55 protein-coding genes and 1 tRNA gene (2 of these 56 only partly in view) are annotated in these 57,671 nt (G+C 64.7%); 16 read left to right on the top strand and 40 right to left on the bottom strand.

Annotated features, from left to right (window positions below; genetic code table 11):
• Positions 1–18: the start of a TonB-dependent receptor gene (locus IT549_RS04870; protein WP_292970384.1), read on the bottom strand. It extends 2,244 nt beyond the left edge of the window; the window shows 18 of its 2,262 coding nt (coding positions 1–18); the start codon lies at positions 16–18; its stop codon lies off the left edge, out of view.
• Between the two features lie 156 nt (positions 19–174).
• The gene (gene queF / locus IT549_RS04865; protein ID WP_292970382.1) at positions 175–633 is read right to left on the bottom strand and encodes a preQ(1) synthase; all 459 of its coding nucleotides are present in this window, start codon (positions 631–633) and stop codon (positions 175–177) included.
• Between the two features lie 170 nt (positions 634–803).
• Here queF and IT549_RS04860 point away from each other — a divergent pair, with 170 nt between their 5' ends.
• The 9 genes from IT549_RS04860 to IT549_RS04820 all read left to right on the top strand — a co-directional run bounded on the left by IT549_RS04860 (position 804) and on the right by IT549_RS04820 (position 8,984).
• A complete protein-coding gene (locus tag IT549_RS04860; RefSeq protein WP_292970381.1) occupies positions 804–1,952 on the top strand; it encodes a hypothetical protein in 1,149 nt (382 codons plus the stop codon).
• Positions 1,953–2,062: 110 nt separating this feature from the next.
• Positions 2,063–2,902: a 3-mercaptopyruvate sulfurtransferase gene (sseA, locus tag IT549_RS04855; protein WP_292970379.1), complete on the top strand. Its 840-nt coding sequence runs from the start codon at positions 2,063–2,065 to the stop codon at positions 2,900–2,902.
• Between the two features lie 12 nt (positions 2,903–2,914).
• The gene (gene metC, locus IT549_RS04850; protein WP_292970377.1) at positions 2,915–4,126 is read left to right on the top strand and encodes a cystathionine beta-lyase; all 1,212 of its coding nucleotides are present in this window, start codon (positions 2,915–2,917) and stop codon (positions 4,124–4,126) included.
• A complete protein-coding gene (locus tag IT549_RS04845) occupies positions 4,123–5,013 on the top strand; it encodes a mechanosensitive ion channel domain-containing protein (RefSeq protein ID WP_292970375.1) in 891 nt (296 codons plus the stop codon). The genes metC and IT549_RS04845 overlap by 4 nt, the downstream gene beginning before the upstream one ends.
• Positions 5,014–5,075: 62 nt before the next feature.
• Positions 5,076–5,849 (top strand): uroporphyrinogen-III C-methyltransferase, encoded by a 774-nt coding sequence (gene cobA, locus IT549_RS04840; protein ID WP_292970373.1) that lies wholly within the window; start codon positions 5,076–5,078, stop codon positions 5,847–5,849.
• On the top strand, positions 5,846–6,142 hold the full coding sequence (locus IT549_RS04835) for a DUF2849 domain-containing protein (protein ID WP_292970371.1): 297 nt from the start codon (positions 5,846–5,848) through the stop codon (positions 6,140–6,142). The genes cobA and IT549_RS04835 overlap by 4 nt, the downstream gene beginning before the upstream one ends.
• Complete coding sequence (locus IT549_RS04830) at positions 6,142–7,770, top strand: nitrite/sulfite reductase (protein WP_292970369.1); 1,629 nt, start codon at positions 6,142–6,144, stop codon at positions 7,768–7,770. Before IT549_RS04835 ends, IT549_RS04830 begins: the two co-directional genes overlap by 1 nt.
• Positions 7,763–8,206, top strand: coding sequence for a DUF934 domain-containing protein (locus IT549_RS04825; protein WP_292970367.1), 444 nt, complete (start codon positions 7,763–7,765; stop codon positions 8,204–8,206). Before IT549_RS04830 ends, IT549_RS04825 begins: the two co-directional genes overlap by 8 nt.
• Positions 8,199–8,984 (top strand): phosphoadenylyl-sulfate reductase, encoded by a 786-nt coding sequence (locus IT549_RS04820; RefSeq protein ID WP_292970365.1) that lies wholly within the window; start codon positions 8,199–8,201, stop codon positions 8,982–8,984. Before IT549_RS04825 ends, IT549_RS04820 begins: the two co-directional genes overlap by 8 nt.
• Here IT549_RS04820 and IT549_RS04815 read toward each other — a convergent pair.
• The 10 genes from IT549_RS04815 to IT549_RS04770 form a co-directional block, all read right to left on the bottom strand.
• A complete protein-coding gene (locus tag IT549_RS04815; RefSeq protein ID WP_292970363.1) occupies positions 8,981–9,475 on the bottom strand; it encodes a hypothetical protein in 495 nt (164 codons plus the stop codon). The two genes, IT549_RS04820 and IT549_RS04815, sit on opposite strands and share 4 nt — an antisense overlap.
• A gap of 3 nt (positions 9,476–9,478) precedes the next feature.
• Entirely contained in the window at positions 9,479–10,099 is a 621-nt protein-coding gene (locus tag IT549_RS04810) for a cytochrome b/b6 domain-containing protein (protein ID WP_292970361.1), read from the bottom strand.
• Between the two features lie 95 nt (positions 10,100–10,194).
• Entirely contained in the window at positions 10,195–11,100 is a 906-nt protein-coding gene (locus IT549_RS04805) for an NAD(P)-dependent oxidoreductase (RefSeq protein ID WP_292970359.1), read from the bottom strand.
• A complete protein-coding gene (proB, locus tag IT549_RS04800) occupies positions 11,097–12,227 on the bottom strand; it encodes a glutamate 5-kinase (protein ID WP_292970357.1) in 1,131 nt (376 codons plus the stop codon). Before proB ends, IT549_RS04805 begins: the two co-directional genes overlap by 4 nt.
• 301 nt (positions 12,228–12,528) lie before the next feature.
• Complete coding sequence (gene obgE, locus IT549_RS04795) at positions 12,529–13,584, bottom strand: GTPase ObgE (protein ID WP_292970355.1); 1,056 nt, start codon at positions 13,582–13,584, stop codon at positions 12,529–12,531.
• A gap of 715 nt (positions 13,585–14,299) precedes the next feature.
• Positions 14,300–14,782, bottom strand: coding sequence for a GIY-YIG nuclease family protein (locus tag IT549_RS04790; protein WP_292970353.1), 483 nt, complete (start codon positions 14,780–14,782; stop codon positions 14,300–14,302).
• Between the two features lie 37 nt (positions 14,783–14,819).
• A complete protein-coding gene (locus tag IT549_RS04785) occupies positions 14,820–15,518 on the bottom strand; it encodes a hypothetical protein (protein ID WP_292970351.1) in 699 nt (232 codons plus the stop codon).
• 152 nt (positions 15,519–15,670) lie between these two features.
• Positions 15,671–16,207 carry a hypothetical protein gene (locus tag IT549_RS04780; protein ID WP_292970349.1) on the bottom strand — a complete coding sequence of 179 codons (537 nt, stop codon included), beginning with the start codon at positions 16,205–16,207 and terminating at the stop codon, positions 15,671–15,673.
• Complete coding sequence (locus IT549_RS04775) at positions 16,204–16,404, bottom strand: hypothetical protein (RefSeq protein ID WP_292970347.1); 201 nt, start codon at positions 16,402–16,404, stop codon at positions 16,204–16,206. Before IT549_RS04775 ends, IT549_RS04780 begins: the two co-directional genes overlap by 4 nt.
• A complete protein-coding gene (locus IT549_RS04770; protein ID WP_292970346.1) occupies positions 16,401–16,961 on the bottom strand; it encodes a recombinase family protein in 561 nt (186 codons plus the stop codon). Before IT549_RS04770 ends, IT549_RS04775 begins: the two co-directional genes overlap by 4 nt.
• A 406-nt stretch (positions 16,962–17,367) precedes the next feature.
• Here IT549_RS04770 and IT549_RS04765 point away from each other — a divergent pair, with 406 nt between their 5' ends.
• The 5 genes from IT549_RS04765 to IT549_RS04745 are packed head-to-tail and all read left to right on the top strand — an operon-like array spanning position 17,368 to position 27,280.
• Complete coding sequence (locus IT549_RS04765; RefSeq protein WP_292970344.1) at positions 17,368–20,400, top strand: BPTD_3080 family restriction endonuclease; 3,033 nt, start codon at positions 17,368–17,370, stop codon at positions 20,398–20,400.
• Positions 20,397–21,383 (top strand): DUF3883 domain-containing protein, encoded by a 987-nt coding sequence (locus IT549_RS04760; protein WP_292970342.1) that lies wholly within the window; start codon positions 20,397–20,399, stop codon positions 21,381–21,383. The genes IT549_RS04765 and IT549_RS04760 overlap by 4 nt, the downstream gene beginning before the upstream one ends.
• The gene (locus tag IT549_RS04755) at positions 21,383–24,325 is read left to right on the top strand and encodes a site-specific DNA-methyltransferase (RefSeq protein ID WP_292970340.1); all 2,943 of its coding nucleotides are present in this window, start codon (positions 21,383–21,385) and stop codon (positions 24,323–24,325) included. The genes IT549_RS04760 and IT549_RS04755 overlap by 1 nt, the downstream gene beginning before the upstream one ends.
• 1 nt (position 24,326) lies before the next feature.
• Positions 24,327–25,178, top strand: a complete 852-nt coding sequence (locus IT549_RS04750) for a YXWGXW repeat-containing protein (protein ID WP_292970338.1) — start codon at positions 24,327–24,329, stop codon at positions 25,176–25,178.
• On the top strand, positions 25,175–27,280 hold the full coding sequence (locus IT549_RS04745) for a 3'-5' exonuclease (protein ID WP_292970336.1): 2,106 nt from the start codon (positions 25,175–25,177) through the stop codon (positions 27,278–27,280). The genes IT549_RS04750 and IT549_RS04745 overlap by 4 nt, the downstream gene beginning before the upstream one ends.
• A gap of 8 nt (positions 27,281–27,288) precedes the next feature.
• Here the strand turns inward: IT549_RS04745 and IT549_RS04740 are convergent, their stop codons facing one another.
• The 28 genes from IT549_RS04740 to IT549_RS04605 all read right to left on the bottom strand — a co-directional run bounded on the left by IT549_RS04740 (position 27,289) and on the right by IT549_RS04605 (position 56,808).
• Entirely contained in the window at positions 27,289–29,085 is a 1,797-nt protein-coding gene (locus tag IT549_RS04740) for a site-specific integrase (RefSeq protein ID WP_292970334.1), read from the bottom strand.
• A 99-nt stretch (positions 29,086–29,184) separates the two neighbouring features.
• A tRNA-Ala gene (locus IT549_RS04735) sits at positions 29,185–29,260 on the bottom strand.
• Between the two features lie 81 nt (positions 29,261–29,341).
• Positions 29,342–30,085, bottom strand: coding sequence for a hypothetical protein (locus IT549_RS04730; protein WP_292970332.1), 744 nt, complete (start codon positions 30,083–30,085; stop codon positions 29,342–29,344).
• A 143-nt stretch (positions 30,086–30,228) separates the two neighbouring features.
• On the bottom strand, positions 30,229–30,972 hold the full coding sequence (locus tag IT549_RS04725) for a Bax inhibitor-1/YccA family protein (protein WP_292970330.1): 744 nt from the start codon (positions 30,970–30,972) through the stop codon (positions 30,229–30,231).
• Positions 30,973–31,083: 111 nt separating this feature from the next.
• Positions 31,084–31,875, bottom strand: a complete 792-nt coding sequence (gene proC / locus IT549_RS04720; RefSeq protein ID WP_292970328.1) for a pyrroline-5-carboxylate reductase — start codon at positions 31,873–31,875, stop codon at positions 31,084–31,086.
• Between the two features lie 155 nt (positions 31,876–32,030).
• Entirely contained in the window at positions 32,031–32,420 is a 390-nt protein-coding gene (locus IT549_RS04715; RefSeq protein WP_292970326.1) for a cupin domain-containing protein, read from the bottom strand.
• A 29-nt stretch (positions 32,421–32,449) separates the two neighbouring features.
• Entirely contained in the window at positions 32,450–32,956 is a 507-nt protein-coding gene (locus IT549_RS04710) for a YbjN domain-containing protein (protein ID WP_292970324.1), read from the bottom strand.
• A 108-nt stretch (positions 32,957–33,064) separates the two neighbouring features.
• Entirely contained in the window at positions 33,065–34,861 is a 1,797-nt protein-coding gene (locus IT549_RS04705) for an SPOR domain-containing protein (RefSeq protein WP_292970322.1), read from the bottom strand.
• Positions 34,862–34,963: 102 nt separating this feature from the next.
• Entirely contained in the window at positions 34,964–36,634 is a 1,671-nt protein-coding gene (ftsZ, locus tag IT549_RS04700) for a cell division protein FtsZ (protein WP_292970321.1), read from the bottom strand.
• Between the two features lie 112 nt (positions 36,635–36,746).
• Positions 36,747–38,027 (bottom strand): cell division protein FtsA, encoded by a 1,281-nt coding sequence (ftsA, locus tag IT549_RS04695; protein ID WP_292970319.1) that lies wholly within the window; start codon positions 38,025–38,027, stop codon positions 36,747–36,749.
• On the bottom strand, positions 38,027–38,998 hold the full coding sequence (locus IT549_RS04690) for an FtsQ-type POTRA domain-containing protein (RefSeq protein WP_292970317.1): 972 nt from the start codon (positions 38,996–38,998) through the stop codon (positions 38,027–38,029). The genes ftsA and IT549_RS04690 overlap by 1 nt, the downstream gene beginning before the upstream one ends.
• Positions 38,995–39,939, bottom strand: a complete 945-nt coding sequence (locus IT549_RS04685; RefSeq protein WP_292970315.1) for a D-alanine--D-alanine ligase — start codon at positions 39,937–39,939, stop codon at positions 38,995–38,997. Before IT549_RS04685 ends, IT549_RS04690 begins: the two co-directional genes overlap by 4 nt.
• Complete coding sequence (gene murB / locus IT549_RS04680) at positions 39,936–40,865, bottom strand: UDP-N-acetylmuramate dehydrogenase (RefSeq protein WP_292970313.1); 930 nt, start codon at positions 40,863–40,865, stop codon at positions 39,936–39,938. The genes IT549_RS04685 and murB overlap by 4 nt, the downstream gene beginning before the upstream one ends.
• Positions 40,862–42,286 (bottom strand): UDP-N-acetylmuramate--L-alanine ligase, encoded by a 1,425-nt coding sequence (gene murC, locus IT549_RS04675; protein ID WP_292970311.1) that lies wholly within the window; start codon positions 42,284–42,286, stop codon positions 40,862–40,864. Before murC ends, murB begins: the two co-directional genes overlap by 4 nt.
• 58 nt (positions 42,287–42,344) lie before the next feature.
• Entirely contained in the window at positions 42,345–43,520 is a 1,176-nt protein-coding gene (gene murG / locus IT549_RS04670; protein ID WP_292970309.1) for an undecaprenyldiphospho-muramoylpentapeptide beta-N-acetylglucosaminyltransferase, read from the bottom strand.
• On the bottom strand, positions 43,517–44,719 hold the full coding sequence (locus tag IT549_RS04665) for a putative peptidoglycan glycosyltransferase FtsW (protein ID WP_292971101.1): 1,203 nt from the start codon (positions 44,717–44,719) through the stop codon (positions 43,517–43,519). The genes murG and IT549_RS04665 overlap by 4 nt, the downstream gene beginning before the upstream one ends.
• 17 nt (positions 44,720–44,736) lie before the next feature.
• Positions 44,737–46,083: a UDP-N-acetylmuramoyl-L-alanine--D-glutamate ligase gene (gene murD / locus IT549_RS04660; RefSeq protein WP_292970307.1), complete on the bottom strand. Its 1,347-nt coding sequence runs from the start codon at positions 46,081–46,083 to the stop codon at positions 44,737–44,739.
• Entirely contained in the window at positions 46,080–47,150 is a 1,071-nt protein-coding gene (gene mraY, locus IT549_RS04655; protein WP_292970305.1) for a phospho-N-acetylmuramoyl-pentapeptide-transferase, read from the bottom strand. The genes murD and mraY overlap by 4 nt, the downstream gene beginning before the upstream one ends.
• A 9-nt stretch (positions 47,151–47,159) precedes the next feature.
• On the bottom strand, positions 47,160–48,617 hold the full coding sequence (gene murF, locus IT549_RS04650; RefSeq protein ID WP_292970303.1) for a UDP-N-acetylmuramoyl-tripeptide--D-alanyl-D-alanine ligase: 1,458 nt from the start codon (positions 48,615–48,617) through the stop codon (positions 47,160–47,162).
• Complete coding sequence (locus IT549_RS04645) at positions 48,614–50,092, bottom strand: UDP-N-acetylmuramoyl-L-alanyl-D-glutamate--2,6-diaminopimelate ligase (protein WP_292970301.1); 1,479 nt, start codon at positions 50,090–50,092, stop codon at positions 48,614–48,616. The genes murF and IT549_RS04645 overlap by 4 nt, the downstream gene beginning before the upstream one ends.
• On the bottom strand, positions 50,089–51,816 hold the full coding sequence (locus IT549_RS04640) for a penicillin-binding protein 2 (protein ID WP_292970300.1): 1,728 nt from the start codon (positions 51,814–51,816) through the stop codon (positions 50,089–50,091). The genes IT549_RS04645 and IT549_RS04640 overlap by 4 nt, the downstream gene beginning before the upstream one ends.
• Positions 51,813–52,316, bottom strand: a complete 504-nt coding sequence (locus IT549_RS04635; protein WP_292970299.1) for a hypothetical protein — start codon at positions 52,314–52,316, stop codon at positions 51,813–51,815. The genes IT549_RS04640 and IT549_RS04635 overlap by 4 nt, the downstream gene beginning before the upstream one ends.
• Positions 52,313–53,266, bottom strand: coding sequence for a 16S rRNA (cytosine(1402)-N(4))-methyltransferase RsmH (gene rsmH / locus IT549_RS04630; RefSeq protein ID WP_292970297.1), 954 nt, complete (start codon positions 53,264–53,266; stop codon positions 52,313–52,315). The genes IT549_RS04635 and rsmH overlap by 4 nt, the downstream gene beginning before the upstream one ends.
• Complete coding sequence (locus IT549_RS04625) at positions 53,263–53,766, bottom strand: division/cell wall cluster transcriptional repressor MraZ (RefSeq protein ID WP_292970295.1); 504 nt, start codon at positions 53,764–53,766, stop codon at positions 53,263–53,265. Before IT549_RS04625 ends, rsmH begins: the two co-directional genes overlap by 4 nt.
• A gap of 352 nt (positions 53,767–54,118) precedes the next feature.
• Positions 54,119–54,841, bottom strand: coding sequence for an ABC transporter (locus tag IT549_RS04620; protein WP_292970293.1), 723 nt, complete (start codon positions 54,839–54,841; stop codon positions 54,119–54,121).
• A gap of 16 nt (positions 54,842–54,857) precedes the next feature.
• Complete coding sequence (locus tag IT549_RS04615; RefSeq protein WP_292970291.1) at positions 54,858–55,193, bottom strand: hypothetical protein; 336 nt, start codon at positions 55,191–55,193, stop codon at positions 54,858–54,860.
• A gap of 61 nt (positions 55,194–55,254) precedes the next feature.
• Positions 55,255–56,250 (bottom strand): cysteine synthase A, encoded by a 996-nt coding sequence (locus IT549_RS04610; RefSeq protein ID WP_292970289.1) that lies wholly within the window; start codon positions 56,248–56,250, stop codon positions 55,255–55,257.
• Between the two features lie 240 nt (positions 56,251–56,490).
• The gene (locus IT549_RS04605; protein WP_292970287.1) at positions 56,491–56,808 is read right to left on the bottom strand and encodes a 2Fe-2S iron-sulfur cluster-binding protein; all 318 of its coding nucleotides are present in this window, start codon (positions 56,806–56,808) and stop codon (positions 56,491–56,493) included.
• Positions 56,809–56,904: 96 nt separating this feature from the next.
• On the opposite strand from IT549_RS04605, the gene IT549_RS04600 reads away from it, so the two are divergent.
• Together IT549_RS04600 and IT549_RS04595 are read left to right on the top strand one after the other, a co-directional pair.
• Positions 56,905–57,522, top strand: a complete 618-nt coding sequence (locus tag IT549_RS04600) for a DNA-3-methyladenine glycosylase 2 family protein (protein WP_292970285.1) — start codon at positions 56,905–56,907, stop codon at positions 57,520–57,522.
• A gap of 42 nt (positions 57,523–57,564) precedes the next feature.
• Positions 57,565–57,671, top strand: partial view of an SDR family oxidoreductase gene (locus IT549_RS04595; RefSeq protein WP_292970283.1) — the beginning only. It continues 700 nt past the right edge of the window; only the first 107 of its 807 coding nucleotides appear in the window; the start codon lies at positions 57,565–57,567; the stop codon falls past the right edge of the window.

The following is a 57,671-nucleotide window of genomic DNA, read 5'->3' as shown; positions in this document are numbered from 1 at the left end:
CATAGCGGACAGTTTCATGAAAACTCCGTCAGAAGGGATGAATTGAAGAAGGTGGCGGATGGGCTAGTCAAGCCGACGCAAGGCTCAAGTGCCGAGCCGGTCTCGCTCCGATTTTCCTGCGGACCTGTTGCGCGAATGTCGCGAAATCGTCCAATTATGACAATGTTATGACACCTAGCCGCGCCCGCGATAGCTGGCCACGCCCTGGTCCGGCACCCACAGCCCTTCGGGCGCTGCGCCGCTTTGCCAGAAGACGTCGATCGGGATCCCGCCGCGCGGATACCAGTAGCCGCCGATCCGCAGCCAGCGCGGCTGCATTTCGGCGAACAGCCGCTGACCAATCCCCACGGTCACGTCCTCGTGAAAACCGGCATGGTTGCGGAACGATCCGAGGAACAGCTTGAGGCTTTTCGATTCGACGATCGTTTCGCCCGGGGCATAATCGATCACCAGATGGGCGAAATCGGGCTGGCCGGTGACCGGGCAAAGTGAAGTGAATTCAGGTGCAGCGAAGCGCACCAGGTACAGCGAACCGGCGCGCGGGTTGGGCACATAGTCCAGCACTGCCGCCTCGGGCGATGCCGGAAGCGCGCTGGTCTGGCCAAGGTGCAGGGGCTTTGGTGTGTCTGCCATGCAACGCGCCATGCCCCTATCGCGGCAAATGCACAAGTCGGCGGTTGGCTTGCGCGGGTTCACTTCCTATTCAGTGCAAGAGCGCCTATCGGGCCGCAGTCGCGCAACTGGTGGACACAACGATGCAGAAATTCGGGGGCAGCATGACGGCATGCGGCGCTTTGGCGCTGATGCTTGCGCTTGCCCCGCTGCCGGCGCTGGCCCAGACACCCGATTTCACCATCCCCACCGGCCGGCCGACCGGCAATTCGCGCGCGGCCGGCCCGGTTGACGACCAGAACCCGATCGTCCGCGCACCATCGCCCCGGCCCAGCCCCGCTCCGGTGCTGACCCCCGAACCGGTGGTGACCCCGGCGTCGGCGCCTGCCGCCAGCAGTCCTGCTCCGGCCACGCGGCCAGCATCGGCCAGTCCGCGTCAGGCGACCGACGCTGCCGCTCCGGTCACCCGCCGGATCGAATCTGCCCCGGCAGGCGTTCCCGCCGCCACACCCTCGCCCTCGCCCACTCCGGCAAGCGGTGCAGCCTTACCGCCCGGCGGCACTGTTCCCGAGCCGGCGATCGCTGCGACTGACAGCTTCGCCCTGCCCCAGACCAGCGATCCTGCGCCGACCAGCGCCGCCTCGGGCTGGTACTGGCCGTGGATTGCGGGTGCCGCTGGCCTGCTCGCATCGCTGTTTGCGCTACTGTGGTGGCGCCGCCGCCCCAAGGACGAACAGCTGGAATTCGAACCGCCGGTGGTGGCCGCACCCGGCCCCGCCCCGGCGCCTGTCCCCGCTCCCCAGCCTGCCCCAGCCGCGCCAAAGCCGGCGGCAGCGCCCCTCCCCGAATCCGCGCCGGGCCTCGCTATTGCGCTAGAGGCCCAGCGGATCACCGCTTCGCTGATGGCGACCACGCTCAACTATACCCTGCGGCTGACCAACAATTCGGGCCAGTCGCTGTCAGCGCTGGCGGTTGAGGGCGACATGATCTCGGCCCACGCCTCGCTGCCGCCCGAACAGCAGATCGCCAACGATAACCAGCGGCTCGAACTGCGCCATGCGCTGGTCACCCTGGCCCCGGGCGAAAGCGTGGAATTCACCGGCGACTTCCGTCTTCCGCTGTCAGCCATCACCCCGATTCGTGCGGGCGAGGCGGCCTATTTCGTGCCGCTGGCGCGGCTCAGGGTCGAAGCCAGTCAGCCTTCGGGTCAACAGATGGTAGAAGTGCAGACCTTCGTGGTCGGCGAATTGCCCGAACAGCCTGGCGCCGCACTGCGCCCGTTCCGGCTTGACCTGGGCCCGCGCACCTATTCGCGGATTGGACAACGCGCGGTCAGCTAAGGCGATTCTCCCCCTCGACGGGAGCCTCTGACGGGTCTAGTCTTTTTCGCAACTGCAGCGAGAGGGGCGCTGGCAGGTGACAGGACCTGCGCGAGGAGGACGCGAGAATTATGGATAGTCTGGTTTCGACCGAGTGGCTTGCCAACGAAATGGGTGCAAGCGACCTCAGGATCGTCGATTGCACCAAGCACCTGCCCGGCACCGGCCGCGATCCGCTGGCCGAATACGAAGCGGGCCACATCCCGGGCGCGGTCTTCATGGACCTGTCGGACCTGGTCGATTCGACCCACCCGGTCGAGAACATGCTGCCCCCGGCTGAAAAGTTCGCCAGCCGCATGCAGTCGCTGGGCCTGGGCGATGGCAGCCGGATCGTGCTCTATGATGACAGCGCGGTGAAGACCTCGGCCCGCGCCTGGTTCATGCTCAAGATGTTCGGCGCGCACGATGTTGCGATCCTCGATGGCGGGATTGCCAAGTGGAAGGCCGAAGGCCGGGCGCTGACCCAGGGCAAGGAAAGCCTGCGCCACCGCCACTTCACTGCCTGGCAGGATGACAGCAACGTGCGCACCAAGGCCCACGTACTCGCAAACCTGCATTCGAAGGACGAGCAAGTGATTGACGCGCGCGGCGCGGCGCGCTGGTCAGGCGCCGAGGAAGACCCGCGTCCCGGCATCGCCTCGGGCCACATTCCCGGCTCGTTCAACGTGCCCTTCACCACGCTTTACAACGCCGACGGCACCTTCAAGGACAAGGCCGCGCTCAAGGCTACCTTTGAGGGCGCAGGGGTCGACCTGGGCAAGCCGGTGATCACCTCGTGCGGCAGCGGCGTAACCGCCTGCGTGCTGATCTTTGCGATGCACCTGATCGGCAAGGACGATGCCGCGCTCTATGACGGCAGCTGGACCGAATGGGGCAACGACCCGGACACCCCCAAGGCGGTGAAGGCCTGAGCGGCACCGCCCTTGGCCAAGAAAATTCCCGCTGACATCGGCCCCGCCACCCGCCTGGTAACCGGCGGGCGGCGGCCCGAATGGACCGGTCCGGTGGTCAATCCGCCGGTCTGGCGCGCCAGCACGCATCTGTATGAAGACAGCGCCGCGCAGCAGGCCGGACTGAAGGTCAACCAGGACGGCGTGTTCCACTATGGCGCGCGCGGCGGGCCGACCCAGTGGGCGCTGGCCGATGCCCTGACCGAGCTGGAACCGGGCGCCGCCGGGACGATGCTTTACCCCACCGGCCTTGCCGCCCCGGTGATGGCGCTGCTCGCCGTGCTCAAGGCCGGTGATGAGCTGCTGGTTTCGGACAATTCCTACGATCCCAGCCGCACTTTCGCGGTCAAGGCGCTACGCGGCTATGGCATCACCACGCGGTTCTTCGATCCGCACGATGTCGATGGTTTCGCCGCAGCGATTTCGGACCGGAGCCGCGCCGTGCTGCTGGAAAACCCGGGCAGCGTCTCGCTTGAAATGTGCGACATTCCCGCGCTGACCCAGGCCGCCAAGGCGCGCGGGCTGGTGGTGCTGCTCGACAACACCTGGGCCGGGCCGACCGGGTTCCAGGCCCTGAAGCACGGGGTTGATCTGTCGATCCTGGCCCTGACCAAGCATGTCGGCGGGCATTCGGACGTGATGCTGGGTTCGGTTACCGCCAATGCCGAATGGTATCCGCGCCTGCGCCGGCACTCGCTGATGCTGGGCCAGCAGGCCTCGCCCGATGACTGCGCGCTGGCGCTGCGGGGGCTGCGGACCATGGGCGTGCGGCTCGAACGCTCGTGCAGCAGCGCGCTCAAGGTCGCGGAATGGCTGCAGGGCCGGCCGGAAGTGGCTGCGGTGCTGTTCCCGATGCTGCCGGGCGCACCCGGACATGACCTGTGGAAGCGGGATTTCTCTGGCGGCTGCGGCCTGATGACGATTGTCATGGCCGGCAAGGATACTGCGGCGCGCGATGCGCTGGTCGATGCGCTTGGTCTGTTCGGGATCGGCTATAGCTGGGGCGGGTTCGAAAGCCTGGCGCTGGGTAGCCATCCCGAGCGTGACCGCGATGTGATGCCCTGGCCGCCGCGCGGGATCGATCCGGCCAACCGCCATGCCGTTCGGCTGTGGATCGGACTGGAAGAGCCGCAAGACCTGATCGCCGATCTGGAACGCGGTCTGGCAGCCTGGAGCGCGGCGTGAGCCTGAAGCACGATATCGCCCAATTCACCGCCCGGCTCGATGCGATCGGGTTCGATGTCGGCAACTATCACGTATCGCTCTACCGGGCCCTGCTGATGGTGGTGACGGTCGTTGCCGTGATCGTGCTGGGCCGCCTGGCCGGCTACTTCTTCCGGCGGTTGTTCGCACGCATGCACCGGCTCGACGCCACGCAGAAGGTGCTGGGCGAAAAGCTCGCCACCATTGCCGCCTGGATCGTACTGGCGCTGTCGGGCATCGACTTCCTGGGGATAGACCTTACGGCGCTGGCCTTCTTCTCCGGCGCATTGGGGCTGGCAATCGGCTTTGGCCTGCAAAAGACCTTTGGCAACCTGATTTCCGGCCTGATCCTGCTGGCCGACCGCTCGATCAAGCCGGGCGATGTGATCGCGGTGGGCACCGGGGCGGACAAGACAGTGGGGCAGGTCAACCGGATCGGCATCCGCGCGGTTTCGGTCATCACGCGCGATCAGGTCGAATACCTGATTCCCAACGAACTGCTGATGACCAACCAGGTCGAGAACTGGAGCTTCACGTCGAAGGATGTGCGCGTGAAAGTGAAGGTGCCGGTAGCCTATGGCACCGACATTGAGCTGGCCGAGCAGCTGATCCTGGCCGAAGTGCGCAAGATCCAGCGGGTTATCAACCGGCAGCCGCCGCAGGCCTGGCTCTCTGAATTCGGTGATAGTGCCATTGTCTTTGAAGTGCAGATGTGGATCGCCGATCCTGAGGAAGGCCTGGGCAATCTGCGTTCGGATCTGCTCAAGGGGGTGTGGAAGGCATTCCAGGCCAACGGGATCCAGGTACCCTTCCCCCAGCGTGATCTGCACATCAAGGAATGGCCCGGCAAACCTGACGGCGAAAGCTGACCTAAGCCCCCGCAAAGGCATTCTGGCTGGCACCCGCCGCCGCGCCTGCCCATTGAGGCAGGATGAGCACTACCCTTCCCACCCCTGGCAAGGTCTGGCTGGTTGGCGCCGGCCCCGGCGATCCCGACCTTCTCACCCTGCGCGCCGCGCGGCTGGTGATGAACGCCCGGCTGATCGTTCACGATGGGCTGGTCGATCCCGCGATCCTCGCGCTGGCCCGGCCCGGAGCGCAGCTGGTCTCGGTCGCCAAGAGCCGTTCGCGCCACACCCTGCAGCAGGATGAGATCAACGCGCTGCTGGTGCGCGAAGCATTGGCGGGCCGCGATGTGGTGCGGCTGAAGGGCGGCGATCCGTTCATTTTCGGCCGCGGCGGCGAAGAGGCCGAGGCCTGCCGCGTGGCTGGTGTACCGGTCGAAGTCGTCCCCGGGATCAGCGCCGCAATCGGTGCCGCCGCCGCCGCGCAGATGCCGCTGACCCACCGCCGCAGTGCTTCGGTGGTGAGCTTCGTCGCCGGGCAGTGCAAGGGCCTCTCCGAACAGGACTGGTCAGGCCTGGCCGGCAAGGGCCGCACCCTGGTGATCTACATGGGCCTCGCCACCAGCGAGGCGATCGCCGAAAAGCTGATCGCCGATGGGCTTTCGCCAGAAATCCCGGTCGCCGTGGTCGAAAACGCTACCCGCCCCGACATGCGCGTGCTGCGCGCTTCGCTGGCCGGACTGCCCACGCTGGTTACCGCCCACAGGGTCAAGAGCCCGGCGCTGATCGTGATCGGCGAAGTGGCGGGTGAACCGGAAACCGATGAATTGCGCGCGCTCGCGCTGGAGGCCCTTTCGTGAAGATCCTGACCGGAAATGATTTGAAAAGCGGCGCCGTCACCTGGTGGGACGGGGTGCAATGGTCATTGCATGTCGAGGATGCGGTCGATGTCGGCGATCACGCCGATACGATCCTGGCCCGCGAACAGGCCGCGCGCCGGGTTAACGCCGCCTATGCGATCGAAGCGGTCAAGGATGCGGACGGCGTCCGCCCCGCGCATATCAAGGACCGCATCCGTGCGCTGGGCCCGACCGTGCGCCCCGACCTGACTTTGAAGCCGGCCGATCCCGGCGCCGGCGATTGGGTGATCTGATGTACAAGTACGATAGCTATGATCAGGCAATGGTCGATGCCCGGGTCGAGGAATTCCGCGACCAGGTTCGCCGCCGCCTTGAAGGCCACATTACCGAGGACCAGTTCAAGCCGCTGCGGCTGATGAACGGGCTCTACCTGCAGCTGCATGCCTACATGCTGCGCGTCGCGGTGCCCTATGGCACGCTGAATTCCGCGCAGATGCGCATGCTGGGCGATATCGCCGACAAGTATGATCGCGGCTATGGCCACTTCACCACCCGCCAGAACATCCAGTACAACTGGATCAAACTGGAAGACGCGCCCGATATCCTGGCCGACCTGGCCAAGGTCGAGATGCACGCGATCCAGACCAGCGGCAATTGCATCCGCAACACCACTTCGGACCAGTACGCCGGGGCTGTCGCCGACGAGGTGGTCGATCCGCGCCCCTATGCCGAACTGATCCGCCAGTGGAGCACTTTCCACCCCGAGTTCAGCTTCCTGCCACGCAAATTCAAGATGGCCGTGATCGCCAGCGATACCGACCGCGCGGCGATGAAGCTGCACGATATCGGGATCCAGATCGTGCGCGACGCCGCGGGCGAGCTGGGTGCGGCTTTCTACGTTGGCGGGGGCATGGGCCGCACGCCGATGATCGCGCCGTGCATCAATCCCTTCGTACCGATCGACCGGATGATCACCTATGCCGAGGCTTGCCTGCGCGTCTACAATCGCCACGGGCGGCGCGACAACAAGTACAAGGCGCGGATCAAGATCCTGGTCCACGAACTGGGCAAGGACGAATACACCCGCCAGGTCGAGGCCGAATTCGCCCACCTGCTGACCCAGCAAATTGAACCGCCGCTGGCAGAGCTTGAACGGATCAAGGCGCAGTTCGCCGAGCCTCCGTTCGAGGTCGGGATCGCTGACACTGTGGACCGCAGCGATCCCGACTTCGCCCTGTGGGTGGACAACAACTGCCTGCCGCACAAGCAGGCCGGCTATATCGCCGCGACGATCAGTCTAAAGCCGGTGGGCGGCATCCCCGGCGATGCAAGTGCTGACCAGATCCGGCTGATGGCCGATCTGGCACGCGACTACTCGTTCGACGAACTGCGCGTCACCCACGCCCAGAACATCGTCCTGCCGCACGTGAAGAAGGCCGATCTTTACGCGCTGTGGCAACAGCTTGAAGCGGCGGGCCTGGGCACGGCCAACCTTGATCTGGTCGGCGATATCATCGCCTGCCCGGGGCTCGACTATTGCAGCCTGGCCAATGCCCGTTCGATCCCGGTGGCGCAGAAGATCGGTCAGCGGCTGGCGGTCAAGCAGCAGGAAATCGGCGAGCTCAAGCTCAAGATCTCGGGCTGCATCAACGCTTGCGGCCACCACCATGCCGGGCACATCGGCATCCTGGGGGTCGATAAGAAGGGCACCGAAAACTACCAGCTGCTGCTGGGCGGCTGCGAAGGCGCGGATACCTCGCTGGGGCAGATCACCGGCCCGGGTTTCGACGAGGACGGCATCGTCGATGCGGTCGAGAAGGCCACGCAGTTCTATCTATCCCAGCGCGAGGAAGGCGAACGCTTCCTCGACACCTATCGCCGCATCGGCATGCCCGCGTTCAAGGAGGCGATCTATGGCTGAAGTCCAGTTCCGCTTTCGCGACGACGAACCCGTGGCCGATCCCGGCGTGACGGTTGACGCCTTTGGCGAACAGACCAACGCGCTTGCCGTCCGGCTTGAGCCGGGCGACGAACCGCGCGACCTCTTGCCGCACCTTGACCGGCTGCGACTGGTCGAGGTGAACTTCCCCAGCTTTGGCGATGGTCGCGGCTATTCGGCGGCGCGGGTGCTGCGCGAGGCCGGCTACATCGGTGAACTGCGCGCGGCGGGCGAAGTGCTGGTCGATCAGATCGCCTTCATGCGCCGCTGCGGGTTCGATGCCTTCGCCCCCGAAGTGCCGCTTGATCCCGCCGATGCCGAGGCCGCGTGGAGCCGCTACGGCGAGGTCTATCAGCCAACCACCGATGGCCGCACCCCGATCTGGGGCCTTCGTCACGGGATCGGTCGCCGTGGCTGAGCCGGCGCGGCGCATCGACGTGCTGCGCACCGGCCCGCGCTTTACCGCGGAGCAGGCCGAGGCGCTCAACGCGCGCTTTGCCGGGGTGCCGACGATCGCCATGCTGCGCGCCGTGCTGCGCGAAGGTCTGGCCGGCGATCTGGCGGCGGTATCCAGCTTTGGCGCCGAAAGCGCGGTGCTGCTGCACCTGATAGCCTCGATCGATCGGTCGGTGCCGGTGCTGTTCCTTGATACCGGCAAGCACTTCCCCGAAACGCTGGCCTACCGCGACACGGTGATGAAGCGACTGGGCATGCCGAATCTAGTCAACCTGACTCCCAACGCCGATGCCCTCGCCGCGCGCGACGAGAGCGGCCTGCGCTGGTCCTACGATCCGGACGGCTGCTGCGAGATCCGCAAGGTCCAGCCGCTGGCCGCCGCGCTGACCCATTTCGACGCCACCATCACCGGCCGCAAGGGCTTCCAGAGCGGCACCCGCGCCGGCCTGCAGCGCTTCGAGATCGACCGTACCGATGCCGCCGGTCGGCTCAAGATCAACCCGCTGGCCGATTGGACCGGCGACCAGATCGCCGCCTATTTCGCCGCCACCGGCCTGCCGGCCCATCCGCTGGTCGAGCAAGGCTATCCCTCGATCGGCTGCTCGCCCTGCACCAGCAAGGTCGCCCCGGGTGAAGACCCGCGTTCGGGCCGCTGGAGGGGTTGGGACAAGACCGAATGCGGCATCCACGTCGATGGCGCTGCCGAGGAGCTGCCGCCGGGCTACGATCCGGCCTTTTAGAGCAGGTCCTCGAAGAACAGGCTGACCAGCCCGGCCTGACTGGATACCCCGGCCTTGGCATAGATACTCGACAGTTGTGCCCGCACCGTGCCCTGCGCCGCGCCGCGCAGCCGGGCGATTTCGCCGGCATCGCAACCTTTTAGCGCGAACAGTGCCACTTCGGCTTCGGCCGGGGTCAGTTCCCATTCGCCAAAGCGGCTTGATACATGTTCGGCCAGCGCACCGCGCGCCACCTTGAGCGCAGCTTCGCGGCGGCGGGCCTCGGCCAGCAGCAATCGCGTGTGCCGTGCGCCCAGGATCACCCCGGCCAGCAACGCGAAAGCGATCAGCGCCTCGATCGCGACGTGCAGCGTGATCCCGTGCTCGCCCGCATCGCCCAGCGCATCGGCGACGAAGAACATCGCCGCCACCGCCTGAACAACGACAATCGCCGCGACCAGCAGCACCTGCCGGTCGCGGCCTGATTGCACTTGCCCGGGCTCAGCGGCCATCCTTCACCTTCGTGTTCCGCCCGGCAACATCGACCGGACGATCCCCGGCCCGCTGCGGCGCGATTCGAACACTACACCCATCAGGTGCAGCGCAATCAGGACATAGAGCAAATTGACCGACAATTCGTGCAATTCAAGCAGCGGTCCCTCTTCTTCCTCACCTTCCTCGCCACCTTCGGCTGCTTCTGCACGCTCTTCGTGCTCGGCTCCGCCAGCCTTGGCGCCATGTTCGTCATGTTCACCGCTCACCGCGGAAGGATTGCTTGGCGGCGGGCCCGACATCGCGATTCCGGTTCCGGCCACCACCAGCAGCACGGCCCAGATCGCGTAGGCCATCAGCGCGCCCAGCGGGTTGTGCGAGGCGTGGCGGGTCACTTCGCCGCGGCGAATCTCGCCCAGATGATGCGTGGCCCGCGCGAGGCTAGGGGGGAAGCTACCAAAGCGTGCCTCGCGCGGGCCGACCAGACCCCACAGCAAGCGCAAGGCAAGCAGTGCGGCCAGGCCATATCCAACCCAGATGTGCCAGCCCGATCCCTCTTCGGTGACCAGAGCATTGCCGATCACCGCAGTGACGATACCCCAGTGGGTCAGCTTGACGATCGGATCCCAATTCTTCGCTTCCATGTGCCATTCCTCCGGCTGGAAATGCCGCTGAAATGACCGGCCTGGAATGGTCGCGCTAGGGACAGGCGCTTAATTCACGCCTGCTAAGCAGTTGCTTAGAGCCAGCCGTTGTCGCGGTACCATTTCGCGGTAGCCTTGAGCCCTTCACGGGTCGGGATCAGCGGGCGCCACAGCCCTTGCGGCGGGCGCTGGCCGTGGCTGACCACCCAATCAGGGTGGGCCATGTAACCGACCCGATCCTTGGTCAGCCGTGCCCTGGCCCCGCGCACCGAACGATCGACCCGCGCCGCCCGTTCGAGCGACTTGCGGCTGAGGTGCACCACCCATGGCCGCCGCCCCATCGCCCAGCCCACGGCGCGGGCTAGTTCGTAGTGGCTCCAGCCATGCTCGCGGCCATCGTCGGGCTCGAAGGTCTCGAACGACACCCCTTCGCCCGCCGGAACAACCGCCAGCAGCAGCCGCGCCAGATCATCGACATGGATGATCGAGGCGCGCCCTTCCTTGGGCGGGACCGGCATCAGGCCCCAGCGGGCAAGGCGGAACATTTCGAAGTAATCCACATCGCGCGGACCATAGATTCCGGGCGGGCGGATGATCGTCCAGTCGAGCCCGCTGGCCCTGACCAGCTTTTCGGCGCGGGCCTTGCTGGCGCCATAGGCCGACAGTTCCGGTTCACGCGCCGAGAGCGAGGAGACAAAGACCAGCCGCTGCACGCCCTCGGCCTTGCAGGCTTCGATCACGCTCATCGTTCCAGCCACATTGCCGCGCTCAAACTGGGCGGCATCGTTGACCACCCCGGCGACATGGATCACCGCCTCGACCCCGCGTACCAGCTGGCGCAAGGCCGCCGCGGCATCAAGATCGCCGGTCACCCATTCCACGCCTGCTCGCGGCTCCTGCGGTCGGCGTGCCAGCGCGCGCACCGGCAGTCCATTGTCCAGCGCGCGGTCGAGCAACGCCTGGCCGACAAACCCGGTCGCCCCGGTCACGGCAAGCGTCACAGCACTACCATCTGATCGCGGTGAACCACCGCCGAACGCGGCGCATAGCCCAGGATCGCGGCGTGTTCGGCCGATTGCCGGCCCATCAACCGCGCGCATTCCAGCGCATCGTATTCAGCCAGGCCATGCGCCAACGTGGTGCCGCGTTCATCCTGCACCGCCACGGCATCGCCGCGCTGGAACTCACCCTCAACCCGCACAATCCCTGCGGCCAGCAAGCTCGATCCCTTGCCCAGTGCCTTCGCTGCTCCGGCATCAATCACCAGCGCACCCTTCAGCCGCAGCCGCCCGCCCAGCCAGGCCTTGCGCCCGGCATCCTTGCGGCGCGGCAGGAACAGGGTGCCGATCCCCTGCTGGCAAGCGCGCGCGATCGGTGCATCATGCAGCCCCGAGGCAATCGCAAGCGCGATCCCCGCACGCTCGGCAATCTCGGCAGCCTGCAGCTTGCTGGTCATGCCGCCCGAACCCATCCCCGATGAACTGCCGCCGGTGGCCATGGCATGGATCTCGGCCGTGACGCCGCGCACTTCGCCAAGCCGCGTTGCGCCTGGTTCACTCGGATTGCGATCGAACAGGCCATCGACATCCGATAGCAGCAACACCGCGCTGGCCCCCGCCGCCTGGGCAACCCGCGCGGCCAGCCGGTCGTTGTCGCCAAAGCGGATTTCCTGCGTGGCGACCGAGTCATTCTCGTTGATCACCGGCACCGCGCCGGCATCAAGCAGGCGGGTCAGCGTGGCCGTGGCGTTGAGGTAGCGGCGGCGGTCCTCAAGGTCTTCCAGCGTCAGCAGCAGTTGTGCGGCGGTCAGCCCGTGTGCGCCAAGCAGCTCCGCCCATAGCCCCGACAGGGCGATCTGGCCGACAGCCGCCGCCGCCTGGGCATCGGCCAGACTGCCGCGTCCGCCCTTGTCGAGCCCCAGCCGCGCCGCCCCCAGCGCAATCGCGCCTGATGACACCACGATCACTTCCTGCCCGCGCGCCCGGGCGGCAGCGATTTCGGTCACCAGCCCTTCCAGCCACTGACGTCGCACCCCGTCCTTGCCAACCAGCAGCGACGAGCCAACCTTGACCACCAGCCGGGGGCAGGCGGACTTTTCGGCCAGATCGGAGAGACGGGCGATCTTCATGCTGTTGCGATTACTGTCTTGGAAGGCGGATGCAAGCCGGTCGACGGAATGCACACCCGATGGGCCTTGAAAGACTGCAGGCAAGCGAGCCGTTAGAGGCAATAACCATCAGCTTTTCCTTGCTTTAAACAGGTCAGGCCATTTGCACGGGTGTAAACTTTCATTCCAGACCTCCAGCTGCCCTGCCTGGTCCGGGAGTTTGTGGCAGGCCGGGGCGGAGTAGGAAAGCCTGATGTTCCATGACGCAAAGCAGCCAAACCCGTGGCAGGCCTAGGGGCTTAGCTTTTCGGCGTACCCGCCTTCAAACCGGCGACCAGGGCTTTTCCTCGCCTGCTTCCTGTTCGCCATCGGGGCGTTCGGTCACGGTGGCGGCGGGCAGGTATCCAAGCACTGCGTCAAGCAGCGCGTCCATGCCTTTGCCCGTTGCGCCGGAAATCGGATAGACCTTCTTCGCGCCGGCGGCCTTCAGTTCCTTGATGAACATGGTCACCAGTTCACGATCGACCGTATCGATCTTGTTGAGCGCAATCAGCCGCGGCTTTTCGTCGAGCCCGCCGCCATAGGCCTCCAGTTCCTCTTCGATGATCTCCAGCGCTTCGGCCGGATCGGTGCCGTTGATGTCGATCAGGTGGATCAGAACCCGGCAGCGTTCGATATGGCCCAGAAAACGGTCGCCAATCCCGGCCCCGTCGGCTGCGCCAGCGATCAGGCCGGGGATGTCGGCCAGCACGAATTCGCGGTTCTTGTGGCGGACCACGCCCAGCTGGGGGACCAGCGTGGTGAAGGCATAGTCACCGACCTTGGCCTTGGTGTTGGTGATCTGGTTGATGAAAGTGCTCTTGCCGGCATTGGGCAGGCCGACCAGCCCTACGTCGGCCAGCAGCTTCAGCCGCAACCAGACATACATTTCCTCGCCCATTTCACCCGGCTGGTGCTGACGCGGAGCCCGGTTGGTGCTGGTCTTGTAACTGGCGTTGCCGCGCCCGCCCAGTCCGCCCCGCAGGAAGGTTACACGCTTGCCCGCCTCGGTCAGGTCGAGCAGCACAGTCTCGCGGTCTTCGTCAGAGATCACCTGGGTTCCGATCGGAACCTTGATCACCAGATCCTTGCCGGCGGCGCCGTGGCGGTCCTTGCCCGAACCATGCACCCCGCGCGGGGCCTTGAAGTGCTGGGCATAGCGGAAGTCGATCAGGGTGTTGAGGCCGGGCACCGCTTCGAAGATGATATCGCCGCCCTTGCCGCCGTTGCCGCCATCGGGCCCGCCGTATTCAATATACTTCTCGCGCCGGAACGAAACCGCCCCGGGGCCGCCCTGGCCCGAGCGGATGTAAATCTTGGCCTGATCGAGAAAGTGCATGGTGGAAAGCTTAGCCTGAAGTTGGGCGGATGTCGCGCATGGCCTTCGACAAGCTCAGGCTGAGCGGGGCCAGGAATGGACGCACGTTTTCGGGTTGGGATTTGGCTCAGGCCGGAGCGAGAATGGCGGGGTTCGAGAACCGGAGCGGAGCGGCCTGCTGGCCGTGAGCACCGGAAGCGCAGAACACTGCCGTTCGCAGCCCGGCATGGGGCAAATCACAGCCCGAAAACACTGGTGGAGCCGAGGGGGAGCGGCATCAGGAACACCAAAACCGCAGAAATCCCCGCCTTTCCAGCGTTGCTACTGACGCGCGTGTAGCGGAAGTGTGTAACACCGTCAACCAATGCGAGCAGCGCAAAACTGGCACGGCGTGATCGTCAGTCCACCTTCGCTTGAAATGCCTGCAATCGCCTTAGTGCCTCCTCGGCTTTGACCGCGAACCCCGCCCTGACCTGTAGACGGACGTCTCGAAAGTCAGCCTGCTGCCGGGCAATCCCCTTGTCGGCATTGCGACTTGATCGCTCCTTACCTTCAGGGGAGCGCGGGCCAGTGGACTGGTCCCATGGACGCCAGCGCCTGATAGCTTCGGCCTGCCTCGCTCGCCGTTCAGGCGTCCATGATGCACTTGTGCCCATGGCCAACTTAATAGTTCGTTTTGGCGGGAATGGCAGTCCCATAATCGCTCCGATGACATCATCAGTGCGTCAGTCACCAATCACCGCCCCAGCAGATGCGGGTCGTTCGCGAACGGCGGCTTGCCGTATTCGCGCCGGAACATGGCGAGCATTTCCGCTTCCACCTCGACCGGCACGCGGTCAGGCGTCTCCTTCCACGCAATGCGCAGCTTGTCAGGTTCCGCCAGTTGCCAGATCAGGCGACCGCCCCAATGGCCCACCGGCTTGCCAGCGCCGAAGTCGGCGAACTGGCGGATGCGCCGCCTAAGTTGGTCGGCCTTGCCGATGTAGACGACTTCAGCGTCGATCCAGTTGGCTGTGAGCGCAGACGCCGGGACGGTGGGGTCTTTGCCCTTGAACCAACCGCCCCGATTTTCCGGCAGGAAGGCCGCTGGAGCGCCCCCGGCGTAGGTCACGACATAGACACCACCTGTGGCGGGGATCGCGCTGCTGGCCCGCGCATCGGGGAACGGAAGCCAGCCAGTGAACCCCTCGGCTTCTAGTGATGCCCTGTCGAACTTCATACTGCCCTCCGGTCAGATCAGGTTTCGCGAGCGGGGGCTATCGGCTTGCCGTTCGAAGCCGGAGCGGCGGATTGATTTCTGTGGCCGGGAGCGCGTCAGCGCTTCCGGCCACTGGCCTAATCGGCGTTCTAACTACTCCGGTTTTAGTAACTCGCTGTTCCGGGGCCGTAGGCGACGGATCAGCGCTGATAGTATTCTCATGAATACCTGTAAGGATAGTGTTGTCCCGATAGCTTTCTCTTGGGTCTCCATCGGAGACATCAGCGGCTTCGACAGAGACAGGGCAGTGCCACTGTGCAGACCACTCGTCTCCTGTGGAGACATCTTCGAAAACGCCATTGCTCTGGAGCAAATCCACTTCATCAGCGGCGAGGCCCACATCCAAATTATGATCAGGCTTCCAATCGAGGTTGACCGCATAGACCTTGAGGCCGGGGCGCACTGGATCAGGCTCTCGCCGTATGACGCCCCGGCGCTCAAGCTTGGCAAGCACCTTCATCAGCTTGCTGCGGTGCATTGTATCCCCGAAACCGGAATACTTCCGGTCTCCCTTCAGCATCACAGATGGTCGAAAAGTTGCTTGTAGCTTCTGCCATCCGACCGTCCGGTCAAGAACCTGCATCACAACCTTGAACTCGTATGGGTCCAAGCTGCTATCCCATTCACGGATTACATGCTGATACTGCTGAAGCTGCCAAAGTATCCTGCTGAAGCGATGGTTTTCGTCCTTGCTCACCGTGGCCCTCCCGACGCATTCCGTCCATCAGTGCGCTGGAAGTCTTAACAGCCGGTAATCAGGCGGTTCATCGTTTGGACTGACACTCCAAGGATACCGATCGCGATTTTGAGCAGATCGCTATTCTCGATCAGTTATGTCCGCATTGGCACTCACAACCCAGCGTGCGGCAACATGTTGTCCGGCAGCAGTGCTGTGATGGCATCTGGCAGTGGTGTGACCGGCGATCTCTCGATGTCGGCAGCGCGCCAGCCCCAGCGGTTCCGCAGATGCTGTGCGATGTCGATCCTTTGCCGGGGTGCAAGCGCGAACCACTCACGGCCTGTGACCGCCGCCGCATCGACAATGCGCCGCCACTGGTCCCACTCGAAATGCCGCCGATGCAAGGCGAAGTGGCAACGGCGGCAAAGGCTCGCATAGCGCGCGACATGGTAGTAGCTCTCGGAATGGAAGCCGACGCCGCTTCGGCTGCCGCAAACATCACAGTGCGTCGGCTTTGCGATGCAGCCAGCCGCAAGCAGCCAGACGGCCAGTTGACCGCCACGCCTTCGCTCCTCGCCGGTGAACCCGCCGTATGGCTTCAGAAGCGGCCATTGGCTGACGTGGTAGCGCGGCGGCGGAGTGCGGGGTTCGCGCAGCCGGAGGGATGGCAACGTGTCTATGTAGGCGTCGATGTCGAAGTCACTCATCGGCTGCGCCTGTCGATGGCTGCCGACATGGTGCGCAGTCTGCCATCCATCGCGGACACGCCGGAGCGCAGATGCGCGATAAGCACCCGCTGCATGTCCGGGGAGTTGTCGCGGTGTTGTCCCTCGACGCTGATGCCATGTAGTGCTTCCAGCCGGGCGGTGATGTCCGCGAACTCGCGGCGCAGATCGCTGGTCATGCCGCCTCCGCCAGTATGCGGTAGACGCTCGCCCGGCTGATCCCAAGCTGGGAAGCGATTTGCGTAGCACCCAACCCCGACCGGCGAAGTTCCTTCACCTGCGAAGCCTTGCGCCGGGCGGTGGGGACACGGCCCTTGTAGCGCCCCTCCTGTTTCGCCTTGGCTATGCCAACCCGCTGCCTTTCAAGCATCATGCTCCTTTCAGCCTCTGACACGGCGGCGAGCACAGTGATGAGCAGGCGTCCGCTGGCCGACTTGGTGTCAAGTTCGCCCCCGCCGAAATCGAGCACCCTGACGCCGACACCCTTGGCCTCCAGCTTGGCGACGATGTTCAGCAGTTCGACGGTTGAGCGGGCAAGGCGACACATGCGCTTGACCACCAAGGTATCGCCGTCGCGGGCAAAGCCAATTGCGTTCTGAAGTTCGGGCCTGTGGGCAAGTGCAGAAACCTGTTCGACAAAGAGCCGTTCGCACCCGATAGCCTTCAAATCGTCGATTTGGCCTTCAAGTCCTGCGCGCTGGTGAAGCTGGCTCGTGCGAGCGTAGCCGATGAGCATGAAAATCCTCCATCTAGGGAGGAACAATCGCAAAACACGCCGGGCAAGTCACGGCCTTAATCACTGATAAAGCTAGAAAAATAGCCATTCAGAGGCACTTTACAGACCTCAAAAGCTACTGCGTCGCATGTGCAACCCGTTGCACCGCCGCGATGCCGGGAAGCCCGAAAGATCGTCGAAACGCCCGGTAGCTCCTGCGCCATGCTTCTTTCTCGCTAGGCCTTGGAACCTGCGCGCCAGTGTCTCACATGGCCTTGGGAGAACCCGCTCGGAACAGACCTAGCCGCGTTGGCCAATCGCACTGCACCGGGACCGTGTGAGGCACTTTTTATTGTCTATTCAGACATTCGCTTTCTTGTGATTGCCACCAGTCTCATGAATACAGGGTCGGTCGAGAGGAACCCGCGTGTCACAGTCGTTTTTTGACCACCCTATTCTCAATTCCCCCTATGACCCGCCGTCGCGGTATCACGCGCTGGATGACGATGGGCAGCCGCTGGAGCAACCTCCCATCGACGGGCGGAGGCCCTGCGACTTCATCACGCCGGTCCCCAAGCCGAAGCGCCGATCTGGCAAGGCTGCGCAAGCCTCGATGCTGTTCGAGGATGCCGCCGGGCTGTCCGACGCCGATCAAGAATACAACCCCAAGCCGATCATCAATGAAATCCGGGCGCACGTGGCGACATGGCGCAGCCTGCCCAGCGACCGGGATTGGGGCGTTACTCCAGCCACTGCGCGCCTGCTTCACCACTGGCGGCGGACAGAGGTTGAGGGCCTGCGCCCCTTCTTCTGTCAGGTTGAAGCCGTCGAGACGGTCATTTGGCTGACCGAGGTTGCTCGCAAGCAGGATCGCTACAAGCACCTGTGGAAGCACATCGAAGGGGCCAACCAACTCGCTAACCCCGACCTAATGCGCATGGCCATGAAGATGGCAACCGGCGCGGGGAAGACGACCGTCATGGCCATGCTCATCGCATGGCAGACGGTGAACGCGGTTCGCTCGCCAACTAGCAGCCATTTCAGCCGTGGGTTTCTGATCGTCGCGCCGGGCATCACCATCAAGGACCGCCTGCGGGTTCTGCTGCCGGACGATCCAGACAGCTATTACCGCCATCGCGACATGGTGCCTGCGGACATGCTGCCGGAGATCGCCAAGGCTAAAATCGTCATCACCAACTATCACTCGTTCAAGCGCCGCGAGACCATGGATGTCTCGAAGGTGGGCAAGGCCCTGCTGCAAGGCCGGGGTGACGCGCCTGTTACCATCGAGACCGAAGGCCAGATGCTCCAGCGCGCCTGCGGTGAACTGATGTCGATGAAGAATGTCGTCGTCATCAATGACGAGGCGCACCACTGTTACGAAGAGCGCCCCCAAGGCAGCGTCGAGGAACTGGCCGATGCCGACGCCAAGGCAGAGGCGAAGGAAAACAAGGAAGCCGCGCGCCTCTGGATCAACGGCATCAAGGCCCTGAAGAAGAAGGTTGGCGTCCGCGCGGTCTATGACCTTTCAGCAACGCCGTTCTTCCTGTCCGGGTCCGGCTACATCGAAGGCACGCTGTTCCCATGGGTGGTCAGCGATTTTTCGCTGATGGACGCCATCGAGTGCGGCATCGTCAAACTGCCGCGCGTGCCGGTGGCCGACAATCTGCCCATCGACGACATGCCGATTTACCGCAAACTGTGGGATCACATCGGCAAGGAAATGCCGAAGAAGGGCGCGAAGAACTCCGAGAACCTCGATCCTCTCAAGCTGCCGACCGAACTTCTGACCGCGCTGGACGCCCTCTACAATCACTATGTGAAGGTCGATGAAGAGTGGAAGCGCGCGGGCATCCCCGTGCCGCCCGTCTTCATCGTGGTGTGCAACAACACCTCCACGTCCAAGCTGATCTACGAATACATTTCCGGTTGGGATCGCCCCAACTCAGACGGCGAACTGGTCAACGTCCATCGCGGCCACCTCGAACTGTTCCGTAACTACGATGAGCACGGCAACCGGATCGCCCGCGCGCCAACGCTGCTGATCGACAGTGCGCAGCTTGAAAGCGGTGAAGCCCTCGATACCGATTTCCGCAAGATGGCTGCGGCAGAGATCGAACAGTTCCGGCGCGAACGGCAGGATCGCACCGGGCGTGTCGAGGATGCCGACGACATCGACGATGCCGAACTGCTGCGCGAAGTCATGAACACCGTTGGCCGCACCGGGCGGCTGGGTGAACAAATCCGCTGCGTCGTTTCAGTCTCCATGCTGACCGAAGGCTGGGATGCGAACACCGTCACGCACATTCTCGGCGTCCGGGCGTTCGGCACGCAGTTGCTGTGCGAACAGGTCGTCGGGCGCGGCCTGCGCCGTCAGTCCTATGAACTGAATGAACACGGCCTGTTCGACGTTGAGTATGCGGACGTGCTTGGCATCCCGTTTGACTTCACCGCCAAGCCGGTTGTCGTGAAGCCGACGCCGCCCAAGCGGGTGACGCGCATCCATGCGGTCAAGGAACGGGCGGCAGAGCGCCCGGAACTGGAAATCACCTTCCCGCGTGTGGAAGGCTACCGTGTCGATCTGCCGGATGAGCGGATCAGCGCCACCTTCACCGAGGATAGCCGCCTCGTTGTCGATCCGGCCATGATCGGCCCGTCCCGCGTGACCATGCAGGGCATTGTCGGCCAGTCCGAAGAACTGGCTGCCAAGGGCCTTGGCGACCAGCGGCCCAGCGCCATCGCCTATTCACTGGCGGCGCACCTGCTGAAACGGTTCGGCGATGAAAGCGGCGACCTGCCGGTGCACCTTTTCGGGCAAGTTCGGCGCGTCGTGCGCGAATGGCTCGATGGCGGCCATCTGGTGCTGAAGGGCGTGCCGATGGGCGTGCTCGATTATCTGGAGATCAAGGATCAGGCCGCAGAGCGTATCTTCCTCGCCTGCCAACGCTATGACCACGGCGAACAGGCGATCAAGGCCATCCTTGATCCCTACAACCCCACCTCATCGTCGCGGCATGTCGGCTTCACCACCAGCAAGGACATCTACGCCACCGACCCGCGCCGCAGCCATGTCAGCCATGTTGTCTGCGACAGCACGTGGGAGGCAGAACTGGCCCGCGTGCTCGAAACCCATCCCCGTGTCGTGGCCTATGTGAAGAACCAAGGTCTCGGCCTGGAGGTGCCCTATCGCGATGGTTCCACCCCGCGCCGCTACATCCCCGACATGGTCGTGCGGCTGGATGACGGCAAAGGCCCGGACGATCTGCTCAACCTCGTGCTGGAGACCAAGGGCTATCGCAAGGGCGATGCGCAGTTGAAGGCGGAGACCATGAAAACGCTATGGGTGCCGGGGGTGAACAACCTTGGCACGCATGGCCGCTGGCTGTTCGCCGAGTTCACCGATGTTTTCGAGATTGAGGCGAGTTTCGCCAAGCTGATTGATGAGGCTGTTGCGGCATGAAGAAGGTAATGTGGGTCAAGTTCGGCTGGTCCGAGTATTACCGTGGTGGCCCGGTTGACGGCAACTTTCGTTGGCTGAACGAAGGTGACGGCGAAGGGCATGAAGCGTTCAACTTCATGCCCGGCCCTGATGGTGGGTATTATTGCTATGTGCCGCCTCATGGCCCGTCAGCGGCATCCCCATCGCGAGCCGACCCCCATGGCTGGACCGTTGTCTGTCTTGCCAAGTTCCCATCCCAAAAGGGGGTCCATGTCGTCGGCTGGTATGAAAACGCCACGTTGATGGGTGAGCAAGTGCCGCGACCGGAATACAAGGCTGGCGTGGGTTTTCGCCGGGACGTTCAAGGCACCGAGTTCTCCTATGCAATCAAGGCCGACAAAGCCTTCTTCGTTCCTCCCGAGGATCGAACTGCCCCATTCTCGCATCCGAGTGTCAAACAGGCCAAGTTCTCCTACCTTGCCGGTCCAGACGTCGAGCCAACCGAAGCAAAGGCTGAAGTCCTTGCGATCTTGGAGGCAGAGCTTGCCCGGCTGAAGCCCCTTGCCATTGCGCAGCCCAGCCCGGCCAACGCGCCTGATGAACTGGAAGACGACATTGATCCGCTCGGTCGTTTCGGCACGCCGGAGCATCGCCGCACTGTCGAACTAGCGGCAGAGCGAGCGGTGACGGCGGAACTGGAGCGGATGGGCTACCGTGTCGTGCGCAGGTCTGACGAGAAGATCGGCTATGACCTGCAAGCCATCCCCAACCGGGGCGGCAGCGAACTCTATGTGGAAGTCAAAGGCACCTCTGGCCCTGACCGGCGTTTCTACATGACACCAAAAGAGCGCGAGTTCACATCAACCGATGGCTGGCGGCTGGCCATGGTCACAGACACGCTGGGCAATCCCGATGTGACGTTCTTCACCTGCAAACAAATGGAACAACGCTTCTCCCTCCAGCCGATGGTCTGGATCGGGCGTGAAGTGGAAGGAGCCGAATAATGGCCCGCGCGCCCCGCACTCCCAAAGGCCCGAAGCAAGTCACCACCCTCAATCACGAGGCGGATGTTCGGCGCAACATTCCCACTGCCGAACTGGCTGATCTGGCGGCGATGCAGGAGGAGATGCAACCGTTGCAGCCTGCGGTCTATCCGCGTGCCCGGCCCTTGGCGGAAGGCGAAGTGCGGGAACGGGATGAAGACCTTGATCCGCAGATCGTGTGGAACGGTGCCCGCATCCGCTTGACCAAGGATCAGGTGGCCCAGCTTGCCGAAACCGGCGAGATCGAAATCGGCGATGCGCAGCTTGTCTGGCGCGGGAAGGACCGGCAGGACTGGTCCGACCTGATCGTCACTGCCCCGCCGCTCTACATTCAGGAGAAAGTGCACCCCAAGGCGATCATCGACGATCTGGTGCGCCAGTCAAAGATCGCGCGCGAAGACGCCAACGATGCGCCGGACCTGTTCGCCGATTTCAACGGTCTGGCCGATCCCATGGCGCGCACCGAGTTCTACCAGCACGATCAGCACTGGTCGAACCGGATGATCCTTGGCGACAGCTTGCAGGTGATGGCGAGCCTTGCCGAGCGCGAGGCGCTGAAGGGCAAAGTGCAGGCGATCTATTTCGACCCGCCCTACGGCATCAAGTTCAACTCGAACTGGCAAGTCTCAACGCAAAGCCGTGATGTGAAGGACGGTAAGCGAGAAGATTTGAGCCGAGAGCCTGAACAGGTGAAGGCGTTCCGCGACACGTGGAAGGACGGCATCCATTCCTATCTGACCTACCTGCGTGACCGGCTGACAGTGATGCGCGAACTCCTGACCGAGAGCGGCTCGATCTTCGTGCAAATCGGTGATGAAAATGTGCACCGCGTTCGATCACTCCTGGATGAAGTTTTTGGACACGAGAACATAATCAGTCAAATACAGGTAAAGAAAACTGGATACTCCTCCAGCGATTACCTATCGAATGTATTTGACATAGTTCTATGGTATGGAAAATCAAAGAACATAAAGTATCGACCAATCTACGGATTTCGGAGACTGGAGGACTGCGATACCGCATTTTACGACACGATCCAGATTTCTGAAGGTGTCCGGCGTCAGCTAACTTCTTCAGAGCGGCAAGATGTGACCACCATTCCGAAATCTAGTCGTCTTCTTGCGAGAAACCCTCTGGTTTCACCCGGCCCTTCGCCAACGTCATCAGGGCCGATGCAGTTCAACGGAAAAACCTATCCATGCCCAGCAGGTGCACACTGGAAAACCACGCCGGAGCGGATGGAAAGGTTGAAAAAGGCAGACCGACTAATTCCAAAGGGAAACGTGCTGCGCATGGTTCGCTTCCTAGAGGACAATCAGGTCATCCCTCTTTCCAACCTCTGGACTGATACAGGTGTCGGAGGGTTCGTTGGCGACGAAAAGATTTACGTCGTGCAATCCGACACGCGATTGGTTGAACGTTGCTTGCTCATGGCAACCGATCCCGGCGACCTAGTTATTGACCCCACCTGTGGATCAGGGACGACTGCCTATGCGGCGGAACGGTGGGGACGGCGATGGATCACCATAGACACCAGCCGTGTTTCGCTTGCGCTTGCTCGAACGCGGATCATGGCGGCGCGTTTTCCTTGGTATTTCTTAGCGGACAGCGCCGAAGGAAAGCTCAAGGAAGCGGAGATTACTGGCAAGCCTCCCAGTGACCGGGCAACCTATGGCGACGTGCGTCAGGGCTTTGTCTATGAGCGGGTTCCACACATCACATTGAAGGCCATCGCCAACAACGCCGAAATCGACGTGATCTGGGACAAGTGGCAAGAGCGGCTGGAACCGCTGCGCGCCGAACTCAATCAGGCCACAGACAACAACTGGCAGGAATGGGAAGTGCCGCGCGATCCGCAGGCCGGTTGGTCGTCCAACGTCACAGCCACGCACAAGGCATGGTGGGAAGCCCGCATCGCTCGTCAGCAGGAAATCGACGCCTCCATCGCCCGCGCTGCCGATGTCGAATACCTCTATGACAAGCCCTATGCCGATCCCGCCCGCGTGCGGGTGGCCGGGCCGTTCACGGTCGAAAGCCTCTCCCCACATCGCATCGTCCCCTCCGATGCCGAAGAACTGATGGACGTGGTGGATGCGGCGGACAGCAAGAAGAAGCGCGGGCCGCTCTCGCTTTCGGAGACCGACTTTGCCGGAATGGTGATCGAACACCTGAAAACGGCAGGCGTCCACCAGACCGACAAGGCCGACCGGCTCACCTTCACCAGCCTGATGCCGTGGCCCGGCACCTATGTCGGCGCAGAAGGCCGGTTCATGGAAGGCGAGACCGAGCGCCGCGCCGCGATCTTCATCGGGCCGGAGTTCGGCACCCTCTCCCGCGTCGATCTCACCGCCGCCGCGCGCGAAGCTGCCGAGTGCCGGTTTGACGTGCTGATCGCCGTCAGCTTCGCTTTCGATGCCCATGCCAGCGAACTGACCCGGCTTGGCCCGCTGCCGATCCTGAAGGCCAAGATGAACCCGGACCTGCACATGGCAGGAGAACTCAAGAACACCGGCAAGGGCAACCTCTTCACCGTGTTCGGCGAGCCGGACATCGACATTCTGGAAGAAGCCGATGGCCGCATCGCCGTGCGCGTCAACGGCGTGGACATCTACGACCCCAATACCGGCGAAGTCCGCTCCAACGATGTGAAGGGCATCGCCGCGTGGTTCATCGATACGGCCTACAACGAAGAGAGCTTCTTCGTCCGCCACGCCTACTTCCTCGGCGCGAACGATCCCTACAAGCAGCTCAAGACCACCTTGAAGGCGGAAATCGACGAAGAGGCATGGGCCACGCTGAACCGCAACGTCTCACGCCCCTTTAACCGCCCGGAAAGTGGCCGCATTGCAGTGAAGGTCATCAATCACTTTGGCGATGAGGTGATGAAGGTGTTTGGGGTGTAGGATGACCCGCTTTTGGCGCGATGGGCACTGGCGCAGCGGGAGATACGGCGCGCATTGGGTTGAAGGCCATTGGGTTGACCGCGATGATTGGGGCGGACGTTATCATTCGCCACCCGTGCGCCCATTTGCGCGTCCATCTTCCCCTTCACCATCATCGTCACCGATTGCCATTCGCATTGCCGATGGCAGGCGCGCATCCATCACAGTTCCCAACGCGAACTGCCCGGTTTGTGGCGCAAGAGTGTTCTTCTACCAAAACGATTTCGGCAGTCGCGTGTTCTTCGATGACCTCGGCCCGCCTTGGCCGAAGCATCCGTGCACAGATAACGCCTACCCTTCGGTGGTTGAGCCGGGCGCTTCAGCACCAGTGGCGAACGGTATTGTAAGCCATGACCGGACAACGCCACTGCTAGAGAGTGTTGCCCGCCTCTTGCGCGCACGCGAAGAAGCGCGAAGGCTTCTAATCGACGGGGTGAACCGCCGGAAACAATTGAGCGCGACCGACCACATACTAGTTCCATCCGACAGCACGGACACCGTGCTTGTTCAAACACCGCTGACCGGGGATGGCTGGGATCGCTGCATTGTTAAGAAGTGCACCAATCACAATCAAACAGTCTACTTCGTCGTCCAAAGCACCTCTGATCCAGTCAAAAAGACAATTCGCTTTTCGACCGTTGCACGCTCGGACCTACCGAACGTCGAAGAAACGCTCTATCTGCTGAATGATAGAATGTCGTTTTTTAGTTTCGAGGATTTTTCTCCGCAAGAAGTCGAGATCGAGCGGAAAAGGTCGAAGGCCGTATCATCCGCTCGGAGACGCAAAACTCGTAGAAAGAAGCGGCGCAAATGAACTTCCACATCGCCGACAGCTTCACCTCTGCCCTCGCCCGCCTCAATGGGCAGGAACAAAAGCACGCGAAGACCGCAGCGTTCGACCTGCAACTGAACCCTGCGCATCCCGGCCTTCAGATGCACCGGCTGACGAACAGCCGCGATCCCAACTTCTGGTCAGTGCGGGTCAATCAGGACATCCGCATCATCATTCACAAGACCGAGGCGAGCTTCATGCTGGCCTATGTCGATCATCATGATGATGCCTATGCGTGGGCTTCCCGTCGCCGGATCGAAGCGCACCCGCGCACGGGCGCAATCCAGATCGTGGAAGTCCATGAGCGGATCGAGGAAATCGGGCCGCTCTTCGCACCTGCCCAACCCGTGGTTGCTCGGCCAGAACCTGTCGTCGTGCCCGCGCCAGCGTTTGCACCGGCCCCGGCCATCTTCGCGGGCCTGTCTGAAGACGACCTGCTGAATGTCGGCACGCCTTCCGACTGGATCGCTGACATCCGTACGTGGACCGAAGACCGCTTCTTCCACATGAGCGACCGCCTCCCTGCCGAAGTGGCAGAGGCGCTGCTAGACTATGCCGCGACGGGGCGCTTGCCGACGCCGGAGCCTGCCACCGCAGACCCCTTCGCCCATCCCGATACGCTCCGCCGCGTCCAAACCATCACCAGCGAAGAGGAACTGCGCCTTGCGCTGGACTTCCCTTGGGACAAATGGAGCGTGTTCCTGCACCCGTCCCAGCGCGGCGTGGTGGAGCGGGACTTCTCCGGCCCGGCGCGCGTTACCGGCACGGCTGGGACAGGCAAGACCATCGTCGCCTTGCATCGCGCCGCTCGTGCCGTGCGCGACGATGCGCAGGCCCGCTTGCTGCTCACCAGCTTCTCGCGTCCCCTTGCCAATGCCCTGAAGGCGAAGCTGGCAATTCTGCTCGCTGACGATCCGGGCAAGCTGGACCGCGTTTCGATTGCTTCCTTCGAGGATGCCGCGTCAGAGCTTTTTCAGCTTGCCACGGGGCGCAGGGCCACACTTGCCACGATTGATGCCCAGCAGGCCGCGCTGGCCCGCGCAATGGCCGATCTAGACTACACCGAACTGTCCGAGCGCTTCGTCACCGCTGAATGGCGGCAGATTGTGGACGCTTGGAACCTGCCCGATCTGGTGAGCTACGCGAAGGTCCCGCGCATAGGGCGGCGCAACCGCCTTGGCTCAAAACAGCGTGAAGCCCTCTGGCCAGTCTTCGAGGCTGCCCGCGCGGCCTTGGCAGCAAGGGGCCTGCTGACATCTTCGCAGCTATTCGCCGCCGTCGATGCTGCCTTCAGGGACAAGGCCGATAAACCGTTCTCCCACGTGATCGTAGACGAGGCCCAGGATTTGGGCGTTTCGGAACTGCGCATGATGGGCGCGATCTCGTCCGGCCCGAACTCGCTGTTCTTTGCTGGAGACCTTGGGCAGCGGATTTTCCAGTTGCCGTTCTCGTGGCGCACCTTGGGCGTGGATGTCCGGGGCAGGTCATCGAGCCTGCGGATCAACTATCGCACCTCCCGCCAGATCAGGGAAGCGGCTGACCAACTCCTGCCGCAGAAGGTCCGCGACGTGGACGGCATCGAGGATGACCGCACGGGTGCGCAATCGGTCTTCGAGGGACCGGCCCCGACCATCGCCGAATGTGCAGACGACGCTGACGAAACGGCGAAGGTGGCAGCCTACCTGCGCTCGGCCATCGAAGACGGGATCAGCCCGGCAGAGATTGGCGTGTTCGTCCGCTCCGCTGAATACATGACCCGCGCCCGCGAAGCCGTTGCGGCGGCTGGACTGGAAGGGCGGCAGCTAACCGAGCGCGCCGAAGATTTCGGCGACTGCGTGTCCCTTGGCACCATGCACCTCGCCAAAGGGCTGGAGTTCAAGGTGGTAATCGTCATGGCCTGCGATGATGAGGCTCTGCCGCTGCAATCGCGGGTGGATGAAGCGACCGATGAAGACGAACTGCGCGAAGTCTTCGAGACCGAGCGGCACCTGTTCTATGTCGCCTGCACCCGCGCCCGCGACAGGCTGCACGTGACCGGAGTGCGGCCCGTCTCTGACTTTGTCGCGGACATGGCGATCTCGTAAGCGGTTGGTCAGTCGTTCAGCTTGGCGTGCTCGTAGAGGTGCGAAAGGTCCAAATCGTATTTCGTGGCATCGACGCTGGCCTTGAGAACATCGGCTTCCAGCCCGATGCCGTAGCGCCTGCTAGTCCTTGAACCTCTGGCCCAGCCGCACAGTTCTTCCTTCTTGTCCTCGCGGACATCTGCGCGGTCCAGCGCCCGCTTGAAGGTGTGCCGGAACGAATGAAAGGTGAGCTTCTTGCGGCGTTCACCTAGATCGAAATGCCGGAGATCGCTCTCAAACCACTTAGAAAATCGGGAGCTTTGATCATCGTAGTTGGAATGGGCAGGCACCTCGGGGAACAGAGCCAATTCACCGCGATCCCGCCTGCGCTGCACCCATTCGACAAGGCCGATTGCCTTCAGCACCGGATGCAATGGTATCTCTCGGATGGCATTTTCGGATTTCAGCTTCATGTCCGGGGTCAGAACGATGAAGTCGTGTCCTTCCGGCGATACACGGAAGTGGTCGGTCGTAAGCTGGAGTATCTCACCGCAGCGAAGGCCAGCGAACAGCCCGATCAGCGGTGCCCAATAGCGGGCGCGGCGCACAATGTTCGGCCCCGGCTTTGAGAAGCCCCGGCGGTCGTCTCGGCAGCCGGTATAGATGGGACGCTGGAAAATGCGGCGAAGCTCCACATCCTCAAACGGCAGCTTGGCCATCGAACCGTCGGGCTTGACGCTCTGCGGCTTCAGCCCTTCCGCATAGTTCTTTGCGATGTAGTCGCGTCTATGTGCCCACTTCAGGAAACGAGACAACTGTGAAAGGTATTTCTCCAGCGTTGCATACGCGAGCACAGGATCGTTTGCACGGCGCGTTGCGACGATGGTCGCAATGTCCTTCCCCTCCCTGATCTTATCCTCGAAGTTGGGTGGCAGAAGCGCGAAGCTATCGCGAAACCTGTCACATTCGTCCGCATTAATGCGCCAAACGGGCGTGTCTGGCCCGAAGAAAGCGGCAATGTGCTTCAATTCCGCGCGATAGCGATCCTTGGTCTTGTCAGAGGTTGGCATAGCCATCAACTGCGCCAAGTAGGTCTCAGTGGCCGTGGCCAATGATCGTTCAGTTACCCCGCTTGGTGTAACCGTTCCCACCTCGAAAAGTGAGGGAGCGCGGTGTTCGACCGTGCCGATGGCAAAACAGTTCGCAAACAGTCGATCAGTGATGCGGTCGGAATAGTCCCCGTTCAGGCGAGCAAGCTCGATCTTGCAGGACTGTGCCATCGCCCGACGAAGGTAGTTGTGCAACAGGAGCAGAGGTTCACTGCCCGGCACGGCCCGCAGCTTAGCCTTTCTCAACACCCCAAATCTGGCCCCGGCGACATCGTCGATGCCATCATCGGGTTCGGGGCCTGTCAGTCGAGCCAACATGTTTTCCAGTTCGGTTCGCCATGCGTCCTTGTCAGCATCATCAACAGTGGCGGGGACCGGAGCCTCACTATCCAGTTCCCGAACCGCATCGGCAAGGAAGGCGCGCGACAACGGCGCTGCATGTTCGCTCGACAACATCGGCAGGTCGTCATCCTTCGGCCATGACGGCAGTGCGGTGCGCGAATAAATGCCAGTTGGTGATTGCGGTGCGGCAAAGCGGCGTTGCGCTTCTTGGCGGGCATCATCAAGCCGGGTTAGTGCGGTCGCATAGTTTGCGGTCTCTAGGCTGATCCAGATGTCAGCGGGTGAGCCGGGCACCTTGAGGTGCCGTGGACAACGCTGTCGGAAATACCAAATGGCACTGCCCTTGCGCTTCACCAGACCTGTAGGTTTTCCCATCTCTGACATACCCGATGTGTAACACCTGTGGGTAGCAAGAGCGTTAAGAAAGGCCCGGATTTCCGGGATTTCGTGCAAATCTGCGGGATTTTTGGGCACTGGTGGAGCCGAGGGGGATCGAACCCCTGACCTCGTCATTGCGAACGACGCGCTCTCCCATCTGAGCTACGGCCCCGTTCCAGTGCGAGTGCGAGGAGCTGCCCCCTCGCGCGAGCGGCCCCATTAGCGAAGGTGCCGCGCGGTTGGAAGAGCAAAGTTACTTCGGCGCGGCGACCACCGGATTGACGATCGGGATCGACGATGCCAGCACCCGCGTGCCTTGCGGCGCATCCTTGCCCCACTTGGCTTCCCAGGCCGCCATATCCAGCCGGTACTGATCGTACCGCTTGAAGAAATCGTCGAACACGATTTCCAGGTTCGGGATCGCGGTGGTGGCAAAAGCAGAAAGGTTCGCCGATTTCACCACCTTGGCATCCTTGCTCATCGCCAGCGCGGCATTGCAGAATGCCGGCAGGACCGGTGGCAGAGCGAAATGATTATAGACCTCGGTCATGAACTTTTCGCGGTGCTTGACGAAACCCGCGCCGTGCCTGGCGCGAAATTCGGCATCAACCTTGGTATTGGCCGCGCGCAAGGTCTTGGCATGGGCCTTCAGGAACACCTTGTAGTTGACCAGGATTTCCGCGTGTTTCGGATCGCGGCAGTTCAGCGCCGCGACATTGTAGGCCGAACGCAGGTTCCACAGCGTCTGGGCGGCGGAAATCCCGCGATTGGGGCTGAGCCGCACGCCATCGGGCCCCAGCGGGCGGTAGGACAGGTTGGGCGAGGCCCATTCGGGCGGGATCGGCTTCCAGGCCACGAAGACATAGGGCGGCGGCGGAGGAGGAGGAGGCGGGGGCGGCGCCTTCTTGGGCTTGCCGGCTTCAAGCGCGGTGCCAAGCCCCGCTGCGCTCAGCCCCACGGCTGCAATGATGATTGCCTTGCGAAGTTGGATTGCCATGTTCCCAGTCCCGGTTGCGACCCTGCGGCTGGCGCAGGCCGATGATCGAATTCGATGCAAGTCCTAACCGCTTTGTTTCGGAAAGCAAATGCCCGGCGCACCGCAAGGCACGCCGGGCACGTTTGTCCGTTCTTTCCGTGGGATCAGCGGCGATCGCCCAGGAAGCTCAGCAGGTACTGGAACAGGTTGATGAAATCGAGATAGAGCGACAGCGCACCCATCACGATCACCTTCTGGACCATGTCGGTGCCGTGGACCTGGAAATAGGTTTCACGCAGCCGCTGCGTATCCCAGGCGGTCAGGCCCGCGAAGATCAGCACGCCCAGCACCGAAATCGCCAGCGCCAGCCCGCTCGATTGCAGGAACAGGTTGAGCAGCATGGCCAGGATGATCCCGACCAGGCCCATCACCATGAAGGCACCCATCGCCGAAAGGTTGCGCTTGGTGGTGTAGCCATAGAGGCTGAGACCGGCAAAGGCACCCGCCGTGGCGAAGAAGGTCAGCGCGATCGAGGACCCGGTGTAGATGAAGAAGATCGAGGACATCGACATGCCCATGACCACGCAAAAGGCCCAGAACAGCGCCTTGAGCGTGCCGGTCTGCATCCGGTTGAGGCCAAAGCTCATCGCCATGATGAAGCCAAGCGGAGCCAGCGCAACCAGCCAGCGCAGCGGGGTGCCGAACAGCGCGGCGGCCATGCCCGAGGTCGCGAACAGCAGCGCGACAACGCCGGTCAGCAGGACGCCCGAGGCCATGTAATTGTAGATCGACAGCATGTAACGGCGCAGCCCTTCGTCGCGCGCGCCTGCGCCGATCAGGTCACCGTTGATGGTCGCGCCCCCGAAGGGACTGCGGGTGCCGGGCCGGGGTTCATTCCAGTCAGCCATTGTCAACTCCTTTGCCGCCCCGAAATAGGGGCGATGTGGCAAATATCGGATCAAACCGCTCCGGTTTCAAGCAAAACCGGACAGCCGTGATTGTCGCAAAATGTATCGGGTTCAGCCGCGCGCCGCCGCTGCCAGCTCTGCCCCGCGATCGCGTGCGGCACGCAAGGTCGCCTCGACCAGCCCGGCGAGCGCCCGATCGGCATCGAGCACGGCCAGCCCGGCCGCGGTGGTACCGCCCGGACTGGTCACGCGGCGGGCCAGCTCTTCCGGGCTGGCATCGGCCTCAGCAGCCAGCCGCGCCGCGCCTTCGACCATGGCCAGAGCCAGCCGCTGCGCCTGTTCGGGCGCCAGCCCCAGCTCGGCCCCGCCCGCCGCCAGGGCATCGATGAAGCGATAGACGAAGGCCGGGCCCGATCCGGCCAGCGCGGTGACCACATCCAGCTGATCCTCGCGAGCCAGCCATTCCAGCGTGCCGAGCGGCGCCAGCAGCGCCTCGATCCGAGCCTGCGTGGCTGCGTCCAGTCCCTGCCCGAACAGCCCGATCGGTGACTTGCCGATTGCCGCAGCCAGGTTGGGCATGACCCGCACCACCGCCCGTGCCCCCGGCAGGCGCGCGGCCAGACTGGCAATCTCGGTTCCGGCCAGGATCGATAGCAGCACGGTCTGCGGCCCCACTGCCCGGACCAGCGCCGGCACTGCATCGTCCAGCGCCTGCGGCTTGACGCCCAGCAGCACCAGTTCAAATCGTTCGTTCGGCACGGCGCGCAGCAGCCGCACCCCCTGGGGCGCTTCAGCCAGAAACGGATCGACCACGGTAAAGTGCGCCGGATCCATTCCTGCAGCCAGCCAGCCGGCCAGCATCGCCCCGCCCATATTGCCGCAGCCCAAGATCAATATCGCCACGAAATGTCTCCACGCTCCCAACCGCCAGTGCCAGACGGTTGGTGGAACTTCACAAAGTTGACAGGGTCCAGAAAACCAAAAAGGCCCCTATTCCTGCCGGAAAGCAGACAATGGCAGCGGATCGCGCGGTAGGAAAGCGGTTTGCAGGTGCCGGATCAACCCAAAGGCCGGCCGGTATAATCGTATTCGATGCCGGCAAACCGGTCGCGCGCGAAGCCATAGAGCAGCTTCAGCCCGTCCGGCCCGGCAACGATCGCATGCTCGGCGCGGCTGGGGATGAAGGCGGCGACGTCGGGCCGCAGTTCAAACTCTTGGTCATCGGCATAGACCACCGCCGAACCGGCCAGGCAGAAATAGAATTCGGCCGGATCGTGGCGATGGAACTTGAGGTGCCCGCCCGGCGGAAATTCGGCCACACCCACCACCAGCGATCCGCTTGGGGTGCGGTCGGCACAGATCAGGGTTTGCCAGGTCAGCTCGCCATCGCGCGCCTCGCCTTCCAGCGGCAGCCCGCCATAAGCGACAGTGAACGGTTTCTGCGTCATCGGTTCACCCCCCGGCTCCCCGGCTGGCCTCAGGCCTCGCCCGCCGCATCCACCAGTGAGCTGGCCAGAGCATCCGCCGGGCTCTTGTCACCCCACAGCACGAACTGGAAGGCCGGATAGAACCGGTCACACTCCTCCACCGCAGCCTCAACCGCGACCTGCGCCTGACCAAGGCTCAGCAGACCCTCGTCACCCAGCAGCAGTCCGTGGCGATAGAGCAGCACCGAACCGTTCGACCACAGATCGAAGTGGCCGACCCACAGCTGTTCGTTGACCAGCGCCAGCAGCTCATGCACAGCGCCGCGCTTGTCGTCGGGGACGCGGATGTCGGGCAGGCACAGCAGCTGCAGCACGTGATCCTCTCGCCGCCAGACCCCGCGCAAGGTATAGCTGGCCCAGCTGCCTTTGATCTCGCCCGAAATCTCGTCCTCGCCGACGAATTCGCAGGGCCAGCCGCGCGCTTCGAACAGCGACGCGAGCATATCGACGGGTGCCGCGTCGTCGTGTCCTTCGTAGTCGCGATTGCCCTCGATCATGTCAGGCTCAATGCTTCGGGCAGGGGCAATGGGGCAATGACGTCAGAGCGCTGCCTTGCGCATAACTGCACAAGCCTGTTTACAGGGTGTGGAAAAGGATCGCGCCGGTTACTTGCCCGCACCCAGCGCATCGACCACCTGGCCGGCCGGGCTGGTCCAGACGAAAGCCCCGGAAACTCCCGCTTTCTTGAGCTTGGCAAGGAAGGCCGCAGCCTCTTTCTGGCTGGCGAAAGGCCCGGCGAGCAGGCGGTTGGCCTGCCCCCAGGCGGTCACGTTGGGCCGCAGCCCCTTGAACAGTTCGGGCTCCTCGCGCGCCAGCTTGCGCCAGTCAAAGCCCAGGGCCGCCTTGTCGCGCCCGGTCGCTACCTGCACCCATATTCGGCTCGGGTGGCTGGGCTTGGTCTCCTTCGTGTCCTTGCCCTTTGCATCCTTGGCCTTGGGATCGGTCTTGGCGTCCTTGGCCTTGGGGTCCAGCGCCTTGGGATCCTTTGCCGGGTCCTTGGCCGCAGGAACCACGGGCTTGACCTTGCGGATATCGACCGCCCCAGCCTTGGGCTCAATCTCGCGGCTGGGGGCGGTGAACCCGGCGAAGGCCTCGTCAAGGCTATCCCCCCTGGGCGCGGCCGGCGGCTTGGGCGTGGGCGCGGGCTTGCGCAGATCGAACGGTGCCCCGCCCTGGTCGATCGAGGCAAAGCCGGGCCCGGCAACCGGTGCTGGCACCGGAGCTGGCGGGACCGGGACCGGCACCGGAACAGGCGCCGGGACGGGTGCCGGCACAGGAGCTGGCGGCGGTGGTGGCGGTGGCGGAGGTGGCGGTGGCGGTGTCGGCACTACCCGCACTGGCGGTGGCGCGGGCGGCGGGGTCGCGCTGGCCAGTTGCACCGGCTTGCCATTCACTTCGCGGCCGACCTGCGGCACCGGCGGCTCGGGTGCCTTGGCGATCTGGACCGGTTTGGACTTGCCCGAATCCTTGGGCTTGTCCTTGCCTTTGCCCTTGTCCTTGCCTTTGGTCACCGGATTAACATTGACCGGAACCGGATCGGCGCTGGCCAGGGTGGCCTGGGGCGGCGCATAGCGCGCGATGCGGGGATCATCCCGGCCGATTTCGGCGGCACGCGGGAAACTGCCCAGATTGGCGGCGGCGGCCTGCTGGGCGCGGGTCAGCCGCGGCATGAAGCCCAGATAGCCGCTGAGCGCGTCTGCCATCTGCGCCGGCAGGGTCTGGCGGGCGATGTTCTGCGCCTCTTCGGCATTGCCCAGGATCGCCAGCGCAAAGGCGCGGCTGCGCCAGGCGGCCTTGTCCTGACGCTGGATCAGTGGCCCCAGCGTGCTCTCCATGCCCCGCCGGTCACCCGCGATCGCCTGGCTGATGGCATAGCGCCGCTGCGTTTCGTCGCGGTCTTCCAGCGCCAGCGAGCGGCGGTAATAGAGCTGCGCAGTGCGCGGATCGCCGACCAGGTCATAGGCCAGCCCGCGATCGGCCAGCCGCTCGGCATCGATCGGACCCAGCTTTTCGGCCTGATCGAACATCTCGATCGCGGCGACCGGATCGTTGGCCAGGGCATAGGCCCCCGCCAGCCCGGAACGAACCCGGCCGCTGCCCGGCCACAGCGTATCGGCCCGCTGGAAAAAGCCGATCGCGGCCTGGACATCGCCCAGATCGAGCGAAGCCCGCCCTGCGGCGATCAGCGCTTCGAGATCCTGCGGATTGCGGGCCAGCAGATTGAGCGCTTCGTTAAGCCGCATGCCCGGCGATACAGTGGGCAATTTCTGCACCACCGGCTGGCTGACCGCCGGCGGAGTGCTGACCTGCGCTGCCGCTGGCCCCGCCAGCACGGTCCACGCCAGCCCCGCCCCGCCCAGCAGGGCCCATCGCGCCAGATTGGGGCCGGATCGGTCGAACATGGGCTGTGCGGTGTACCTTTTCAGAAAGCCATGCAAGCGTCTTCGCGCGACCACTGCCACGGTGCGGCTGAACCGCCGCCTAACGCGGAAAGCAGCGCGGGCTTACTGGTTGTTCTGGCGGCCGAGGAAACGCGGGATCGAAATCGACGGCCCGCCGTCGTTATCGTCATCGTCGTCATCATCGTCCGAACGCGAACCGCCACGCGAAAGGTTGGCCATCCGTTCGAACAGAGTGGCACCGCCGCCCAGCCGGGGCTGCTTCTTGGCAGTGACATCGCCGTCCCCGCCACCACCGCCACCGCCACCGGTCGAACCACCCGATCCAGCCGCTGGCGCATCGCCAGCTTCGGGCGCATCGCCGCCGCCAAGATCGCCAAAGCCGGCATGGCCTTCGGTTACGGTATCGTCATCACTGGACACCAGCCCGCGGCGACGGCCACCCGGAGCGGCAACCTGCTTGTCTTCCTCAACCAGGCGCGAGGCATCGAGCAGCAATTCGTCGCCCTGTCCGGACGCCGCAGCCGCTTCGGCTTCGAGTTCAAGCTCAAGCGGTTCGCCTTCGTCGCCATCGTCGCCTTCGTCATCCGAAAGCTGCGGCAGATCCCAGTCATCGTCAGCCTCTACCGCCGGAGCCGCCGGTTCCGGCTCGGATTCCGGGGCAGCTGCTTCCGGCTCAGGCTCGGCCTCCTTGGCGCGGTCGAACAGCGGTTCAGCCGCGACCGGTGCGGCAACTGCCGGACGCACCGGCCCGCGCGAGGGTCCGCCCAGCCCGAACGGCCGCGAAGATGCTTCCTCGGCCTGGCTGGCGGTCTGTTCGATCCCGGTGGCAACCACCGAAACGCGGATCTTGCCCTGCAGATCGGGGTTGAAGGCACTGCCCCAGATGATGTTGGCGTTGGGATCGACCAGTTCGCGGATGTGGTTCGCGGCTTCGTCGACTTCCAGCAGCTTCATGTCTTCGCCGCCGATGATCGAGATGATCACGCCCTTGGCACCCTGCATCGACACGCCATCGAGCAGCGGGTTGGCAATCGCCTTTTCCGCGGCTTCGAGCGCGCGGTTTTCGCCGTGGCCTTCGCCCGTACCCATCATTGCCTTGCCCATTTCGGCCATGACCGAACGGACGTCGGCAAAGTCGAGGTTGATCAGGCCCGGCATGACCATCAGGTCGGTGATCGAGCGCACCCCCTGCTGGAGCACCTCGTCAGCCATCTGGAAGGCTTCCTTGAAGGTGGTTTCCGCCTTGGCGACCAGGAACAGGTTCTGGTTGGGAATGACGATCAGCGTATCGACGTGCTTCTGCAGTTCCTCGATCCCGGCTTCGGCTGCGCGCATCCGGCGGGTGCCTTCGAACAGAAACGGCTTGGTCACCACGCCAACGGTCAGCACGCCCTTTTCGCGCGCCGCCTTGGCCACCACCGGCGCCGCGCCGGTGCCGGTGCCGCCGCCCATCCCGGCGGCGATGAAGCACATGTGCACGCCTTCCAGCGCGCGGTCGATCTCGGCCAGGCTTTCCTCAGCCGCCGCGCGGCCCACTTCGGGGCGGGCGCCGGCGCCAAGACCCTGGGTGATATCGGTACCCAGCTGGATCCGGTGTTCGGCCACCGAATTGTTCAGCGCCTGGGCATCGGTGTTGGCCACCACGAAATCGACACCTTCGATCCCGGCCGCGATCATGTTGCCGATCGCGTTGCCACCGGCACCGCCAACCCCGATTACGGTAATCCGGGGACGCAGCTCTTCGACTGCGGGGGCTCCGATATTGATGCTCATCTACGCTCTCCTGTCCGCACGGCGGATACAGCTCTTACAGTTAACAGGTTTCTTGCACCCAACGAATCCGCGACGCAAAGCCGCAAAGTCCTTTGTCCACAGCCGCCAGCCCTCAAAAATACTCACGCACGGCCTGATACAGCCGGTTGACCAGTCCCAATCCCTTGTAGCGGATCACCGGCTGGAACCGGGGACCGACGCTGCGAATGTCGATCGGATCGGCCGCGGCATAGATCACCAGCCCCGCCAGGGTGGAAAATCCCGGGGTGGCATGGGCTTCGGCCAGACCTTTGACCTGCTGGGGCCGCCCGATCCGCACCGGCTTGCCCAGCGCGGCCTGGGCATAGTCGGCCAGCCCGGCCAATTCCGCCCCGCCCCCGGTCAGCACCACCAGCTGCCCGCGCTGGCCGGTAAAGCCCAGCCCCTTCAGCGCCTTGGATACCTCTTCCATCCAGGTGCCCAGCTGGGTGGTGATCACCGAAACCAGTTCAGCGCGCGGCACGCGATTCTTGTCGTCGGCATGGCGCGCGGCAGGGCCGCTGGCCTCTTCACCCGGCGCGTTGACCGGGATCATCTCACGGTGATCCGACGGGCTGGCGATTGCCGAACCGTGGACGCATTTCAGCCGTTCAGCCTGGAACCGGCGGATCCCGAAGGCGCTGGCAATCGCATCGGTCACATCGCCCGAACCCAGCGGGATCGTTACCAGCCCCAGCAGCATGCCGGCGGCATAGACCGAGACATTGGTCACCTCGCCGCCGAATTCGACCAGCGCCACGCCCAGCTCGCGCTCTTCCGACGACAGGCAGGCATGGCCCGCCGCGATCGGCGATCCGACCACCGCCTCGACATCAAGGTGCGCATTCTGGACCGCTTCGGTGATGTTGCGGATCGGCGCGCCATCGGCCAGCATTACGTGGATATCCACCCCCAGCCGTTCGGCGTGCAGCCCCTTGGGATCGGCCACCCCGTCAGCGCCATCCAGCGTATAGTGCGCCGGCTGGGCATGCAGCACCATCCGCCCGTCCGGCTGGATCACGTCGCGCGCCGCCACCAGCAGGTGATCGACATCGTCCGCCTCGATCCGGCGTCCGCCGATATCGACCTCTACCTGGGCGACCTGGCTGGCCAGCCCCGCGCCCGAACAGCCGATCCAGACCGACTGGATCGAGGTGTTGGCCATCTTTTCAGCGCGTTCGATCGCATCGCGCACGGCGTAGGTCGCGGCGGCCATATCGGTAACATAGCCGCGCTTGATCCCCTGCGCGGCGCGGTGGCCCGATCCCAGCACCATCATTTCGCCGGTCTCGCTCAGCCCGGCAATCATCGCGGAAATCCGGAACGAGCCGATGTTGACCGCGCCAAAGACCTTCGCAATGCGGGGAGCAGCCATCAGTTCTTGTCCTTTTCGGCAGGCTTGGCCGCTGCACTGGCAGCCGGGCTGGCGCTGGGGCGCGGTGCCGCGCTGGCCTGTTCGGTGGAATCGACCCGGCTGGGCATGCGGAAATAGATCCGGTCGGTCGCGCGCATATCGAACGCCACGGCCTTGCCGCCCAGCAGGCGGTTGCGCCCGTCAAGCTGGGCGAAGGTGGTCAGCGCCTTGGCGGAATCCTGCTCGCCTTCGGGCAGCGCCAGCATCTGGCCGGTCTTGAACGACAGGTTCCAGCGGCGGTTGCCGACCCATTCGGCGCCCTTGATTTGCGGCTTCAGTGCGGGTGCCGCATCCAGCAAGGCAACCAGCGTCTTGACCTGCTTGCCTGCGCCGGGACCCGACAGCACCAGCTTGCCCTTGGCGCGCTCGGCCGAGACAGGTTCAAGCTCACGCCCGGTCATGTCGATCAGCACCAGCCGGTTGGGCTTGGCCAGCACCGCGACCGGCTTGCGCTCAACCACGTCGATCACCAAGGTATCGGGCAGCTGGCGCGAAACCCGCGCGTCTTCCACCCACGACAGTTCCATCAGCCGCCCACGCACCGCGTGCAGATCAATGAACGGCATCGCCCGGTCACGATCGGCCAGCGCGATCTGATAGACCTTCAGTTCGTTGAGATGATTGGTGCCGCGCACGTTGACGTTGTGCAGCTCAAAACCCGACTGGTGCGAAAGCTGGACCATCTGTTCACGGGCCATGGCCGGCAGCCCGGCAAAGCTGGCCACCATCCACAGCAATACCGCCGCGGCGCCCAGGATCATCGCCAGGAAGATCCGGTGCAGCTGCCCCTCGCTGAACGGCTGGACCGCCATCAGGCTGTCAATCGCCGATCCGGTGCGGGCGCGCGCGGCGCGGACCTGCCGCGACTTGTTCTGCGCGGCCGCAGCCTTGCGCACGCTTTTGCCGCCACGCCTGATCTTCTGCCCGCTCACTTGCGCTTCCCCTTGGCGGCCAGAGCATCAGCAATGATGATCTCGACCAGTTCGCCGTATTCGATCCCCAGGTGCCGCGCCTGTTCGGGCACCAGGCTGAGCGGGGTCATCCCCGGCTGGGTGTTGGTTTCCAGCACGAACAGTCCGTCCAGTCCCTGCGTGTCGTCCCAACGGAAGTCGGTGCGGCTGCACCCGCTGCAACCCAGCAGCCGGTGGCAGCGCAGCGCCAGTTCAAGACAGGCCTGGGTGATTTCGTCGGGGATCTCGGCCGGGCAGACATGCTCGGTCATGCCCTCGGTATATTTGGCGTCGAAATCGTAGAACCCGCTTTTCGGGCGCAGCTCGGTGACCATCAAGGCCTTGTCACCCAGCACCGCCGTGGTCAGCTCGCGCCCGCGGATATAGGGTTCGGCCAGCAGGCTGTCGAATTCCTGCCAAGGACCCTTGGCAGCGGGGCTGATCGGGTTGCCATAATTGCCCTCGGCGGTGACGATCGCCACCCCCACCGAAGAGCCTTCGTTGACCGGTTTCAGCACATAGGGCCGCTCCAGCGGGTCCTTCTGGTAGATCTCGCTGACCGGCACGATCCGCCCGCCCGGCATCGGCACACCGTGCGGGACCAGTGCCTGCTTGGTCAGTTCCTTGTCGATCGCGATGACCGAGGCGACCATGCCCGAATGGGTATAGGTCAGCCCCATCAGGTCCATCATGCCCTGGACCGAACCGTCCTCACCGGGGGTGCCGTGCAGCGCATTGAACACCACGTCAGGCTTGGTCGCGGCAAGCCGGGCCGCAACGTCGCGGTCCATGTCGATCCGGGTGACCTGATGCCCGCGCGCTTCCAGCGCCGTGGCGACGCCCTCCCCGCTCATCAGCGAGACCGGCCGTTCGTTCGACCAGCCGCCCATCAGCACCGCGATATGGAGTTTCGGAAGCGTCACTTGTTACCCACCTGCTGATTGTCTGACGCTCTGGCACAGGTGCCAACGCGCTGGATTTCCCATTCGAGCGTCACGCCCGACTTGTCCTTGACCCGCCGCCGCACTTCCTCGCCCAGCGCTTCGATATCGGCGCTGGTGGCCTCGCCCAGGTTGAGCAGGAAGTTGCAGTGCTTTTCGCTGACCTGCGCGCCTCCCAGGGTCAGCCCCCGGCAGCCGGCCTCATCAACCAGTTGCCAGGCCTTCTTCTCGCCCGGGTTCTTGAAAGTGCTGCCGCCGGTCTTGCTGCGCAGCGGCTGGCTGGCTTCGCGGCTGGCGGAAATGCGGTCCATCTCGGCCTGGATCTCGGCGCTCAGGCCCGCACGGCCCCTGAACCGCGCCGCGACCACGATGGCACCTTCGGGCAGTTCGCTGTGGCGGTAGGTGTAGCCGAGGTCGGCGACCGGCAGTGTCACCAGCGATCCATCGCGCAGCACCACATCGCAATCGACCAGAATGTCCTTCACTTCGCCGCCATAGGCGCCGCCGTTCATCCGCACGAACCCGCCGACCGTGCCAGGGATCGAACGCAGGAATTCAAGCCCGGCGATCTGCTCGTCGCGGGCGGTCGAGGATACCAGAATGCCGCTGGCCCCGGCCCCGCAATCCAGCGTCAGCTCGGCGCTCTTGCTGACTTTGGCAAAGGCCTTGCCCAGCCGCACGACCACGCCGGGCACTCCGCCATCGCGAACGATCAGATTGCTGCCCAGCCCCAGCGCCATCACCGGCACCGCCGGATCGAGATCGCGCAGGAAGGCCTGCAGGTCGGTCACATCCCTGGGCTCAAACAGCCACTGGGCCACGCCGCCGCTCTTGAACCAGACCAGCGGAGCCAGCGGGGCGTTCGGGGTCAGTTTGCCCGCAACCTTGGGAAGCGTGGTTGTTGTCACCCGCCCCTCCGCTTGGCAATCGCATCAGCCAGGCCTGCCGCCCACTTGGTGATATCGCCCGCACCCAGACAGACCACCATGTCGCCGCTCTGGACCACATCGGCCAGCGCATCGGCCAAAGCTTCCGGCCCGGCGACGACCTGGGCCGAGCGGTGCCCGCGCGCCTTCATGCCCGCGACCATGACGTCTGAATCGATGCCGTCGATCGGCGCCTCGCCAGCGGCATAGACCGGCGCGGCATAGACCATGTCGGCGTCGTTGAAGGCGGCCTCGAACTCCTCCAGGTGGTCCCGCAGGCGGGTGAAGCGGTGCGGCTGGACCACCGCGATCACGCGGCCCGAACCCACTCCTTCGCGCGCAGCAGCCAGCACGGCGCGGATTTCGACCGGGTGGTGGCCATAGTCGTCGATGATCGTGGCGGCCCCAGAGTCGATGGCCACTTCGCCCACCTTGGTGAAGCGCCGCTTGACCCCGTGGAACTTGGAAAAGCCGGTCTGGATTGTCTCGTCTTCGCAGCCCATCTCCACCGCCACGCCCACCGCAGCGAGTGCGTTCTGGACGTTGTGGCGACCGGGCATCGGCAGTTCGATCCCCTCGATCCGGCGCTGGCTGCCGTCGCGCTGGCGGATCACCGCATCGAACCGGTTGCCGCCGGGATAGGGGGTGACGTTTTCGCCGCGCACGTCGGCCTGGGCGGAAAAGCCATAGGTCACCACGCGGCGATCGCGCACCTTGGGGATCACCGCCTGGACTTCGGGGTGGTCGATGCACAGCACTGCGCAGCCATAGAACGGCACGTTTTCGATGAATTCGACGAAGGCGTCCTTCACCGCATCGAAGCTGCCATAGTGATCGAGGTGTTCGGGATCGATGTTGGTGACCACCGCGATGGTCCCGTCGAGCCGCAGGAACGAACCGTCGCTCTCGTCGGCTTCGACCACCATCCACTCGCTGGCGCCCAGCCGCGCGTTGGAGCCGTAGCTGTTGATGATCCCGCCGTTGATCACCGTCGGATCGACCCCGCCGGCATCGAGCAGCGCGGCGACCATGCTGGTCGTGGTGGTCTTGCCATGGGTGCCGGCCACCGCAACGGTGCGCTTCAGCCGCATCAGTTCGGCCAGCATTTCCGCGCGGCGGACCACCGGCACGCGGTTTTCCAGCGCGGCGGCGACTTCGGGGTTGGTGCGCTTGACCGCAGTTGAGGTGACCACCACCGCCGCATCGCCAAGATTTTCGGCGGCATGGCCGATCATCACCTTGATCCCGCGCTTGCGCAGTCCTTCAACCACATAGCCTTCGGCAATGTCGCTGCCCTGCACCTGATAGCCCAGGTTGTGCATCACCTCGGCAATGCCGGACATGCCGATCCCGCCGATGCCGACGAAATGGATCGTGCCGATATCAGTACCAACGCCTTTCATCGGACACCTCCGATGAAAGTCACCATCCGCTCATCCTGAGCCTGTCGAAGGACGCCCTTCATGCCGGCGCTCCCTGCTGCGCGGTCGCGGCTTCGGCCTCGGCCGCGTCGGCCACGCGGATCACATCCATCAGCGGCGCTCCGCCAAAGCCTTCGACCAAATCGGCCAGATCGGTAACGGCATTGGGATAACCGCAGTTCCACGCCGCATGTGCGGCGGTGGCCAGGGTTTCGGGGTTCATCGCGATCGCCTGGATCTGCTTGGCCAGTTCAACCGGGGTGAACCGGTCCTGCCGGATCATCCGTGCCCCGCCCAGCGCCGCAACCTCGCGGGTGTTGGCGGCTTGGTGATCGTCGGTAGCGATCGGCAGCGGCACCAGGATCGCCGGGCGGCCAACCGCAGTCAGTTCGGCCACGGTTGATGCCCCGGCGCGGCCGATGAACAGGTGCGAATCCGCCAGGCGGCTGGCCATATCCTCAAAATAGGTGCCCAGTTCGGCCGGGATTTCATGTCCGGCATAGCGCTGGCGCACCGCCTCGATATCCTCGGGCCGGCACTGCTGGGTTACCTGCAACCGGTTGCGCAGTGCAGGCGGCAGCATGGCCAGGCCATCGGGCACCACCTGGCTGAGCACCCCGGCGCCCTGGCTGCCGCCAGTTACCAGCACGCGCAGCAGGCCATCCTGGGTAAAGACCGGGAACGGCTGTTCGCGCAGCGCCAGCACTTCGGCGCGGACCGGATTGCCGACCAGGTGAGCCTTGTGGACATGCTTGGCGGCCAGCCGGTCCACCTCGCGATAGGAGGTGGCGATCGCATCGACCCGCCCGGCCAGGAACCGGTTGACCCGGCCCAGCACGGCGTTCTGTTCGTGGATCACGCTGGGTATGCCCGCGCTGGTCGCCGCCCACAGCGCCGGGAAGGCGGGATAGCCGCCAAAGCCGATCACCGCGCTGGGTTTGAAACTGTCGAACAGGCGCAGCGCCATCCGCTTGCCTTCCAGGATCGCGCCGATCCCCTTGGGCCAGTGCAGCGGGTTCTTGCCGATCCTCCCCGCAGGCAGCACGTGGCTGACCAGGAAATGCGGCTTGCCCGGCAGGCGGCTGCCGCGATCGTCGGTGATCAGCGCGACATGGTGTCCGCGCCGTTCCAGCTCGACCGCCAGCGCGAAGGCCGGGATCAAGTGACCGCCGGTGCCCCCGGCGGCCAGCACATAGTGGCGCGACGGGCCGCTCACTTGCCCAGCCCCAGCTGGCGCAGCGAAAAGCGCTCACGCTTGATGTAGGGATTGCGCCGGGTAATCGCCAGCAGCAGCCCCATGCCCAGACAGATCGCGATGGTCGATGAACCACCATAGGAAATCAGCGGCAGGGTCATGCCTTTCGAAGGGAAGAGTTGCAGATTGACCATGATATTGATGAATGCCTGCCCGCCCAGCTGCGCGGTCAGCCCGGTGGCGGCCAGGGTGGTGAACAGGTCTTCCTCGTCCAGCAGGCGCAGCAGCACACGCGCGACCAGCACCAGGAACAGCGCCACGATCAGCGCGCAGGCCAGCAGGCCGAATTCCTCGCCGATCACCGAGAAGATATAGTCGGTATGCGCTTCGGGCAGTCCCAGCTTGCGCGTGCCCAGCCACAGCCCGCTGCCGGTCCAGCCGCCCGACAGCAGGGTGCGCTGCGCCAGATCGACCTGGTCATAGGCGGTGCCGCCGCCCAGGAAGGCGTCGATCCGGTGGCGGGCATTGTCATAGAACATATAGGCCAGCACCACGCCGACCACGCCGAACCCGCCGGCCAGGCCGATCCGCTTCAGCGAAATCCCGCTCAACAAGACCATGACGAACCATACCCCGCCGAACAGGATGGTCGAGCCGAAATCGGGCTGCGCCATCAGCAGGATCGCGATCATCCCCATCAACCCGGTGCACAGTTCGATCACCGGAAGGTTGGGATCGCGCACCCGCCATGACAGGATCCAGGCCATCGAAATCGCGAAGGCCGGCTTGAGGAATTCCGAAGGCTGCAGCGAAAAGCCCAGATAGAGCCAGCGCTTGGCACCGTTGACCGCAAACCCGGCCACCGGCACCAGCATCAGCCCGACCAGCATGGCAAAGCCCAGCACGATCCCTGCGCGCCGGGCGTTCTCACGGCTCAGCATCGATGCGCCAAACATCGCGATCAGGCCCAGGAACTGCCAGCGCAGGTGGATGTAGAAGAAGTGCAGGTCATCCAGCTTGATCTTGGCGGTCGAAAGCCGGCGCGCGCTGGCCGGGCTGCCCGCCGCCACCGCGACAGTGCCCAGTGCCATCAGGATCAGCACCACGGCCAGCAGACCGCGATCAATTTCGCGCCACCAGATCGCCAGATCGCTGCGGCGATTGCGCTGATAACGCGGAGCCGCGCCTTCGAGGCCAAGCCGGCCGCCGCGCGGCACCATGGGGGGATAAGTTGCCATCAGCCGCGCGCCTCGCGGGCCGGGGCAGGTTCGGGCGTGCCCAGCGCCTGCACGATCTGGCGAAAGGCATCGCCGCGCGCCTCGTAATCGCGGAACTGGTCAAAGCTGGCGCAGGCCGGCGAAAGCAGCACCACGTCGCCGGGCCTGGCTGCGGCCATGGCCTGGCGGATTGCCTCGCACATCATCTCGCTGCGGGTCACCGGCATGTAGGGCGAAAGCAGCTCGGCAAAGCGCGGGCCGGCATCGCCGATGGTATAGGCAGCGGCGATGTTGCCGAAATGCGGCTTGCATTCGTCCAGGTCATCACCCTTGGGCAGCCCGCCCAGAATCCAGTGGACGCGCGGATCGGGATTGGGCGGGAAAGCCGCCAGCGCCGGCGCGGTCGAGGCCGGGTTGGTTGCCTTGCTGTCGTTGATGAACATCACCCCGTTCAGGTCGGCAACGCGTTCCATCCGGTGCGGCAGCCCGCGGAAACTGGCCAATGCCGGGCGCCACTGCATCGGGGTGAGCCCCAGTGCCTCGGCAATTGCCACCGCAACCGCGGCGTTCTGCAGATTATGCGGGCCCTGCAGGCTGGGCCAGTCGGGCTGAAGCTTGACCAGGTCCTTGCCATCGACCGAGCGGACCCGCCACTGTTCGCGCAGCTGTGCCTCGCGCGCGGCGATCGCCTGGGTCTTGGGATCGGACATGCCGAACACCGCAAACTGATCGGCCCGCTGCAGCGAGAACAGCCGCGCCTTCGAAGCGGCATAGCCGGAAAAACCGTCATAGCGATCAAGGTGATCGGGCGTGATGTTGAGCAGCGCCGCAACATCGCATTCCAGGCTGTGGGTGAGGTCGATCTGGTAGCTCGACAGCTCGAGCACATAGACCCCGCCGGCCGACAGCGGGCTTTGCGACAGCACCGGCAAGCCGATGTTGCCGCCCATCCGCACCGGCAGGGCAGCGCTTTGCAGGATGTGGTGGACCAGCGCGGTGGTGGTGCTCTTGCCATTGGTGCCGGTAATCCCGACCACCCGGTGCGCGGGCAGTTCGGGCCGGGCCAGCGCGAACAGTTCGATATCGCCGATCACCGGCACGCCAAAGCTGGCGGCATGGGCAGCGATCGGATGCTGGTTGAGCGGGACCCCGGGCGAGACGACCACGCCGGCAAAGCCGGTCAGGTCGATCCCGACCGGATCGGCCAGATCGCAGCGCCCTTCCAGCGCCCGGCGCGGTTCCTCGCGGCTGTCCCACGCGGTCACCAGGGCTCCGCCCGCCAGCAGGCTTTCAACAGCCGACATCCCCGAGCGGGCAAGCCCGAGGACGGCATAGCGCTGGCCGGCAAAGGCGGGGGTGGTGATCATCTGAGCTTGAGCGTCGACAGGCCGATCATGGCCAGCACGATCGAGACGATCCAGAACCGGATCACAACAGTCGATTCCTTCCAGCCCAGCTGTTCGAAATGATGGTGGATCGGGGCCATCTTGAACACCCGCTTGCCGGTGCGCTTGTAAACCGCGACCTGGATGATCACTGAAAGCGCCTCGGCCACGAACAGCCCGCCAACCACGCCCAGCACGATTTCGTGGTGCGCGGCAACGGCAATCGCCCCCAAAGCTCCGCCCAGCGCAAGACTGCCGGTATCGCCCATGAACACCGCTGCCGGCGGCGCATTGAACCACAGGAAGGCCAGGCAGGCGCCCATGATCCCGGCGCAAAGGATCGCCAGTTCGCCCGCGCGCGGCACGTGCGGGATGCCCAGGTAGGCCGAAAAGTCGGCCCGGCCGGCGAGATAAGCGATAATCGCAAAGGTTCCGGCGGCGATCACCACTGGCATGGTCGCGAGCCCATCCAGCCCGTCGGTCAGGTTCACGGCGTTGCCCGCGCCGACGATCACAAAGGCCGCGAAGGCATAATAGAGCGGCCCCAGCGGCACATAATGGTTCGACAGGAACGGCACATAAAGGTTGGTATCGACCGTCTGGGCCATCAGCCAGACGGCAATCCCGGCCACCAGAAATTCGGCCGCCAGGCGGACCCGCCCCGGCACCCCGGCGGTGGTGCGTTTCTTGACCTTGTCGTAATCGTCCAGAAAGCCGATCGCACCGAAGCCCAGCGTTACCATGATGCAGGCCCAGACCAGCGGGCTGGTCAGGTCCATCCACAGCAGCATCGAAATGACCAGCGATACCAGGATCATCAGCCCGCCCATGGTCGGCGTGCCACGCTTGGCCAGGTGGCTCTGCGGTCCGTCCTCGCGGATCGGCTGGCCCTTGCCCTGGCGGATCCGCAGCATGGCGATGAACCGCGGGCCGATGATCAGGCCGATCACCAGCGCGGTCATCAGCGCGGCACCGGCGCGGAAGGTCTGGTAACGGATAAGGTTCGCCAGCCCTTCGAACTGGAAATAATGCGCGATCAGGTAGAGCATCGCCCTGCCTTATTCCTTCCCGTCTGCGAGCGCGGCGACAACGGCGCCCAGCCCGACCGAATTCGACCCCTTGACCAGGATCGCGTCACCGCTTTCCAGGCCAAGCTGCTTGAGCGCGGCAAGCGCTTCCCCAGCACTTCCGCAATGGGCGAAGGTCATGCCCTTGCCAAGCGCGGTTTGGGCGGCTTTCCCCAATTCGTCGGCCAGCGCGCGCATCTCGTCGCCCACCAGGATCGCGTGGTCGACATGGGCTGCGATCAGCGGATCGGACAGCCCGGCGTGGAAGGCCGGACCATGTTCGCCCAGTTCCTTCATCGCGCCCAGCACGGCGATGCGCCGCGTGGCGGGCGTAACCCCCAATTGCGCCAGCGTGGCGCGCATCGAAGCGGGGTTGGCGTTGTAGCTTTCGTCGATCACCAGCGCCTTGCCGTCACCAGCCGCGATCTCAAACCGCGCGCCGCGCCCCTTCAGGCCCTGCATTTCGGCCAGGGCGAGCCCGGCCGCACCCAGATCGCCGCCTGCCGCACGGACTGCCGCCATCACTGCCAGCGAATTGGCGATCCAGTGCTCGCCGGGTTCGGCCACGGTGTAGCAGACCCGCCGGTCGCCAAGATCGGCCGTGACCAGCGAGCCTCCACCGGGCGCGGCCACGGTATCGAGCAGCCGGACATCGGCTGTTGCCGCCTTGCCGAACGAGACCACCCTGGCCCCGCAGGCCAGCGCTGCCGCCTTCAATTGATCGTGCTGCGGACTGTCGGCCGGGATCACTGCGGTGCCGCCGTTCTGCAGGCCGGCGAAGATCTCCGCCTTGGCGTCCGCGATGGCTTCAAGCGAGCCCAGCATCTCGATGTGGGCCGGAGCAATCGTAGTGATTACAGCGACATGCGGACGCACCTGGGCAGTCAGCGCGGCGATTTCACCGGCATGGTTCATGCCCATTTCGAACACGCCGAACTTGCTGCGCGCGGGCATCCGCGCCAGGCTGAGCGGCACCCCGACATGGTTGTTGTAGCTCTTGACCGAGCGGTGCGCCTGGCCCCGGCTCGAGCGGTCGAGCGCGGCGAAGATCGCTTCCTTGACCCCGGTCTTGCCGACCGAACCGGTCACCCCGATCACCCGCGCCGAACTGCGCTCCCGCGCTGCCGCGGCGAGAAGTTCAAGTGCCCTTGAGGTGTCATCCACCAGCACATGCGGGCCACTCACCGGGCGGTCCACCACCACCGCGGCGGCACCCTTGGCAAAGGCCATCTCGACAAAGCGGTGACCGTCCATGCTTTCGCCCTTGAGCGCGAAGAACAGGTCGCCGGGCAGCACGTCGCGACTGTCGATCTCGACCCCCGAGACCTGAAATTCGCCGACCGCGACACCCTTCATCGCCCGGGCCAGTTCGACCGCGTGCCACAGCGCCAGGCCAAGCTGATCCTCCGGCTCGCTGGGCCAGGGCATGATCCGGGCCGGGGCGTTCATGGGGCGTCCCGTCCGGGTGGGGCCGCGCATTCCCTCGCCACGGTAACGTCGTCGAACGGCAAGACCCTGCATTGTTCCCCTGCTCCCACTATCTGGCCCTGTTCGTGGCCTTTTCCGGCAATCAGCACGATGTCGTCGCGGCCCGCTTCGGCCAAGGCCTGAGCAATCGCCGCGCGGCGATCGCCCTGTTCGCGCAGCACGCCCGGGCCACCGGCCAGAACCATTGCGCGGATCGCGGCGGGATCCTCGCCGCGCGGATTGTCGTCGGTGACCAGGCCAAGGTCGGCCTGCTGCGCCACCACCCGGCCCATCGGTTCGCGCTTGCCCGGATCGCGATCGCCGCCCGCGCCGAACACCACGATCAGGCGGCCCGAACAGTGCGGGCGCAGCGCCGCAATCGCGGCTTCAAGCGCATCGGGCGTGTGCGCGTAATCGACATAGATCGGCGCCCCGGCCCGGCTGATCGCCGCGCGTTCCAGCCGCCCGCTGACCGGCTGCAGCCGCCCCAGCGCATCGAACACCTGTGCCGGATCGCCGCCGGTGGCCAGCACCAGCCCGGCCGAAACCAGCGCATTGGCCGCCTGATAGGCGCCAATCAGCGGCAGCTGGATCTTGCGCGGCACGCCGGCGTATTCAATCTCCAGCAACTGGCCCAGCTGGCCGGGCGTGCGGGCCAGCAGGCGGATACCGCTTTCATCGGCCCCCTCGCCCACGCCCAGCACGCGCAAACCGCGCCTTGTCGCATGCTGCGCGGCCCGATCGGACCACGCATCGTCCATCCAGATCACCGCGCTGCCAGCGGGATCGACCACTTCGTCGAACAGCCGCATCTTGGCCGCGAAATAGTCTTCCATGTCGGCGTGGTAATCAAGGTGATCGCGGCTGAGGTTGGTAAAGGCCCCGGCCAGGACCCGCAGCCCTTCGTTGCGATACTGCGAAAGCCCGTGGCTGGAAGCTTCATAGGCGACATGCGAAACGCCTTCGCGCGCCAGCCCGCTCATGTTCGCAAGGAAAGTGACCACATCAGGCGTGGTCAGCCCGGTCGAGATGCTTTCATCGGCGGTGGTCACCCCCAGCGTGCCGATCGAGGCCGCACGGTGCCCGCCCATCCGCCAGATTTGGCGGGTCATCTCGACGGTTGAGGTTTTGCCATTGGTGCCGGTAACCGCGACGATCGTTTCGGGAACCGGGGCATAGAACCCCGCAGCCAGCCGGGCAAAGGTGCGGCGCGGGTTGGGATCGGCGATATGCACCGCGCCTTCGACGCGCGCCTCGGGCCGGGCGACCACGGCGATGGCGCCAGCAGCAATCGCCGCCGGGATAAAGTCCTCGCCATTGACCTTGGCGCCCTGGAATGCGCCAAACACCGTGCCAGGAGCCACCTTGCGGTTGTCGATCGCAAAGCCGGTAACCTGCCGGTCTTCGCCAGCCGGCAGCGCGATTGCTGCTTGCGCTGCCAGCGCGCCCAACTTCATTCGCCATCCCCGCTGGCGATCAGCGGTGCCAGATCGGTAATGTCCACATCGCGGGTCGCATCGGGCATGATCCCCAGCACCGGCCCGATCCGCGGCACCAGCCGGCCAACCACCGGGGCGGCGTTCCAGGCGGCCGTGCGCTGGCCCGAGCTGGCGGCGGTCGCCTTGGGCTCGTCAAGCATGGCGATCACCACATAGCGCGGATGATCCATCGGAAAGGCAGCGGCAAAGGTCGAAACGATATTGGTCTTCTGATAGCCGCCGCTGCCGGGCTTTTCGGCCGAGCCGGTCTTGCCGCCCACCCGGTAACCCACCGCATTGGCCTTGCGCCCGGTGCCCAGGTCAACAATCAGGCGCAGCAGCTGGCGCATGCGGGCGCTGGTCGAGGCCTTGAACACGCGGCGCCCCGGAACATCGGTGCCGGGTTCGATCCGGACCAGCGTGGCCGGACGCCAGATCCCGCCATTGACCATCGCGGCATAGGCCTGCGCCAGGTGCAGCGGGGTCATTGCAAAGCCGTGGCCATAGGACGCGGTCATGGTGGTGATCCGCGACCAGTTGCCCTTGGGCCAGATCGGGAACCCGCGCGCGGGCAGTTCGATAGAGGGCCGTTCCGACATGCCCAGCGCGCGCATGGTCGCACTCAGCCGCTCACCGCCCAGCTGGTCGGCCACCTGCGCGGTGACGATGTTCGAGGAATGGATCAGCGCTTCGGGGATGTTGAGCGAACCGCCAAAGCTGTGGCTGTCGTGGATTTCGAACCCGCCGATCGCAATCGGGCGGTTCGATTGATAGCGGCGCGACAAGTCGGTGACGGTCCCGGCATCGATCGCCGAAGCGACCGTGATCGGCTTGATCACGCTGCCCAGTTCATAGACCTGGTTGGTGACCCGGTTGAAGATGTTGGCTTCGCCCGCACGGTCGATCAGGTTGGGGTTGAACGAGGGCAGCGAGGCCAGCGCGATTACTTCGCCGGTATCGACATCCAGCACCACCCCGGCCGCGCCCTTGGCCTGGGTATCGATCATCGCCCGCGACAATTCGTCTTCCAGCGCGCCCTGCGCACGGGCATCGATCGAAAGCATCGCCGGGGTGCCGCGGGTACCGGGATCGAGCAGGCGCTTGTCGAACACCTGTTCCATGCCGATGTGGCCGTGGCCATCGGCGCCGACAAAACCCAGCACGTGGGCCGCCATCGATCCTTGCGGATAGAACCGTTCGGTTTCGCGCGGGAATTCCAGCGCGGGCTCACCCAGCGCGTGGATCCGGTTGGCATCTTCGGGCAGGATTCTGCGGCGCAGATAGCCCGGCTTGCCATCGGCCAGCCGCTTGGTCAGTTCATCGACGTTGAGATCGGGGAAAACCTGCACCAGCGCCTGCGCCACTTCGCGCGGCGAACGCACCAGCGGCGGGCCGCCCTCGCCCAGCGCAGCGGGGTTGAACCACAGCGAATAGGCCGGAAAGGCGCGGGCCAGCGGCACGCCGTTGCGATCGACGATATCGCCGCGTTCGGGCAGCAGCGCGGTAACGATATCCTCGTTGGTAGGCGATCCTTCAAACAGCCCCAGAAAGGCGATCCGCACCAAGGCAACGAAGGCGACGAAGGCAAAGCCCAGCACCACCCACAGCACCCGCCACTTGGCCATCCGCAGGCTGCGCGTGCGCACGTTGACCAGATCGCGCCGGCCCGAAGTGACTGCGGTGGAAACCGACAGGCTGCTCATTGCTGGCGCGCCTCCCGCTGTTCGACGTGGCTCAGCCGGTCACCCAGGGTGGCCGCCGTGGTCGGCTTGCGCGCGCCGTCCCTGGGCGCTTCGGCGGCCATGGCCTTGCCGGTCAGCGGTGAAACCATCGCCGGGATCGTGCCGTCCTCGCCCGGCTGGGCGGCGCTGGCGACACGGATCGGATCGGGGGCATCGGCGGCGCGCGCCTTGCCCAGCCCGGCCAGTTGCCGTTCACCTTCCAGATATTGCCCGGCGGTTGGCGCCTGATAGCCGAATTCGACATCGTTCAGGCTCTTCAGCTGCTGCTGGTTGGCGCGGGCCTCGAATTCGGTTTCGAGGAACAGCTTCTGCTGCTTGACCGCCACGATCTGGCGCTCGGTCAGGCGGACCTGGCTCTTCACCGCGTTGACCTTGAAGGTCAGGATCACGGTGAAGGTAAAGCAGGTGGCCAGCACGGCGGCCCAGCCAACCTGGCGCAGGCGATCGCGGGTCAGGTTCATGCCGCCCTCCTTTCCCGGAAGGGAGCGGGGCTGCGTACGGCAGCGCGCAGGGTGGCGCTGCGGGCGCGGGGATTGCGGGCCAGCTCGGCGTCGGAGGGGCGCAGCGCCTTGGCGACGTGGTCAAAGGTCGGCGCAGCGGCGGGCCGCGCCTGCGGCATGTGGCGCGAGGCATTGGCCACGGCGCCGCTGGCATCGCGCAGGAACTGCTTGACGATCCGGTCTTCCAGACTGTGGAAGCTGACCACCGCCAGCCGCCCGCCGGGACGCAGCAACCGCTCGGCCGCAGCCAGACCGGCGTTGAGCTCGTCCAGCTCGGCATTCACGTGGATGCGGATCGCCTGAAAGCTGCGGGTCGCGGGATCCTTGGGCGCACCGGGCCGATAGCCCAGCGCTTTCCTGACCACCTGGGCCAGCTGGCCGGTGGTTTCCAGCGGACGCGCCGCCACGATCGCGCGGGCCACCCGGCGTGACTGGCGCTCCTCACCGTACTGGTACAGCACGTCGGCGATCGTGCTTTCGGGGGCGGTGTTGAGGAATTCGGCCGCGCTTTCGCCCTGCTGGGCCATACGCATGTCGAGCGGGCCATCGAGCGAGAAGGCAAAGCCGCGCTGCGCCTGATCCAGCTGCATCGAGGATACGCCGATATCCATCACCACGCCATCGACGTGCGCCAGCCCGGCTTCACCCAGCGCATCGACCATTTCGGAAAACTGCCGCGGATGCAGCACCAGCCGGGGCGGGTCTTCGCGGGTTTCGGGCCATTCCTGTCCGGCGCGGATCGCATCGGGATCGCGATCGAAGGCGTGGACGCTGGCACCGGCATCAAGCAGGCGGCGGGTATAGCCGCCGGCGCCAAAGGTGGCATCGACGATGACCGCGCCGGGTTCGGGCGCCAGTGCGGCGATCACTTCATCCAGCAGGACCGGGATGTGCGGCGCGGGCGGGCTCATTTGCGGCCCTTTCCGCTGAGCGCCTGGGCCTGGAGATCGGCGCAGGCCTCGATCGCGTCTTCCCAGCCCGCGCCCATCTTGGCGAGCTCGGCCGGGTTCCAGATCGTGAACATCTTGCCGCCGCCCTGGAAGAAGGCAGCCTCTTCCAGTCCGCCCAGCTTGAAATAGCGTTCGGGCAGGATGAAGCGGCCGCTATCGTCGAAGGGTACCTTGGCGAAGCCATAGAGCTGGCGGGAACGGTCATCGCGGTCAAAATCGTTGCCGCGTTCCAGCGCGATTTCCTCTTCGCGGTCCAGCTGGGCTTCGAATTCATCGACCCGGCCCAGACCGAAGCCGGTCAGGCACTTCCAGCGCGGATGCTTGCCCAGGCACAGGATGCGTTCACCGCGACCGGAATCGCGAACCGCCTTGCGGAAGTCTGGAGGCAGCACAAAGCGGCCCTTCTCGCCTAGCAGCGAGAAGCCCTGACCGCTGTATGTGACCGGCTTGCCCGCCTCCACAGTAACGTCCCGCCCTCTTGCCGGGCTTGCGCCCGGACCCCGAAAAATCCTCCCCACCGCCGCACGCGCGCCCTCGCGTCCGGACCACCCTTCCCAGGGTGCGGTGGTGAAATTGCTTGTCGATGAAACAGCTCATTATCCCCGCTCAGACGGGGATGGAAGGGAAAATTGCGGGATTTCACGGGATAAGTCTGTAAACAATTGATTAATAATGTTTTGATTCGAGTTCATAAAAACCTTGAAGTAGCGAGTTCCTGATTTGTTCACACGCAAAATCAACGGTTTACGGTGCGACTCTGCCATGTGTGGTGAAACTTCCCGCGATTTCCCGCGTCGGAGTCGCGCGCCCGGATCAGCGCGCCGCGAAGGCGGCGTCGAGCAGGGCCGAAAAGGCGGTCGGGCGGCTGCCCGAAGGATCCTGGCGTTCCAGCACGGCGGCATCGGCCAGCGCGACCACCCGCCCCTTGCCCACCGCGCAGGTCACCGCCAGGCCATCGGCCCACAGCCGGCAACTGGCCTGCCCGCGCGTGGCGAAACGTCCGGGCAGGTTGACCGGGGTATCCACGCCCAGCACCTCGCGGCTTTGCTCGCCAGCCGGCTGGGCATCGTCAAATAGCAGATCGAGCCCCCAGCGGCCCAGGATCGGGGAGAGCAGCGCCACCGCCTGCGGACGGCGCGGGTCGCCCAGCTGAAAGGCGCTGTCCTGGGTCAGCGCGGGATCGGCCAGCAGCAGCACCTGCCCGCCGCCGCGCACCCAATTGTCAAGCGCGACATTCTCTGCCGGAGCCAGCGGGCGCGGCTGAGCGATCACCAGCCGCCGGACCTGATCGAGCGGCGCCGTGCCGCCTGGCCCGGCCAGCGTATCAAGCGCCACGATCGGCCCGCGCCGCTCCAGCACGCCGCGCGCCCAGTGCGGCGCCGCATCGGGGCGCAGCTCTGCGCCCAGTTCGGCGCTGTCCTGCCACAGGATCGGCAGCGAGGTGAACAGCCCGACCGGCTCAGTCCCCGGCTGGCCGCGCCCCAGCCCCAGCCAGCCAATCGCGACCAGCGCCAGCCCCAGCGCGATCAGCGTCAACCAGGTTTTGCGGCGATTAATTTTGCGGAGCCGGAGCGGCCGGCTTGGGAGAAGTTACGGCTTCGGGCACGTTCGAGGGGACCACGCCGATATCGGCCAGCGGATCGCTGTTGGCATTGGCGGCCGGCGATGGCGCGGCGCTGGCGACCGACTTGCTCGCCACTTCGCTCTGCCGGGCGCGATCGTTGATGATGTTGGCCAGGCCCACAACCAGCACGATCGCAGCGATCCCGAACAGACCGGCCTGGAGGCGCTGCACGGCCTGGGCACGCATTTCGCGCGCGCTGGGCGGCACATAGTGCTGCGGCGCGGCAAGCGGTTCCAGGACCCGACGTGGCGGTTGTGTTGCCATCTGGAGGTGGTTCTAGCGGTGTTACGGCTTCATTACAACACCGGGCCGCAGCCCGCAGGCTTCACGCCAGCCAGGGAAAGACCGGCAGCCCCTTCGCGCGCAGCCATTCCGGATTGTAGAGCGTTGAGAGATAACGGAAGCCGGTGTCGCACAGGATCGTTGCCACCCGCGCGCTGCTGCCCAGCTGCTTGCCCAGCATGACCGCGCCGGCCACGTTGATCCCCGAGGACAGCCCCAGGCACAGCCCCTCTTCCTTGAGCAGCCGCGCAACCCATTCCAGTCCTTCCTCGTCGGAGACCCGGAACTGGGTGTCGATCGGTGCGCCATCGAGGTTGGCGGTGATCCGCCCCTGCCCGATCCCTTCGGCGACCGAGCTGCCTTCGGCCTTGAGCTCGCCATTGGCGTAGTAGTTGTAGAGCGCGGCGCCGTGCGGATCGGTCAGCGCGATCGTGATCTTCTCGTCAAAGGCCTTCAGCCCCAGCCCAACCCCGGCAATCGTCCCGCCGGTTCCCGCCGCGCAGGTGAAACCGTCGATCCGCCCGCCCATCTGTTCCCAGATTTCAGGCGCTGTGCTTTCGATATGGGCCTTGCGATTGGCGACATTGTCAAACTGGTTGGCCCAGACCGCGCCTTCGGTCTCTTCGGCCAGCCGGCGCGAGGTGTGGACGAAGTGCCCGGGGTTCGAAAACGGTGCGGCGGGCACCAGCACCAGCTCGGCCCCCAGCGCGCGCAGCGTGTCCATCTTCTCGCGGCTCTGGGTTTCGGGCATGACGATCACCGTCTTGTAGCCCAGCGCATTGGCGACCAGCGCGAGGCCAATCCCGGTGTTCCCGGCGGTTCCTTCGACGATCGTTCCGCCCGACTTCAGCAGCCCCCGGGCTTCGGCATCGCGCACGATCCACAGCGCCGCGCGGTCTTTCACCGAGGCGCCGGGGTTGGCGAATTCGCACTTGCCCCAGATCTCGCAGCCCGCCGCATCGCTTGGCCCTTCAAGCAGGACGAGCGGGGTGTTGCCGATCAGGTCGAGGCTGGACTTGCAAACAAGCGGACTGGTCATGACGGCGAAATTAGGTGCCGCCCGGCCCAAGCGCAACGCAATTGCGCTTTAGCCCCGCAAAGTGGGGTTTGCGACGTAAAGGCCCTCTCCATTTTTGCCGAATGGCACAAATGGGGAGGTGGCATTTGCGCCAGCAAATGGCCGAGGGGCCTCTGCCCTTGCGCCATTTCCCCTCCGTCACCGCTTCGCGGTGCCACCTCCCCATTTGCGCTCCGCGAAAATGGAGAGGGTCAAAGGATCTCAGTCTTCAGGCGCGATCGTCACCTTGAGGCCGCTGACCGCGTCGCTCAGATGAATCTGGCACGATAGACGCGACATGTCGGTGCGATGGTCGGTCGAATCGAGCAGGTCGTTCTCGTCCTCGCTCAGCGGCTCGACCTTGTCAGCGAAGGCCGGATCGACATAGACGTGGCAGGTGGCGCAGCTGCAGCAGCCGCCGCACAGCGCCAGCAGCTCGTCAAAGCCCGCGTCGCGGATCGCTTCCATCACCGAAACGCCGTTTCCGGCTTCGACTTCCTTTTCCTCACCGGCACGGTTGACCACGACGAGCTTGGGCATTCTTGCGTCCTTTGCTTTTGCGCCTGTTCGCGCATCTGCCGGGCTGCTAATCGCTTGGCCAAATTTTGGCAAGCGCGAGCGGATGGGATTGGCCGAATGGGTTTGAGCGAGGGACAGCTGAAGGCCGGACTGGATGCGGTGGCCGAAATCGAGCCCGGCTTTGCCAGTGCGCTCAAGATTGCGGGCTATCCCGAACCGCGGATCCGCCCACGCGGCTATGGCACCTTGATGCGCACCATCGTCGGCCAGCAGGTCAGCGTCGCGGCGGCGGCATCGATGTGGCGCAAGTTCGAGGAATACGCCGGGCCTGACCTCGCTCCCGAACGCGTGCTCGAAGCCGATTTCGACACCCTGCGCGCCTGCGGCCTGTCACGCCAGAAGCAGGGCTACATGCGGTCCTTGTGCGAACTGGTGGTCACCGGCGCGCTCGATTTCGACGCGCTGCCCCAGGACGACGAGGAAGCGATCGCCCAGCTTACCCAGATCAAGGGCATCGGCCGCTGGTCGGCCGAGATCTACCTGCTGTTCGCCGAAGGGCGGCCGGATATCTGGCCAGCGGGAGACCTGGCGGTGCAGGCCGGCCTGCACAAGCTGCTCGGTCTCGACGCCCGGCCCTCCGAAAAGGCCACCCGCGCCATGGCCGAAAAATGGCGTCCCCACCGCGGCGCTACGGCGATTTTCACCTGGCATTGCTATAACAACCCGGCGCTGTAGGTATTGCTGACAAGAATGTCAGTTGATTCGGGAGAAGCCTTTATGGCGCGCAAATGCATCTTCATCACCGGCGGCGCTTCGGGCATTGGCCGGGCGGTCGCGCAGAAGTTTGGCGCGCAGGGCTGGTTCGTGGGGATCGCCGATATCAA

The organism is Novosphingobium sp. (genome assembly GCF_020852455.1).
Lineage (GTDB): Bacteria > Pseudomonadota > Alphaproteobacteria > Sphingomonadales > Sphingomonadaceae > Novosphingobium.
The sequence above is the reverse complement of the archived record's forward strand: the minus strand, read 5'-3'. Positions and strand labels throughout refer to the sequence as shown.

Bases quoted from the DNA above. Each gene is read 5' to 3' on its own strand.
- IT549_RS04745 (WP_292970336.1), top strand. From the start codon at position 25,175: ATGAACTTCCACATCGCCGACAGCTTCACCTCTGCCCTCGCCCGCCTC.
- IT549_RS04830 (WP_292970369.1), top strand. From the start codon at position 6,142: ATGTACAAGTACGATAGCTATGATCAGGCAATGGTCGATGCCCGGGTC.
- IT549_RS04755 (WP_292970340.1), top strand. From the start codon at position 21,383: ATGGCCCGCGCGCCCCGCACTCCCAAAGGCCCGAAGCAAGTCACCACC.
- IT549_RS04810 (WP_292970361.1), bottom strand. From the start codon at position 10,099: ATGGAAGCGAAGAATTGGGATCCGATCGTCAAGCTGACCCACTGGGGT.
- IT549_RS04770 (WP_292970346.1), bottom strand. From the start codon at position 16,961: ATGCTCATCGGCTACGCTCGCACGAGCCAGCTTCACCAGCGCGCAGGA.
- IT549_RS04760 (WP_292970342.1), top strand. From the start codon at position 20,397: ATGAAGAAGGTAATGTGGGTCAAGTTCGGCTGGTCCGAGTATTACCGT.
- IT549_RS04715 (WP_292970326.1), bottom strand. From the start codon at position 32,420: ATGACGCAGAAACCGTTCACTGTCGCTTATGGCGGGCTGCCGCTGGAA.
- IT549_RS04780 (WP_292970349.1), bottom strand. From the start codon at position 16,207: ATGAGTGACTTCGACATCGACGCCTACATAGACACGTTGCCATCCCTC.
- IT549_RS04610 (WP_292970289.1), bottom strand. From the start codon at position 56,250: ATGACCAGTCCGCTTGTTTGCAAGTCCAGCCTCGACCTGATCGGCAAC.
- IT549_RS04640 (WP_292970300.1), bottom strand. From the start codon at position 51,816: ATGAGCAGCCTGTCGGTTTCCACCGCAGTCACTTCGGGCCGGCGCGAT.
- IT549_RS04815 (WP_292970363.1), bottom strand. From the start codon at position 9,475: ATGGCCGCTGAGCCCGGGCAAGTGCAATCAGGCCGCGACCGGCAGGTG.
- IT549_RS04645 (WP_292970301.1), bottom strand. From the start codon at position 50,092: ATGAAGTTGGGCGCGCTGGCAGCGCAAGCAGCAATCGCGCTGCCGGCT.
- ftsZ (WP_292970321.1), bottom strand. From the start codon at position 36,634: ATGAGCATCAATATCGGAGCCCCCGCAGTCGAAGAGCTGCGTCCCCGG.
- cobA (WP_292970373.1), top strand. From the start codon at position 5,076: ATGAGCACTACCCTTCCCACCCCTGGCAAGGTCTGGCTGGTTGGCGCC.
- ftsA (WP_292970319.1), bottom strand. From the start codon at position 38,027: ATGGCTGCTCCCCGCATTGCGAAGGTCTTTGGCGCGGTCAACATCGGC.
- IT549_RS04635 (WP_292970299.1), bottom strand. From the start codon at position 52,316: ATGAACCTGACCCGCGATCGCCTGCGCCAGGTTGGCTGGGCCGCCGTG.
- IT549_RS04600 (WP_292970285.1), top strand. From the start codon at position 56,905: ATGGGTTTGAGCGAGGGACAGCTGAAGGCCGGACTGGATGCGGTGGCC.
- IT549_RS04740 (WP_292970334.1), bottom strand. From the start codon at position 29,085: ATGGGAAAACCTACAGGTCTGGTGAAGCGCAAGGGCAGTGCCATTTGG.
- IT549_RS04825 (WP_292970367.1), top strand. From the start codon at position 7,763: ATGGCTGAAGTCCAGTTCCGCTTTCGCGACGACGAACCCGTGGCCGAT.
- IT549_RS04615 (WP_292970291.1), bottom strand. From the start codon at position 55,193: ATGGCAACACAACCGCCACGTCGGGTCCTGGAACCGCTTGCCGCGCCG.
- IT549_RS04750 (WP_292970338.1), top strand. From the start codon at position 24,327: ATGACCCGCTTTTGGCGCGATGGGCACTGGCGCAGCGGGAGATACGGC.
- murF (WP_292970303.1), bottom strand. From the start codon at position 48,617: ATGAACGCCCCGGCCCGGATCATGCCCTGGCCCAGCGAGCCGGAGGAT.
- IT549_RS04790 (WP_292970353.1), bottom strand. From the start codon at position 14,782: ATGAAGTTCGACAGGGCATCACTAGAAGCCGAGGGGTTCACTGGCTGG.
- IT549_RS04710 (WP_292970324.1), bottom strand. From the start codon at position 32,956: ATGATCGAGGGCAATCGCGACTACGAAGGACACGACGACGCGGCACCC.
- rsmH (WP_292970297.1), bottom strand. From the start codon at position 53,266: ATGAGCCCGCCCGCGCCGCACATCCCGGTCCTGCTGGATGAAGTGATC.
- murC (WP_292970311.1), bottom strand. From the start codon at position 42,286: ATGAAAGGCGTTGGTACTGATATCGGCACGATCCATTTCGTCGGCATC.
- proB (WP_292970357.1), bottom strand. From the start codon at position 12,227: ATGAAGATCGCCCGTCTCTCCGATCTGGCCGAAAAGTCCGCCTGCCCC.
- sseA (WP_292970379.1), top strand. From the start codon at position 2,063: ATGGATAGTCTGGTTTCGACCGAGTGGCTTGCCAACGAAATGGGTGCA.
- IT549_RS04605 (WP_292970287.1), bottom strand. From the start codon at position 56,808: ATGCCCAAGCTCGTCGTGGTCAACCGTGCCGGTGAGGAAAAGGAAGTC.
- murD (WP_292970307.1), bottom strand. From the start codon at position 46,083: ATGATCACCACCCCCGCCTTTGCCGGCCAGCGCTATGCCGTCCTCGGG.
- IT549_RS04860 (WP_292970381.1), top strand. From the start codon at position 804: ATGCTTGCGCTTGCCCCGCTGCCGGCGCTGGCCCAGACACCCGATTTC.
- IT549_RS04665 (WP_292971101.1), bottom strand. From the start codon at position 44,719: ATGGTGCCGCGCGGCGGCCGGCTTGGCCTCGAAGGCGCGGCTCCGCGT.
- mraY (WP_292970305.1), bottom strand. From the start codon at position 47,150: ATGCTCTACCTGATCGCGCATTATTTCCAGTTCGAAGGGCTGGCGAAC.
- IT549_RS04730 (WP_292970332.1), bottom strand. From the start codon at position 30,085: ATGGCAATCCAACTTCGCAAGGCAATCATCATTGCAGCCGTGGGGCTG.
- obgE (WP_292970355.1), bottom strand. From the start codon at position 13,584: ATGCACTTTCTCGATCAGGCCAAGATTTACATCCGCTCGGGCCAGGGC.
- IT549_RS04705 (WP_292970322.1), bottom strand. From the start codon at position 34,861: ATGTTCGACCGATCCGGCCCCAATCTGGCGCGATGGGCCCTGCTGGGC.
- IT549_RS04775 (WP_292970347.1), bottom strand. From the start codon at position 16,404: ATGACCAGCGATCTGCGCCGCGAGTTCGCGGACATCACCGCCCGGCTG.
- IT549_RS04725 (WP_292970330.1), bottom strand. From the start codon at position 30,972: ATGGCTGACTGGAATGAACCCCGGCCCGGCACCCGCAGTCCCTTCGGG.
- queF (WP_292970382.1), bottom strand. From the start codon at position 633: ATGGCAGACACACCAAAGCCCCTGCACCTTGGCCAGACCAGCGCGCTT.